The sequence below is a fragment of the Frigoribacterium sp. MCBA15_019 genome, from assembly GCF_001864945.1.
Lineage (GTDB): Bacteria > Actinomycetota > Actinomycetes > Actinomycetales > Microbacteriaceae > Frigoribacterium.
The window spans coordinates 845,610-902,996 of sequence record NZ_MJGS01000001.1 but is presented as its reverse complement, the minus strand read 5'-3'; the positions used below and the strand labels follow the sequence as shown (position 1 = coordinate 902,996).

51 protein-coding genes, 1 tRNA gene and 1 pseudogene (1 of these 53 cut by a window edge) are annotated in these 57,387 nt (G+C 71.2%); 38 read left to right on the top strand and 15 right to left on the bottom strand.

Annotation, left to right across the window (positions count from 1 at the left end; translation table 11 throughout):
- Positions 1–1,981, top strand: partial view of a glycosyltransferase gene (locus BIV04_RS04255; protein ID WP_071254334.1) — the 3' portion only. It extends 851 nt beyond the left edge of the window; only the last 1,981 of its 2,832 coding nucleotides appear in the window; its start codon lies off the left edge, out of view; it ends in the stop codon at positions 1,979–1,981.
- Positions 1,974–3,389, top strand: a complete 1,416-nt coding sequence (locus tag BIV04_RS04250; RefSeq protein ID WP_143048535.1) for a DUF5719 family protein — start codon at positions 1,974–1,976, stop codon at positions 3,387–3,389. Before BIV04_RS04255 ends, BIV04_RS04250 begins: the two co-directional genes overlap by 8 nt.
- 76 nt (positions 3,390–3,465) lie before the next feature.
- On the opposite strand, the gene BIV04_RS04245 is transcribed toward BIV04_RS04250, so the two are convergent.
- Positions 3,466–3,915: a metallopeptidase family protein gene (locus BIV04_RS04245; protein WP_043594324.1), complete on the bottom strand. Its 450-nt coding sequence runs from the start codon at positions 3,913–3,915 to the stop codon at positions 3,466–3,468.
- A 71-nt stretch (positions 3,916–3,986) separates the two neighbouring features.
- Here BIV04_RS04245 and BIV04_RS04240 point away from each other — a divergent pair, with 71 nt between their 5' ends.
- The 3 genes from BIV04_RS04240 to BIV04_RS04230 all read left to right on the top strand — a co-directional run bounded on the left by BIV04_RS04240 (position 3,987) and on the right by BIV04_RS04230 (position 6,010).
- Entirely contained in the window at positions 3,987–4,199 is a 213-nt protein-coding gene (locus tag BIV04_RS04240) for a DUF3499 family protein (protein WP_071254330.1), read from the top strand.
- Positions 4,189–5,610, top strand: coding sequence for a phosphomannomutase/phosphoglucomutase (locus BIV04_RS04235; RefSeq protein WP_071254328.1), 1,422 nt, complete (start codon positions 4,189–4,191; stop codon positions 5,608–5,610). The genes BIV04_RS04240 and BIV04_RS04235 overlap by 11 nt, the downstream gene beginning before the upstream one ends.
- A gap of 148 nt (positions 5,611–5,758) precedes the next feature.
- Positions 5,759–6,010: a metal-sensitive transcriptional regulator gene (locus BIV04_RS04230; protein WP_233568399.1), complete on the top strand. Its 252-nt coding sequence runs from the start codon at positions 5,759–5,761 to the stop codon at positions 6,008–6,010.
- 34 nt (positions 6,011–6,044) lie between these two features.
- Here BIV04_RS04230 and BIV04_RS04225 read toward each other — a convergent pair whose 3' ends face one another.
- Positions 6,045–6,929 (bottom strand): RDD family protein, encoded by an 885-nt coding sequence (locus tag BIV04_RS04225; RefSeq protein ID WP_083396115.1) that lies wholly within the window; start codon positions 6,927–6,929, stop codon positions 6,045–6,047.
- An 18-nt stretch (positions 6,930–6,947) separates the two neighbouring features.
- On the opposite strand from BIV04_RS04225, the gene BIV04_RS04220 reads away from it, so the two are divergent.
- Positions 6,948–7,943, top strand: coding sequence for a stage II sporulation protein M (locus tag BIV04_RS04220; RefSeq protein ID WP_071254326.1), 996 nt, complete (start codon positions 6,948–6,950; stop codon positions 7,941–7,943).
- A gap of 31 nt (positions 7,944–7,974) precedes the next feature.
- Here the strand turns inward: BIV04_RS04220 and BIV04_RS04215 are convergent, their stop codons facing one another.
- From BIV04_RS04215 to BIV04_RS04195, 5 genes are all read right to left on the bottom strand, one after another.
- Positions 7,975–9,267 (bottom strand): DUF58 domain-containing protein, encoded by a 1,293-nt coding sequence (locus tag BIV04_RS04215; RefSeq protein WP_071254324.1) that lies wholly within the window; start codon positions 9,265–9,267, stop codon positions 7,975–7,977.
- A gap of 2 nt (positions 9,268–9,269) precedes the next feature.
- Positions 9,270–10,223, bottom strand: coding sequence for a MoxR family ATPase (locus BIV04_RS04210; protein WP_071254322.1), 954 nt, complete (start codon positions 10,221–10,223; stop codon positions 9,270–9,272).
- Between the two features lie 70 nt (positions 10,224–10,293).
- Complete coding sequence (locus tag BIV04_RS04205; RefSeq protein ID WP_071254319.1) at positions 10,294–11,478, bottom strand: DUF4350 domain-containing protein; 1,185 nt, start codon at positions 11,476–11,478, stop codon at positions 10,294–10,296.
- Positions 11,475–12,113 (bottom strand): DUF4129 domain-containing protein, encoded by a 639-nt coding sequence (locus BIV04_RS04200; protein ID WP_083396114.1) that lies wholly within the window; start codon positions 12,111–12,113, stop codon positions 11,475–11,477. Before BIV04_RS04200 ends, BIV04_RS04205 begins: the two co-directional genes overlap by 4 nt.
- The gene (locus BIV04_RS04195; protein WP_143048534.1) at positions 12,110–13,333 is read right to left on the bottom strand and encodes a hypothetical protein; all 1,224 of its coding nucleotides are present in this window, start codon (positions 13,331–13,333) and stop codon (positions 12,110–12,112) included. Before BIV04_RS04195 ends, BIV04_RS04200 begins: the two co-directional genes overlap by 4 nt.
- A 149-nt stretch (positions 13,334–13,482) precedes the next feature.
- Here BIV04_RS04195 and mtrA point away from each other — a divergent pair, with 149 nt between their 5' ends.
- The 6 genes from mtrA to secA all read left to right on the top strand — a co-directional run bounded on the left by mtrA (position 13,483) and on the right by secA (position 22,354).
- The gene (gene mtrA / locus BIV04_RS04190; protein WP_043594311.1) at positions 13,483–14,163 is read left to right on the top strand and encodes an MtrAB system response regulator MtrA; all 681 of its coding nucleotides are present in this window, start codon (positions 13,483–13,485) and stop codon (positions 14,161–14,163) included.
- 9 nt (positions 14,164–14,172) lie between these two features.
- Positions 14,173–15,951 (top strand): MtrAB system histidine kinase MtrB, encoded by a 1,779-nt coding sequence (mtrB, locus tag BIV04_RS04185; protein ID WP_071254317.1) that lies wholly within the window; start codon positions 14,173–14,175, stop codon positions 15,949–15,951.
- Positions 15,944–17,644 (top strand): LpqB family beta-propeller domain-containing protein, encoded by a 1,701-nt coding sequence (locus BIV04_RS04180; protein WP_071254312.1) that lies wholly within the window; start codon positions 15,944–15,946, stop codon positions 17,642–17,644. The genes mtrB and BIV04_RS04180 overlap by 8 nt, the downstream gene beginning before the upstream one ends.
- A gap of 102 nt (positions 17,645–17,746) precedes the next feature.
- Positions 17,747–18,484 (top strand): ComF family protein, encoded by a 738-nt coding sequence (locus BIV04_RS04175; RefSeq protein WP_071254308.1) that lies wholly within the window; start codon positions 17,747–17,749, stop codon positions 18,482–18,484.
- A 117-nt stretch (positions 18,485–18,601) separates the two neighbouring features.
- A complete protein-coding gene (hpf, locus tag BIV04_RS04170; protein WP_055971739.1) occupies positions 18,602–19,306 on the top strand; it encodes a ribosome hibernation-promoting factor, HPF/YfiA family in 705 nt (234 codons plus the stop codon).
- A 201-nt stretch (positions 19,307–19,507) separates the two neighbouring features.
- Positions 19,508–22,354, top strand: a complete 2,847-nt coding sequence (secA, locus tag BIV04_RS04165) for a preprotein translocase subunit SecA (protein WP_071254304.1) — start codon at positions 19,508–19,510, stop codon at positions 22,352–22,354.
- 82 nt (positions 22,355–22,436) lie between these two features.
- On the opposite strand, the gene BIV04_RS17390 is transcribed toward secA, so the two are convergent.
- Positions 22,437–22,991, bottom strand: coding sequence for an Rv3235 family protein (locus BIV04_RS17390; protein WP_255364135.1), 555 nt, complete (start codon positions 22,989–22,991; stop codon positions 22,437–22,439).
- Positions 22,992–23,154: 163 nt separating this feature from the next.
- On the opposite strand from BIV04_RS17390, the gene BIV04_RS04155 reads away from it, so the two are divergent.
- On the top strand, positions 23,155–24,648 hold the full coding sequence (locus tag BIV04_RS04155) for a sensor histidine kinase (RefSeq protein ID WP_055971745.1): 1,494 nt from the start codon (positions 23,155–23,157) through the stop codon (positions 24,646–24,648).
- A 111-nt stretch (positions 24,649–24,759) separates the two neighbouring features.
- Here the strand turns inward: BIV04_RS04155 and BIV04_RS04150 are convergent, their stop codons facing one another.
- Positions 24,760–25,008 (bottom strand): WhiB family transcriptional regulator, encoded by a 249-nt coding sequence (locus BIV04_RS04150; protein ID WP_043594001.1) that lies wholly within the window; start codon positions 25,006–25,008, stop codon positions 24,760–24,762.
- Positions 25,009–25,176: 168 nt separating this feature from the next.
- Between BIV04_RS04150 and BIV04_RS04145 the strand changes: the two genes are divergently transcribed.
- Entirely contained in the window at positions 25,177–25,632 is a 456-nt protein-coding gene (locus BIV04_RS04145; protein WP_071254302.1) for a hypothetical protein, read from the top strand.
- 79 nt (positions 25,633–25,711) lie between these two features.
- Here the strand turns inward: BIV04_RS04145 and bcp are convergent, their stop codons facing one another.
- Complete coding sequence (bcp, locus tag BIV04_RS04140) at positions 25,712–26,182, bottom strand: thioredoxin-dependent thiol peroxidase (RefSeq protein ID WP_071254301.1); 471 nt, start codon at positions 26,180–26,182, stop codon at positions 25,712–25,714.
- A gap of 96 nt (positions 26,183–26,278) precedes the next feature.
- Here bcp and BIV04_RS04135 point away from each other — a divergent pair.
- Positions 26,279–26,351, top strand: a tRNA-Lys gene (locus tag BIV04_RS04135).
- A gap of 380 nt (positions 26,352–26,731) precedes the next feature.
- Here BIV04_RS04135 and BIV04_RS04130 read toward each other — a convergent pair.
- Positions 26,732–28,270, bottom strand: coding sequence for an amino acid permease (locus BIV04_RS04130; RefSeq protein ID WP_071254299.1), 1,539 nt, complete (start codon positions 28,268–28,270; stop codon positions 26,732–26,734).
- A 480-nt stretch (positions 28,271–28,750) separates the two neighbouring features.
- On the opposite strand from BIV04_RS04130, the gene BIV04_RS04125 reads away from it, so the two are divergent.
- The 4 genes from BIV04_RS04125 to BIV04_RS04110 all read left to right on the top strand — a co-directional run bounded on the left by BIV04_RS04125 (position 28,751) and on the right by BIV04_RS04110 (position 32,431).
- The gene (locus BIV04_RS04125; protein WP_218141813.1) at positions 28,751–30,022 is read left to right on the top strand and encodes a glycine betaine/L-proline ABC transporter ATP-binding protein; all 1,272 of its coding nucleotides are present in this window, start codon (positions 28,751–28,753) and stop codon (positions 30,020–30,022) included.
- A complete protein-coding gene (locus BIV04_RS04120; protein ID WP_071254291.1) occupies positions 30,019–30,975 on the top strand; it encodes a proline/glycine betaine ABC transporter permease in 957 nt (318 codons plus the stop codon). The genes BIV04_RS04125 and BIV04_RS04120 overlap by 4 nt, the downstream gene beginning before the upstream one ends.
- Before the next feature lie 75 nt (positions 30,976–31,050).
- Positions 31,051–31,965 (top strand): glycine betaine ABC transporter substrate-binding protein, encoded by a 915-nt coding sequence (locus BIV04_RS04115; protein ID WP_071254289.1) that lies wholly within the window; start codon positions 31,051–31,053, stop codon positions 31,963–31,965.
- 226 nt (positions 31,966–32,191) lie between these two features.
- Complete coding sequence (locus BIV04_RS04110) at positions 32,192–32,431, top strand: hypothetical protein (RefSeq protein WP_143048533.1); 240 nt, start codon at positions 32,192–32,194, stop codon at positions 32,429–32,431.
- A gap of 64 nt (positions 32,432–32,495) precedes the next feature.
- Here BIV04_RS04110 and BIV04_RS04105 read toward each other — a convergent pair whose 3' ends face one another.
- Positions 32,496–33,311, bottom strand: a complete 816-nt coding sequence (locus BIV04_RS04105; RefSeq protein ID WP_255364134.1) for an alpha/beta hydrolase — start codon at positions 33,309–33,311, stop codon at positions 32,496–32,498.
- 61 nt (positions 33,312–33,372) lie between these two features.
- Here BIV04_RS04105 and BIV04_RS04100 point away from each other — a divergent pair, with 61 nt between their 5' ends.
- Entirely contained in the window at positions 33,373–34,665 is a 1,293-nt protein-coding gene (locus BIV04_RS04100; protein ID WP_083396161.1) for a mechanosensitive ion channel family protein, read from the top strand.
- Positions 34,666–34,734: 69 nt separating this feature from the next.
- Here BIV04_RS04100 and BIV04_RS04095 read toward each other — a convergent pair whose 3' ends face one another.
- Positions 34,735–34,914, bottom strand: a complete 180-nt coding sequence (locus BIV04_RS04095) for a hypothetical protein (protein ID WP_055971764.1) — start codon at positions 34,912–34,914, stop codon at positions 34,735–34,737.
- A gap of 122 nt (positions 34,915–35,036) precedes the next feature.
- Between BIV04_RS04095 and BIV04_RS04090 the strand changes: the two genes are divergently transcribed.
- Positions 35,037–36,191: an SLC13 family permease gene (locus tag BIV04_RS04090; RefSeq protein WP_071254287.1), complete on the top strand. Its 1,155-nt coding sequence runs from the start codon at positions 35,037–35,039 to the stop codon at positions 36,189–36,191.
- Positions 36,192–36,262: 71 nt separating this feature from the next.
- On the opposite strand, the pseudogene BIV04_RS16380 reads toward BIV04_RS04090, so the two are convergent.
- A pseudogene (locus BIV04_RS16380) lies at positions 36,263–36,991 on the bottom strand (sugar phosphate isomerase/epimerase family protein); the annotation flags it as partial.
- 83 nt (positions 36,992–37,074) lie between these two features.
- Positions 37,075–38,115 carry a magnesium transporter CorA family protein gene (locus tag BIV04_RS04085; RefSeq protein ID WP_083396160.1) on the bottom strand — a complete coding sequence of 347 codons (1,041 nt, stop codon included), beginning with the start codon at positions 38,113–38,115 and terminating at the stop codon, positions 37,075–37,077.
- A gap of 18 nt (positions 38,116–38,133) precedes the next feature.
- Between BIV04_RS04085 and BIV04_RS04080 the strand changes: the two genes are divergently transcribed.
- The 17 genes from BIV04_RS04080 to serA all read left to right on the top strand — a co-directional run bounded on the left by BIV04_RS04080 (position 38,134) and on the right by serA (position 57,359).
- Positions 38,134–38,904 (top strand): fructosamine kinase family protein, encoded by a 771-nt coding sequence (locus BIV04_RS04080; protein WP_071254286.1) that lies wholly within the window; start codon positions 38,134–38,136, stop codon positions 38,902–38,904.
- Positions 38,905–39,021: 117 nt separating this feature from the next.
- Positions 39,022–40,521, top strand: coding sequence for an alpha,alpha-trehalose-phosphate synthase (UDP-forming) (gene otsA / locus BIV04_RS04075; RefSeq protein WP_071254284.1), 1,500 nt, complete (start codon positions 39,022–39,024; stop codon positions 40,519–40,521).
- Positions 40,518–41,297, top strand: a complete 780-nt coding sequence (gene otsB / locus BIV04_RS04070; protein ID WP_218141812.1) for a trehalose-phosphatase — start codon at positions 40,518–40,520, stop codon at positions 41,295–41,297. Before otsA ends, otsB begins: the two co-directional genes overlap by 4 nt.
- Positions 41,298–41,438: 141 nt before the next feature.
- Positions 41,439–44,441, top strand: a complete 3,003-nt coding sequence (locus BIV04_RS04065) for a Na+/H+ antiporter subunit A (protein ID WP_071254281.1) — start codon at positions 41,439–41,441, stop codon at positions 44,439–44,441.
- Complete coding sequence (locus BIV04_RS04060) at positions 44,438–44,947, top strand: Na(+)/H(+) antiporter subunit C (protein ID WP_071254278.1); 510 nt, start codon at positions 44,438–44,440, stop codon at positions 44,945–44,947. Before BIV04_RS04065 ends, BIV04_RS04060 begins: the two co-directional genes overlap by 4 nt.
- Entirely contained in the window at positions 44,944–46,581 is a 1,638-nt protein-coding gene (locus tag BIV04_RS04055) for a Na+/H+ antiporter subunit D (protein ID WP_083396110.1), read from the top strand. Before BIV04_RS04060 ends, BIV04_RS04055 begins: the two co-directional genes overlap by 4 nt.
- Positions 46,578–47,198 (top strand): Na+/H+ antiporter subunit E, encoded by a 621-nt coding sequence (locus tag BIV04_RS04050; protein WP_071254276.1) that lies wholly within the window; start codon positions 46,578–46,580, stop codon positions 47,196–47,198. Before BIV04_RS04055 ends, BIV04_RS04050 begins: the two co-directional genes overlap by 4 nt.
- Positions 47,195–47,458 (top strand): monovalent cation/H+ antiporter complex subunit F, encoded by a 264-nt coding sequence (locus tag BIV04_RS04045; RefSeq protein ID WP_054145652.1) that lies wholly within the window; start codon positions 47,195–47,197, stop codon positions 47,456–47,458. Before BIV04_RS04050 ends, BIV04_RS04045 begins: the two co-directional genes overlap by 4 nt.
- Complete coding sequence (mnhG, locus tag BIV04_RS16675) at positions 47,455–48,015, top strand: monovalent cation/H(+) antiporter subunit G (protein WP_071254275.1); 561 nt, start codon at positions 47,455–47,457, stop codon at positions 48,013–48,015. The genes BIV04_RS04045 and mnhG overlap by 4 nt, the downstream gene beginning before the upstream one ends.
- Before the next feature lie 53 nt (positions 48,016–48,068).
- A complete protein-coding gene (gene ilvD / locus BIV04_RS04035) occupies positions 48,069–49,781 on the top strand; it encodes a dihydroxy-acid dehydratase (RefSeq protein ID WP_071254273.1) in 1,713 nt (570 codons plus the stop codon).
- A gap of 106 nt (positions 49,782–49,887) precedes the next feature.
- Complete coding sequence (locus BIV04_RS04030) at positions 49,888–51,780, top strand: acetolactate synthase large subunit (RefSeq protein ID WP_083396109.1); 1,893 nt, start codon at positions 49,888–49,890, stop codon at positions 51,778–51,780.
- Positions 51,777–52,283 (top strand): acetolactate synthase small subunit, encoded by a 507-nt coding sequence (gene ilvN / locus BIV04_RS04025; protein WP_043593980.1) that lies wholly within the window; start codon positions 51,777–51,779, stop codon positions 52,281–52,283. Before BIV04_RS04030 ends, ilvN begins: the two co-directional genes overlap by 4 nt.
- A 73-nt stretch (positions 52,284–52,356) precedes the next feature.
- Complete coding sequence (gene ilvC / locus BIV04_RS04020; protein ID WP_054145650.1) at positions 52,357–53,382, top strand: ketol-acid reductoisomerase; 1,026 nt, start codon at positions 52,357–52,359, stop codon at positions 53,380–53,382.
- Positions 53,383–53,557: 175 nt separating this feature from the next.
- Positions 53,558–54,697 carry a mannitol-1-phosphate 5-dehydrogenase gene (locus tag BIV04_RS04015; RefSeq protein ID WP_071254272.1) on the top strand — a complete coding sequence of 380 codons (1,140 nt, stop codon included), beginning with the start codon at positions 53,558–53,560 and terminating at the stop codon, positions 54,695–54,697.
- A complete protein-coding gene (locus tag BIV04_RS04010) occupies positions 54,694–55,218 on the top strand; it encodes a hypothetical protein (RefSeq protein WP_071254271.1) in 525 nt (174 codons plus the stop codon). The genes BIV04_RS04015 and BIV04_RS04010 overlap by 4 nt, the downstream gene beginning before the upstream one ends.
- Entirely contained in the window at positions 55,215–55,610 is a 396-nt protein-coding gene (locus tag BIV04_RS04005) for a hypothetical protein (protein WP_071254269.1), read from the top strand. The genes BIV04_RS04010 and BIV04_RS04005 overlap by 4 nt, the downstream gene beginning before the upstream one ends.
- 159 nt (positions 55,611–55,769) lie before the next feature.
- Entirely contained in the window at positions 55,770–57,359 is a 1,590-nt protein-coding gene (serA, locus tag BIV04_RS04000; RefSeq protein WP_071254267.1) for a phosphoglycerate dehydrogenase, read from the top strand.
- Positions 57,360–57,387: the final 28 nt, after the last annotated feature.

Sequence of the window (57,387 nt, the reverse complement as noted above, 5' to 3'; positions counted from 1 at the left end):
GGTGGGCGAGTTCGCCACAGCCTTCCGGGCTGCCTTCGGCGGCTCGCACGTGCGGTCCGCCCGCCGGGCCCTCGCCCGGACCAAGAGCGTCGGCTGGAGTTCGGTCGAGCCCCTGCGGGCGTCACGCGCGTTGCTGCGTGAACGTCGCGTCACCGAACGCGATGCCCAGGTCGCCGTCGTCGAGGACGCACCCGATCCGCGGGCCAGCTTCGTCCACTCGGGCGGTCTCTGGGTCGTCCTGGTCGCAGCCGTCGTCGGCGTGGTCGCGTTCCTGCCGCTGCTCGGCAACCCGGCCGTGACGGGTGGGGGACTCCTGCCGCTCAGCACCTCGGTGGGTCAGCTGTGGTCGTCGGTCGGCTACGGCTGGCGCGAGATCGGCACCGGGTTCCTCGGTCCCTCCGACCCGTTCGCCGCACTCGTCGCCGTCCTGGGCAGCCTGACGCCCTGGTCGCCGTCCACCGCGGTCGTCGGCGTCTACGTCGTGGCCCTGCCGCTCTCGGCGCTGGGGGCCTGGTTCGCCACCCGCCGCGTGACCCGCCGCACCTGGGTGCCCGCCGTCGCCGCCGCGCTCTACGCCCTCTCGTCGCCGCTGCTCTCGGGGTTGCAGTCCGGACACCTGGGCGCCGTCCTCGCGCACGTGGCGCTCCCGTTCCTGGTCTGGGCGATGATCGGCGCCGCGAGGTCCTGGACGGCCGGGGCCACCGCCTCCTTGCTGTTCGCCGTCGTCGCCGCTGCTGCTCCGTCGCTCGTCCCGGCGCTGCTCGTCGGCTGGCTCGGGTCGATCGTCAGCCGCCCGCGCGGCACCCATCGCCTCGTCGCGGTGCCCCTGCCCGCGCTGGCCCTCTTCGCCCCGCTCGTCGTCGCCCAGCTGCAGCGGGGCACCTGGTGGGCCGTGTTCGCCGACCCCGGGGTCCCGACGAGGTCGGACCCCGCGTCGCCGCTGCAGCTGCTGCTCACGTCGCCCGAGACGGGTCTCAACGGCTGGACGGCCCTGATCGCCGCCACAGGCTTCTCGTCCGCCACGCTCGCCGTGCTGGTCGCCGTCGCGATCGCCCCGCTGGCGCTGCTCGCCGTGGCCTCGCCGTTCGTAGGCTCGCAGCGCCGCGCGGTCCCCGCCCTCGCGCTCGCCCTGCTCGGCTACCTCACGGCCGTCGCCGCGACCCACGTGTCCGTCACGGGCGTCGGCAGCGACACGACCACGATCTGGGCCGGCAGTGGGCTGAGCCTGTACCTGCTGGGACTCGTCGGCGCCGCGGCCGTGACCCTCGACCGGTTGCCGAGGGTCGCCCCGCCGGCCGGTGCCCTGGTCGCCGTGCTCGCGGTGGCGGCCGCGGCCCCCACCGTCATCGCGTCGTTCGGTCCCGTGGCCGACGTCCGTCCGAGCTCGGGCCGCATCCTGTCGGCCTACGTCACGGCGGAAGCCGAGGCGACGCCGGACGTCGGGACGCTCGTCCTGACGCCTCAGCCGGACGGTTCGCTCGCCGTGTCGCTCGAGCACGGGCAGGGAGCGACGCTCGACGACCAGTCGACGCTCGACTCGACCGCCCAACGCCTCACCTCGGTCAACGAGGACCTCACGGTCCTGGCGGGGAACCTCGTCAGCCGCAGCGGTTTCGACCCGACCGACGACCTGCGTCGACTCGGTGTCGGGTTCGTGCTGCTGACGGCCACCGACGACGACGGCGACGCCGACCGGCTCGGCCAGCGAGCGGGCGAGGCCCTCGACGCCGACGCCGACTTCCTGCCCGTCGGCGACACGTCCAACGGCCTGCTCTGGCGGTACGTGGAGGCGCAGGACGAGCGCGACGCGCGTCCGGCTGCCGGACCGCTGCGTCCGATCGTCCTGATCAGCTGGGGACTCGTCTTCGGTTCCGCCCTGCTGCTCGCCATCCCGACGTCGCCGCGGCGACGTCGATCCCGGGCCGGGACGCCCGAGGCAGAGCAGCCCGCCACGACCTTCGACGAGGAGCGAGATGAATAAGCGATCGGTCTTCTCCACGACAGGACGAGTGGCGGTCGGCGTCGTCGGCCTCGCCGTCGCCGCGGCGGTCGTCGGGGGTGCCGCGGTCGTGCGCCTGCCCTCGTTCGAGACGGTGCCGGCGGGCCAGCTCGTGACCCCGGTGCCCGTCGACCAGCAGCGGGTCTGCACCGGTGCGCTGCTGCAGCTCTCGGACGCCGAGGGGCAGCAGGCCACGACCGCGAGTTCGGTCGGTCGGGCCGCCGTCGCGCGGCAGTCGAGCGAGGGCGACGTCGACGTCGACGAACTCGCCGGTGCCGACGGCAGCGACTCGCGGCCGTCCGTGGTCACCGCCCCCGTCGAGGGCACCGACGTGCCCCTCGTCGCGGCGGCCCAGAGCCAGTCGGTCGACGAGGGCGACCTGCGCGGCTTCGCGTCGGCGCCGTGCACCGAGCCCACCAGCTCGACGTGGCTGATCGGCGGCTCGACCGAGACGGGGCGCGTCTCGCTGATCAGCCTCGTGAACCCCAGCGACGTGAACGCCACCGTCGACCTCGACATCCGGTCCGAGACCGGCGAGGTGCAGGGCCCCGGCATCGACGGCGTCGTCGTCGCGCCACGCAGCCAGAAGGTGGTGCCGCTCTCGGGCTTCGCCACCGGACTCGTCTCGCCGGCCGTCCACGTGTCGAGTCGCGGTGGGCAGATCGTCGCCACCCTCCAGCAGAGCGTCGTCCGGACCCTCGAACCCGGCGGCGTGGACATCGTGACCGGGTCCGCCGCACCCTCGCGCGAGTCGGTCGTCACGGGGATCGTCGTCCGCGACTCGGCGAACCTCGAGGGTGCGCTGGCCGACCCGTCGTCCTCCGACCTCCAGTCCGTGCTGCGCGTTCTCGTCCCGGGACAGGATTCCGCGCAGCTGAGCGTCTCGTTGGCCACCGACGACGGCACCGGCACCACCTTCGAGACCCGGGTCGAGGGGGGGCGCGTGACCGACGTGCCGATCGACGGGCTCGAGGACGGCGTCTACACCGCCACCGTGCGATCGTCCACGGCCGTGGCCGTGGCCGCCAGGACCTCCACCGTCGCCGCCGACGCGGGAGGCGTGGACCTGAGCTGGGCCGCCTCGTCGCCGCGCCTCTCGGGTGACACCGAGGCCGTCGTGCCCGACGGTGAGGGCGGACGCCTCTGGCTCGCGAACCCCGGTCAGGACGCCGTGACGGCCAAGGTCACGGTGGGTGACGGCGACGAGCGGGACGTCGAGGTGCCCGGTGGGTCGACGGTCGGCGTCGACGTGGCCCCGGGCGACGCCGTCCGGCTCGAGGACGCCGACGACCTGCGGGCGGGCGTCAGCTTCTCGGCGCCCGCGGCCATCGCCGCCTGGCCGGTGACCTCGCCGTTCCCGGCGTCGACGCCCGTGACCGTCTACCCCTGACGACGCCGGCACGGGCCCGTGGACGTCCGGGGTGGCCCCGACGACCCGGGTGGCCCCGACGACGCACCGGCTCGGTTCAGCCGTCGCGCCAGCGGTCGGGCGCGAGCTCCCACGGGTCCTTGCCGAGCAGGTCGGCCACGGCGCGGAACACGTAGCCCTCGACGAGCACGCGGTGGTTCCACTCGTCCTCGGCGGCGCCCCGTCGGTCGTGCGACGGAGCGAGCCGCTCGATCGGCAGGCGGTACAGCACCACCCGGCCGGCGGCTCGATCGACCGACCAGCGTTCGACGCGGGTGCGGTCGGGTTCCGCGGGGAGGCCGGCGACCTCGAACGACGTGTCGGCGAGTTCGTCGGGCCACGCCTCGCGCAGGTAGTCGGCGGTGGCGGCCACGATGTCGTCGAAGAGGTCGACCCGCGTGCGCAGGAAGGGCAGGTGGGGCCCTGCGGCGGACGACCGCAACCCCCGCCCGTGGCGGTCGCGCCGACGGGACCGGTCGGTGACGCGTGCGCGGCGGGCCTTGCTCATCCGCCCATCGTAGGCCCGCCGGGGAGGCGCGGGTCGGCCCCCGGGGGACCTCGCGATAGTCTGTCCGCCAGATGAACGGTCGACCCTGCAGCAAGGTGACGTGCCGCGACGAGGCCGTCGCGACGCTGACGTACGTGTACGCCGACTCGATGGTCGTCGTCGGGCCCCTGAGCGACCGCGTCGAGCCCCACGGCTATGACATCTGTGGCCGACACGCTGCCTCGCTGTCGGTGCCTCAGGGCTGGCAGGTGCTCCGCCGGGTAGTTTTGGGTCATGACAACTGAGAACGACCCCGTCGACCTGACCGCCTTCGTCAAGACCTACGACGTCCGCGGGCTCGTAGGCAGCCAGTTGACCGAGACTGTGATCGAGGCCTTCGGTGCGGCTTTCTCCGACGAGATCGACGGTGCCGGCCGCGACCTGGTCGTCGGCCACGACATGCGCGACTCCTCGCCGGGCTTCGCCGACGCCTTCGCCCGGGGCGCCCGCGCCCGGGGAGCGAACGTCGTCGCCCTGGGCCTGTGCTCGACCGACGAGTCGTACTTCGCCTCCGGCTCGCTCGACGCCCCGGCGGCCATGTTCACCGCGAGCCACAACCCGGCCACCTACAACGGCATCAAGATGAGCCGGGCCGGTGCCCAGGGCGTCAGCCTCGACACGGGGCTGTCCTCGATCCGTGACCGCGCCTCCTCGTTCCTGGCCGACGGCATCGAAGCCGTCGCCGAGCCCGGCACGATCCGAGAGCACGACGCGCTGCCCGACTACGCCGCCTACCTGCGCGGACTGGTCGACCTCTCCGGCATCCGGCCGATCAAGGTCGTCGTCGACGCGGGCAACGGCATGGGCGGGCTGACGGTCCCGGCGGTGCTGGGCGAGGCCGCGGGTCTGCCGAAGCTGCCGATCGAGATCATCCCGCTGTACTTCGAACTCGACGGAACCTTCCCGAACCACGAGGCCAACCCCCTCGACCCGGCGAACCTCGTCGACCTGCAGAAGACCGTCCTCGAGCACGGGGCCGACCTGGGGCTGGCGTTCGACGGCGATGCCGACCGCTGCTTCGTCGTCGACGAGAAGGGCGACGCCGTGACCCCGTCGGCCGTGGCCGCGATCGTCGCCGTCCGCGAGATCGCCCGCGTCCGTGCCGCCGAGCCCGAAGCCGAGATCTCGGTGATCCACAACCTCATCACGTCGCGCGCGGTGCCCGAGGCCATCGAGGCCGCCGGGGCGACCCCGGTGCGCACCCGCGTCGGCCACTCGCTGATCAAGGACGAGATGCGGGCGACCGGCGCGATCTTCGGCGGCGAGCACTCGGCGCACTACTACTTCCGCGACTTCTGGAGCGCCGACAACGGCATGTTGGCCGCCATGCACGTCCTGGCCGAGTTCGGGGCGCAGGTGGAGCCGCTCTCGACCCTGACCGACCGCTACACGCCCTACGCGGCGAGCGGCGAGATCAACTCGACCGTCACCGACGTGCCGGCGGCGTACGCGCGCATCGTCGAGGCCTATGCCGGGGTCGGCGACTTCGACGAGCTCGACGGGCTCACGGTCAGCGGGACGTCCGACGACGGCTTCTGGTGGTTCAACGTCCGGCCGTCGAACACCGAGCCGTTGCTGCGCCTCAACGCCGAGGCGGCGACGCCCGCCGGCATGGAGCGTGTCCGTGACGACGTCCTCGGGCTGATCCGCGGCTGACGGTCGGCCGAGCCGCGGCCGCGGGGCGGACTCGTTACCCCCTGGGGGTATCCTGGCGACCGGACGACACGGGCAGGAGGCGCGGGTGGCGCAGCAGGGTGAGCACGCGACGGCGACGCACGTCGGCTACAGCGGCGACAAGGAGCAGATCGTCAAGCGTCTGCGCCGGGCCGAGGGTCAGGTGCGGGGCATCCAGCGCATGGTCGAGGACGACACGTACTGCATCGACGTGCTGACCCAGGTCAGTGCGGCCACTCGCGCCCTCGAGACCGTGGCGCTCCAGTTGCTCGAGGACCACCTCGCCCACTGCGTCGCCCAGGCGGCCCGCGAGGGAGGCGACGTCGCGGACGCGAAGGTGCGCGAGGCGTCGGCGGCGATCGCGAGGCTCGTCCGGTCGTGAACCGGCGCGCCGCGGGCTGCCGCGACGACGACCGTCAGCGCCGGGGGAAGCCCGGGACGGTCTCGGTCAGGGCCGGGGTGAGGCGGTCGAGCAGTGCGGACTCGCGAGCCAGGGCCGCGGATTCGCGCTGCCGACGGAGCGCCGAGACCCCGGCCAGGAAGAACTCGGGATCGCCCGACGGCAGGGGCGACACGTAAGGGGTCGTCTCGGCCGCCAGCTCGTCGGCGACGCGTCGCCGACTGGCGGGGGAGAGCTGCGGTGCCTGCTGCAGGAACGACGCGATGCGACGGGCCAGGCCGTCGGGCAGGCGCCCGACGTCCGCGATCTCGGCCCACCCCTGCAGGTGAGACGGCACGCCGTAGACCACGTGGGCGGCCTTGGGCACGCGCTCGTTGCGACTGTAGGTGCCGGCCATCAGGTCGCCCAGGCGGCGGGACGAGCCGTTCAGCAGGGCGACCACGACGGCCAGGCCCCCACTGGTCAAGACGATCTCGAGCAGCCCCACCAGTGCCCGGGTGAGGGCGTGGCGCAGGCCGATCGCCCCTCCGTCGGTGCGGACGATCCGCGCACCCACGGCGAGCTTGCCCAGGGACCGACCGTGGCTCGCGGTCTCGACCACCGTCGGCACGACGATGAAGCAGACCGCGATCGACGCGACGAGGAAGGCCTGCGACAGGGCGTCGTCCAGCACCCCGCCCTCGTTGAGCAGCGAGACGAGCAGCAACGCGCCGACGAGCAACAGGGCGTAGGCCAAGTAGTCGATGAGCACACCGGCGGCCCGCAGCACGAAGCTCGTCGGCCGGAGGTCGAGCGCCACCGCCTCGCCCGTGACGAGCTCGTCCCCACCCGCCGTGAAGGCCTCGACCTGGTCCGGGCGCAGCACCACCGGGGAGGCGCCTCGTGCCTTCTTGCGGGACATGCCTAGTATCTAAGCAGAATGGACATCGACGCCTACGCCGCCGCCCACGGCCACGACTGGGCCGAGCTCGACCGCCTCGCCCGACGCAGCCGACCGAGCGGGCCCGAAGCCGACGAGCTCGTGCGCCTGTACCAGTCCGGGGCCGGGCAGCTGTCGGCGCTCAAGACGGCGACCGGCGACTCGGTGGTGGCCGACCGGCTCTCGATGTCCCTGTCGCGAGCACGCCTGCGCTTCACGGGTGCCGGCCGCAACCTGTTCAGCCAGCTGCCCACTTTCTTCGTCGCGCAGCTGCCGGCCGCCCTCTACCGGGTGCGCTGGCTGTCGCTCGTGCTCACGCTCGTGACGGTCGTCGTCGCGGCGGTGTTCGCGATCTGGGCGGCGAACACGCCGGCACTGTTGGCCTCGTTCGGCAGTGAGGAGTTCCGTCGGCAGTTCGCCGAGCAGGACTTCGTGAACTACTACTCCGAGAGCGCCTCGACCTCGTTCACCGGCCAGGTGTGGACGAACAACGCGTACATCGCGGCCCAGTGCGTGGCCTTCGGGATCACCGGGGTCTGGGTGCCCTACGCGATCCTCAGCAACGCCATGAACGTCGGCATCTCGGCGGGGCTCATGGCAGACCAGGGGCGGCTGGACCAGTTCTTCCTGTACATCGCCCCGCACGGCCAGCTCGAGCTCTACAGCATCTTCGTCGCCGGGGCGGCCGGTCTCATGATCTTCTGGTCCTGGGTGGCGCCCGGTGCCCGCACCCGGGGGCAGGCATTGGCACAGGACGGCCGCGCACTCGTGACCATCGCCGTCGGGCTGACGCTCTCGTTGTTGGTCTCGGGCGTCATCGAGGGGTTCGTCACCCGGCAGGCCTGGCCGTGGTCGATCAAGATCGGCATCGGCACCGTGGCCCTGCTCGGCTTCCTGACCTACCAGTGGCTGCTCGGCGGGCGGGCCCACCGGGCCGGGCAGACCGGCGACCTCGACGAGTTCGAGGCCGGGGCGACGCAGCTCGTCGCCGACTGATCCCGCGTCGCCGCCCCGCCCCGCGCCTCCGTCAGAGGCGGCCGGCCGCCTTGAGTGCGAGGTAGCGGTCGGCCAGGGCGGGGGGCAGGTCGGCCGGTGCGCCGGTCACGACGTCGGCGCCGACCTGACGCAGGGCGGCGGCGACCCGACCCTGGTCGAGCCGGGCACGCTCGGCCGAGGCCGCCCGGTAGACCTCGTCGCGGGTGCCGCGTCGCAGGACCGTCTCGTCGAGGGCCGGATCGGTGACCGACGCCACGACGACGAGGTGCTGGCGGGTCAGCTGGGGGATCGCCGCGAGCAGCGACCGGGAGGCGCCGGGGCTGTCGACCGTGGTCGCCAGGACGACCAGAGCCCGACGGGACGTGACCGAGCGGACGAGGGCCGGCACGGCGGACCAGTCGGTCTCGACGAGTTCGGGCTCGACCGGAGCCATGGTCTCGACCATCGACGACAGCAGGGCGGGCCCGGTCGCGCCCTGCACGCGGCCTCGGACCCGACGGTCGAAGAGGACGACGTCGACCCGGTCGCCCGCCCGCGAGGCCAACGCCCCGAGCAGCAGGGCCGACTCGAAAGCCGTGTCGAGGCGGGGTTCGTCGTCGATGCGAGCCGCCGACGTGCGCCCCGTGTCGACCACGACGACCACCCGACGGTCGCGCTCGGGTCGCCAGGTGCGCACGACGAGGTCGTCGCGGCGCGCGGTCGCCCGCCAGTCGATAGAGCGGACGTCGTCCCCGCGCACGTACTCGCGCAGGCTGTCGAACTCGGTGCCCTGGCCGCGGATCATCACGCTCGTGCGGCCGTCGAGCTCGCGCAGCCGGGCCAGACGCGAGGGCAGGTGCTTGCGCGACGAGAACCGTGGCAGCACGCGCACCGCGCCGGGCACCTCGTGCGTCGCCTGGCGACCGGCGAGCCGCAGCGGGCCGACGGTCCGGACGGTGACGCCCCCGGCGCGGCGCTCGCCCCGACGGAACGGGGTCAGCGTCACGGTGAGGGTCGTGGCCCGTCCCGGCCGCAGGGAGAGACGGCGGCGGGTGGGTGTGGCGCCGGCCGACGGCTGCCAGGCATCCCGCAGGAGTCCGCGCAGGGTGCGTCGACCGTCGTTCACCACGGTCAGCCGGGCGGGTGCGCTCTCACCGAGACGGATCGCCCCGGGCAGCTCGCGCCGGATCGTGAGCGACCGGGGCGATGCCGCGAGAGCCACGTCGACCACGGTCAGCGCGGTGACGACACCGAGCCAGCCGACGATCGCCCATCCGCTGCCGGTGACGACGACGGGTACGACGCCGAGCGCGACGAGCGCGACGAACCATCCGGTGACGGCCATGGCTAGAGCGGCACCCGGACCTGCTGCAGGACCGAGCGGACGATGCCGTCGGCGTCGACGCCCTCGAGCTCGGCCTCGGGTCGCAGCTGCAGGCGGTGCCGCAGCACGGGCAGGGCCATGGCCTGGACGTGGTCGGGCGTGACGTGGTCGAAGCCGGTCAGCCACGCCCACGCCTTCGAGGCGGCGAGCAGGGCCGTCGACCCGCGGGGGCTCACGCCGATCTTCACCGACGGGCTCTCGCGCGTGGCCCGGGCGAGGTCGACGATGTAGGCGAGCACGTCGGGGGAGGCGCCGACGCGGGCCACCTCGGCCTGGGCGCGGGCGAGGTCGTCGGGGCCGAGCACCGGGGTGACGCCGGCGGCCCGCAGGTCGCGGGGCGAGAAGCCCGCGGCGTGGCGGCTCAGCACCTCGACCTCGGCATCGCGCGGCGGCAGGTCGAGGGTGAGCTTCATCAAGAACCGGTCGAGTTGGGCCTCGGGCAGCGTGTAGGTGCCTTCGTACTCGACGGGGTTCATGGTCGCCGCGACCAGGAACGGCGTCGGCAGTGCGCGGCTGACCCCGTCGACCGAGACCTGGCGTTCCTCCATCGCCTCGAGCAGCGCGGACTGGGTCTTGGGCGGCGTGCGGTTGATCTCGTCGGCGAGCAGGACGTTGGTGAACACCGGGCCGGCCCGGAACTCGAACTCGCCCGACTTCGCGTCGTAGACGAGCGACCCGGTGATGTCGCCGGGCATCAGGTCGGGCGTGAACTGCACCCGGGCGGTGTCGAGCGACAGCGAGTGGCTGAGGGCGCGCACGAGCAGGGTCTTGGCCACGCCGGGGACGCCCTCGAGCAGGGCGTGCCCCTGTGCCAGCAGGGTGACGATCAGGCCCGTCACGGCACCGTCCTGGGCCACGACGGCCTTGCCGACCTCGGTTCGGACTCGGGCGAAGGTCTGCTGCAGTTCTGAGCTCATCTGGTGGTGTCCTCCGGGGTGGGGATCGGTGCGGGGGCGAGCGGACGAGGCGCAGGAGGCGCGGGTCGGGTCACGACGGAGCCACCGCCCGTCGCACCGCGCGCTCGAGGTCGAGCAGGCTGTCGCTCAGCGAGACGAGTTCGCGGTCGTCGGCCGGGTCGGCGTCCACGAGCACGTGCCGGAGGCCCCGGGGGTCGGCCGACATGAGCGCGGCCACCCGGGCGACGACCTCGTCGACCGAGGCGGTCGACGACAGGCCCGTCGCTCGCGCGAGTCGCCCGAACGTGCCGATGCGGAGCTGGTCGAGGGCGTGGCGGCGCTGCCCGGACCGTTCGTACAGCCGGGCCCGACCCTCGGTGGTCTCGGACGCCTTGACGGTCACCGGCAGTCGCTCGACGACGAGGGCACCGAGGCGTCGACCCCGCCACACCATGGCGGCCACTCCGGCCAGGAGGAGCACCACCAGCGACGGCGTCACCCACGGGGGCGTGAGCGTGGCGAGCGTGCCCTGGCCCTCGGGCAGGTCGCCGGCCGAGGGCAGGTACCAGGTCAGCTCGGAGGACCCGCCGAGCAGGGCGAGCGCGAAGGCCGCGTCGTCGTCCGTCGCGATCGCACCGTTGGTCAAGGCGCCCGTGGCACCCAGGACGGACACCCTCGTGTCACCGTCGTCGAGCTCGACGAGTCCGTAACCGCCGTCGGTCGGCAGACAGCGGACGGCGCCCGGGGCGTCGACGGCGTAGGCGACCCCCGTGACGTCGACCCGGGACGCCTGTTCGAGGGCCGGTGACGTGCAGGCGGGCGCGGCCGTACCGTCTTCGACCGGGGCGGCCGTCGCGACTCCCGGGGCCACGCTGTCGAGCGCGGCGGACCCGGGGGAGAGGAGCACGAGGTGGGAGGTCGCCGTCGCGAGGCGCCGCCACTGGTCATCGACCAGGAACCCGGAGGCGTCGTCGACGAGGAGAGTGCCGTCGCCGGGCCCGAGCCGGTCGAGGGTGTCGTCGAGGGTGGTCGTCACGGTCACGTCGACGCCCTGCCGGCCGAGCACCTCGACGAGTGCCTTCGCTCCACCGGGGGCGGCGTTCGCGGGGCCGAGGGCGCGCCCCTCGCCCGAGCCCGAGCCGACGAGGAGTGTCGCCGCGACACCGAGCGCCAGGACGAGGGCGAGTACGACCCAGAACCGGGCACGTCGGAGCGACGCCGTGACGGTGGGGGTCGAGACCGTGCCGGTCTCGGCGGAGGGTGCGATGACGGTCACGCGTCCACCCTCAGGGACGACGTCACACGCCGGTCGAGCTCGACGACGGCCCGGTAGGCCTCGTCGGTGCCGGGGCGGTCGAGGTAGCGGACGCCGTCGAAGGCGGTGGCGGCGTCGGCGAACCCGGTGCGGAGGTCGGGGAAGACGTCGCCCGCCCGGCGGGCCACGTCGCGTGCCGTGGTGCCGGGGGAGACCACGACGTCGCCCCGCTCGGCCAGCGAGCGGGCGACCGCCCGGAAGGCCTCGGCGACGGCGAGCGTCAGGTCACCGCGGGAAGCGGCCTCTCGGGCCGCGGCCCGCATGGCGTCGCTGTCGCGGACGTCGTCGTCGCCGAAGAGGACGAGGTCGCGGGCGGACCGGCGGTTCAGCCGCGGCACGCCGTAGACGAGCAGCACGACCACGACCACCACCACGACGACCGCGAGCAGCACGATCGCCGCGACCGCCGGCGCCCCCTCGGTCCCCCCGAACCGGATCGAACCGAGCCAGTCCCAGAACGCCTGCGCCGCACGGTCGAGCCACGACGGCTGCGCCGCCACGTACTCGGGCCCGGTGAGCTCGCGCAGGACCTCGCGCCGGGCGTCGTCGGCGTCGGGGGTCAGCGGGGGCCCGGCGGCGAAGGGCAGGGGTCTCACCAGCGGGGTGCTCCCGGGTGCGTCGTCGGGGCGAGAGGCACCTCGGGCGTGCGGTACGGGTCGGGCTGCCCCTCGGCCGACCGCCCCCCGCGCTCGACGTAGCGGACGAGTTCGAGGTCGAGCCCCTCGGTGCGGATGCGCCGGTCGACGTAGACGAGGCCGGCCGACGCCGCCTGCAGCACGGAGCCGATCGCGCCGATGACCGCCGTGATGCCCAGGGTCACGGCGTAGGTGCCCGCCGTCAGGGCGAGGAAGGTCGGGTCGGTCACGTCGCCCGTGGGGGCGAGCGTGCTGGTCAGGACGCTGAACAGCACCGAGAAGGGTGTCGCGACGACCTGCGACGCGACCTGGATCATGAGGAACACCAGCGCGATCACGCCGAAGGTCCGCCAGAAGGAGGCGCGGGTCAGTGACCACGAGCGCCTCACCGCCGCGCCGAGGGTCATCCGCTCGAGCACGATCGCGCTCGGCACGAGGCAGGTCTTGACGGTCAGCCACACCCCGAGCACGAGGAGACCCAGCCCGAGCAGGACCCCGACCCCGATGCCGACCGCGATGCTCGGGCCCGAACCGACGGCCACGCCGACGACGACGACGCCGGCCACGAGTGCCAGAGCCACGACGTAGGCGGCGGTGAGCAGGGCGGACCAGCCGACGAGCGTGCCGAGGCGGCCCTTGGCCAGCGCCCAGAGGCCGCCGAGTCGCAGCTTCTCTCCGAGCGTCTGACGAGCGGTCTCGAGCACGAAGAGCCCCTGGAGCAGGGCCGTGACGATCACCTGCAGGGCGATCGGCACGAGGGCCGACGCGGCCACGATGGCGACGGCGCCGGCCAGCACCGCGTCACGGTCGCGGGGGAGCGCCTGTTCGACCCGTCCGAAGGCGAGGAAGGCGCTGCCGCCGGTGATCGCCACGGTCACCACGAGCAGGACGACCTGCGACAGCAGGGCCGTGCCGAACGTGGTGCGCGGGTTGCGGCGGAAGACCTGGAACGAGGCACCGAGGATCTCGCCGAAGGTCAGGGGGCGCAGCGGCACGAGGCCCGGTTTCGGCGGTGGGGCCCAGCCGGGGGCGGGTGGCGGGGTGGACCCGCCCGTGGACGCCCCGGGTACGGGTGAGGGCCCGGCGGGGACGGGGCCGGCGGACGACGGGTCGACGCGCTCGCCCCAACGCGGCGGGGACGTGTCGCCTCCCGGTGTGCTCCAGGCGTTCGGATCGGTCATGGTCCCCCTGGTCGTCCTGACCGTGAGGTCGTCCTCACGAGTGTGTTCATGTTTCCACACCGGACCGGGCGCTGCCAGCCGATGCGCGCCTCCTGCACTAATCTGTCCTGACGTGCCGCCTCCCGAGCGGCCCAGCCCAGACGGAGAACATGAACCCGCGCATCCTTGTGGTCGACGACGACCCGGCGCTCGCCGAGATGATCGGCATCGTCCTTCGCGCCGACGAGTTCGACCCCCACTTCTGCGGCGACGGCGCGGGCGCCCTCGAGGCGTTCCACGAGGCCTCACCCGACCTCGTCCTGCTCGACCTGATGCTTCCCGGCCTCGACGGCATCGAGGTCTGCCGCCTCATCCGTGCCGAGAGCGGCGTGCCGATCATCATGCTGACCGCGAAGGGTGACACGGCCGACGTGGTCCGCGGTCTCGAGAGCGGGGCCGACGACTACGTGGTCAAGCCGTTCAACCCGAAAGAGCTCGTCGCGCGCATCCGCACGCGGCTGCGACCGGCCACCGAGCCGACCAACGACGTGCTCACGGTGGGCGACCTGCGCCTCGACGTCGCGGCGCACGAGGTGCGACGCGGTGACACGCCGATCGCCCTGACCCCGCTCGAGTTCGAGCTGCTGCTCGCGCTCGCCTCGAAGCCGCAGCAGGTCTTCACCCGCGAGATGCTGCTCGAGCAGGTGTGGGGCTACCACTACAAAGCCGACACCCGTCTGGTGAACGTCCACGTGCAGCGGTTGCGCGCGAAGGTGGAGCACGATCCCGACGCGCCCCGCATCGTCACGACCGTCCGCGGCGTCGGGTACCGCGCCGGCGCGGGTTCGTAGCCCGGTCGGGTGGCGCTCGTGTCGACGGTCGCGGGGCCCGACCAGGGCGGGCCCGTCCGTTCGGGCGGTCCGTGGTCGTGGCGGGCACCGGCGTGGCGCATGTGGCCCACCCGGGTGGTCGGTTTCTGGCGATCGTCGCTGTCGTTCCGCACCGTCGCGCTCACGGTGGTGCTGTCGACCGTCGCCGTGACCGTGATCGGCACGCTCATCTCGGTCACCATCGGCACGAGCCTCTACGACCAACGCCGTGAGCAGGTCGAGGCCGAGAGCGTGCGGGCGACGCTGCTGGCACAGAACATCTTCGACTCGGCCACCGCCACCGAGGACGCCAACCAGGTCGAGCTCGACGCGCTGCAGAACGAGGCGCAGACCGCCATCCTGGGGTCGACCTCGAGCCCGGGCGGGACGAGCATCGCGATCCTCCGGACGCCGGGGCAGAACAGTCCGCAGACCATCCAGAACATCGCCAGCCCCGACTTCCCGGACTCCGTGATCTCGCCGGCCCTCCGCGAGGCGGTGGCCGCGGACGACGGACGCCTCTCGATGCAGTCGGTGTCGCTGCCCCCGACGTCGCTGGGCGGCGGCTCGCCCGGCATCGCGGTCGGTTCGACCCTGCAGGTGCCCACCGCGGGCCAGTACGAGCTCTACCTCGTCTACGACCTCAGCGACGCGCAGGCGACGCTCGACCTGATGCAGCGGACGCTCGGCATCGGCTCGCTCGCGCTCGTGCTCTTGATCGGCGCGATCACCTACCTCGTCGTCCGTCTGGTCGTGGGGCCCATCCGTACGGCGGCCGAGACCAGCCAGAAGATCGCGGCCGGCCACCTCGAAGAGCGCATCCCCGAGAAGGGGCAGGACGTCGTCGCCACGCTCGGGCGCTCGTTCAACGGGATGGCCGACGCCATGCAGCGCCAGATCTCGCAACTGGCCGAGCTCTCGCGCGTCCAACAACGCTTCGTGAGCGACGTCTCGCACGAGCTGCGCACGCCGCTGACCACGATCCGGCTGGCCGGTGACGTGCTCTACGACCAGCGCACGTCGTTCACGCCCTCGGCCGCCCGGACGGCCGAGCTGCTGCACACCCAGGTCGACCGGTTCGAGTTGTTGCTCGCCGACCTGCTCGAGATCTCGCGGTTCGACGCGGGTGCCGTCGAGCTCGAGACCGAGCCCGTCACGGTCGTGCGTCTCGTCGAGGACGGCGTGGACGAGTTCGGTCCCCTGGCCGCCGAATCCGGCAGCGTCGTGTCGGTCGTCGCCCGGGGCGGGTACTTCGAGGCCGAGATCGACCCGCGACGGCTGCGCCGCATCCTTCGCAACCTGCTGGGCAACGCCATCGAGCACGGCGAGGGGCGGCCGATCGAGGTCGAGGTCGACAGTGACGCGACGGCCGTCGCGGTGGCCGTGCGCGACAACGGCGTGGGCATGAGTCCTGCCGACGCCGCGCGGGTGTTCGACCGGTTCTGGCGGGCCGACCCCTCCCGCAAACGCACCATCGGGGGCACCGGGCTGGGCCTGGCGATCAGCCTCGAGGACGCGGCCCTGCACGGCGGTCGACTCGAGGTCTGGTCCGAGCCGGGCTCGGGCAGCCGGTTCGTCGTCACGCTGCCCCGGGTGGCCGGCGGTCGCATCGAGGGATCGCCCCTGCCGGTCGTGCCGCCGGACCGTCGGGGCGAGACGACCGTCCCGGTGACCGGCGAACCGTGGTCGGGTTCGGTCCCGGCCGTCGAGGCGCCGGGCGCGTCGACCCCGTGGACCCCGTCGTCGGAGAGAGGGACCGACGATGACTGAACGGCGACGGAACCGCCCGTGGGGCCGTCGCACGGCGGTCCTGGCGACCCTCGTGGTCGCCGCGATCGCCCTGACCGGGTGCGTGGGCATCCCCGACGGCGGTCAGGTGCAGCGGGGCGACACCGTGAGCGACGACGTGGTGAGCGACTTCGTGTTCCGGCCCAACGGTCCGGTCGCCGGCAGCTCGCAAGAAAGGCTGCTGCGGGACTTCCTCTCGGCGGGCACCGGGTCCCAGGACAACTACGGGGTGGCGCGTCAGTTCCTCAGTGCCGGCTTCGCCGACGAGTGGGAGCCACGGGCCAGCGTCACCATCCGCCCCGGGGTCGGCTCGACCTCGAGGGTCGGCGGGTCGACGCTCGACTACGCCTTCGTGGGCTCGGCGACGGTCGACTCGGCGGGGCACTACACCCCGGCCACGTCGTCCACGACGACGTCCCTGGCGTTCTCGTTCGTCCGTGAGGGCGGCGAGTGGCGCATCAGCGACGCCCCCGACGGCATCATCCTCTCGCCGGCCACCTTCGACTCGGTCTTCCGGTCGCACGCCGCGTACTTCTACGACCCCACGTTCACCTATCTCGTGCCGGACGAACGCTGGTTCCTCGCGCGGTCGTCGACGAGCACGCGCCTCGCGACGGCGCTGCTCGACGGGCCGTCGGACTGGCTGCAGGGCGCCGTCGTCTCGGCCTTCCCCGAGGGGACCCAGCTGTCGCTGACGGCCATCACCGTGGACGACGGGACGGCCCGCGTCGACCTCACCGCCGACGCCCTCGAGGCGACGCCCGACGCCCGGGCCCGGATGCAGGCACAGCTGCTGGCGAGCTTCTCGACCCTCGCGACCGTGACCGCCGTCGAGCTCAGCGTCGAAGGTGCCCCTCTGTCCGTGCCGGCCATGCAGCAGCCCGCGCCCGTGCGTGACCCCGCGGTCGACGCCCGGCCCCTCGTGCTGACCGACGGCGTGCTCGGTTTCGCCACCACGAGCGCGACGAGCCAGCTCCCGGGGCTCTCGGACGCTGTCGAGACCCTCCGGCCCCGGTCGGTCGAGTTGTCGGCAGACCAGACGAGTGCCGCCGTCGGCACCTCGTCGGGCACGTACGCCGTCACGGCCTCGGGCGGAGCCCGCCTGGTCGACGCCCGGACCGGACTCGTCGCCCCGTCGCTCGACGATGCGGGCTTCGTCTGGTCGGTCGTCGCCGACGACCCGTCGAGCCTCACGGCGTACGCGCTCGACGGCACGCCCCACACGGTGGCGACGTCGCTGCCGGCGGGTCCGAGCGTCACGACGTTCCGCATCTCGCGCGACGGCACCCGCGCGTTGCTGTTGCTCGACGACCAAGGCGAGTCGCGCCTCCTCGTGGCCGCCGTCGTGCGGGACGCCGACGGGGTCCCCCTCCGGCTGGGTCAGCCCCTCGAGCTGTCGGCTCCGGACGGTGCACCCGTCGACGCGACCTGGGCCGATCAACTGACCGTCGCCGTCCTGACCTCCGTGGGCGAGTCGTCGCGGGTGACGATGTCCGAGGTCGGCGGGGACTCGTCGAGCGCCGGCCGTCCGTCGGGCGAGGCGGTCGCGATCGTCGGCGGCAACGGCTTCGACCGCCTGCTGCTGTTGGGTGCCGACGGCGACGTGCTCGAACCCCGGGGCAGCAGTTGGCAGGCCACGGGGTTGACGGCGGATCTGGTGGCGACCCAGCGTTGACGCCCCGGGGTCGCCTCCTCCCCAGGGCGGAAGGTGGCCCGACCGTCCCCCTCGGACGACGGAGGCGCGGCGCGCGTGTCCGGGGCAGTCCACGCTGTCGGGATGTCCCGGCCCTCTCGTCCCCGTTCGGTCGTCCTCGGACGGGACGTGCTCGCGAGGGCCGTCCGCGAGGCGCTGTCCGTCGTGTCACCCGTCTCGTGCGCGGGATGCCACGGGCCCGACGTCGGCCTGTGCGACGACTGCCGGCGTCGGCTCGTCCCTGAGGTCGTCCGGGTCGACCTGCCCGACGGGCTCCCGGTCTTCGCCGGACTCGTCTACGCATTCGAGGCGCGGGGTGTCGTGCTCGCCTTCAAGAACGGCGGCCGGGTGCGCCTGGCCGAGGTGCTGGCCCCGGCCCTCGCCGCCGCCCTCGAGTCCTGCGCCCGTCACGGGTCGCACGAGGGGGCGTCCGCCGTGGACGGGGGCACGGGCGATCGGTCGCTGCTCGTCGTCCCGGTGCCGTCGTCGCGACGGGGGCGGCGTCGGCGGGGCTACGACCCGGTCGACGTGGTGCTGCGCCGGCTCGGTCTCGTGGTCGGCACGCGCGTGCTCGTGCCGACGGCGCGGGCCGGTACCGGCCAGAAGGGCCGCGACCGGCAGCAGCGCCTGCGGGGACGCGAGGGCAGCCTGCGCGCCACCCGTGACCTCCGGGGGTCGCGGATCGTTTTGGTCGACGACGTCGTGACGACCGGCGGCACCCTGCAGGAGGCGCGGCGTGCGCTGACCGCCCGGGGAGCGGTCGTGGTCGGTGCGGCCTGTCTCGCCGCCACCCCGTTGCGGTCGGGTGCCGGCCGCCCCTGAGCGAACGGTGAACGGTGCGTGACACGGGGGTGTCCGGGTCGCTACGGTGGGGCGAAAGGCGTGAAAGGACATTCGCCTGGCTGACAGGCGGCACGTCGATAGCCACAGGAGGTCGTCATGGAAATTTCCGTCACGGGTCGAAACGTCGGCATCACCGATCGTTTCCGCGAGTACGCCACCGAGAAGGCAGACAAGGTCGCCGCGCTGGCCACGAAGGCCCTGGCCCTCGAGGTCAAGGTGTCGCGGCACCACGAGAAGTCCGGCGGGCAGGCGGGCGACGACCGGGTCGAGATCACCCTGATCGGCCCCGGCCCCCTCGTGCGGGCCGAGTCCACGGCCGCCGACAAGTACGCGGCGTTCGATCTCGCGATCGGTCGCCTCCTCGAGCGGGTGCGCCGGGCGAAGGACCGGCAGAAGATCCATCGCGGGCAACACCGACCGACGTCGCTGCGCGAGGCGGCCACGGCCGACTTCAGCGGTGTCGGCGTCACGCCCGCCGCGGCCGAGACGCTCGACCAGGTCCGTACCGGCGCCGTGACGGTGGTGGGCGACGAGGCCCCCGCCGACGAGGTCGAAGAGGACTACTGCCCCGTGGTCATCCGCGAGAAGGTCTTCGCGTCGACGCCCATGTCCGTCGACGACGCGCTCTACTACATGGAGCTCGTCGGTCACGACTTCTACCTCTTCATCGACGCCGAGACCGAGCGTCCGAGCGTCGTCTACCGGCGCAAGGGCTGGGACTACGGCGTGATCGGCCTCGACCAGGACTCGCCCGACCTGCAAGAGACCGCCACGGCGCTGCGGGCGGGCCTGGTGAGCTGACCTCCTGATCCCGCCGGGTGGCCGACACCCCGGGAGGCGCGGGCACGTCCCTGCCGCCTCCCAGGGGGTCGGCCACTACGCTTGCTAAGATCGTGGGCCGGTCCAGGACGGACCGTCGACACCTCGGTGCTCCGATGCGGATCACCTCAGCGAGACCGCGGAGCGTTCCGCGGGTTCGACCGAACACATGGGAGCACACCAGTGGCCAACGTCCTCGAGAAGGTCCTCCGCGTCGGCGAGGGCCGCACGCTGCGCAAGCTGAAGGCCTACGCCAAGGCGGTCAACGAGCTCGAGGACGACTTCACGACCCTCACCGACGACGAGCTGCGCAACGAGACCGTCGAGCTGCGCGAGCGCTACGCGTCGGGTGAATCGCTCGACGACCTGCTGCCCGAGGCCTTCGCCGCCGTCCGCGAGGCGTCGAAGCGCACCTTGGGGCTGCGCCACTTCGACGTGCAGCTCATGGGCGGCGCGGCGTTGCACCTCGGCAACATCGCCGAGATGAAGACCGGTGAGGGCAAGACCCTCGTCGCCACCACGGCGGCGTACCTGAACGCCATCGCCTCGCGCGGCGTGCACGTCATCACGGTCAACGACTTCCTCGCGAGCTATCAGTCCGAGCTGATGGGGCGCGTGTTCCGGGCGCTCGGCATGACGACCGGCTGCATCCTCTCCGGCCAGACCCCGGCCGAGCGTCGCGAGATGTACGCCGCCGACATCACCTACGGCACCAACAACGAGTTCGGCTTCGACTACCTCCGCGACAACATGGCCTGGCAGGCGCAGGACATGGTGCAGCGGGGCCACTTCTTCGCGATCGTCGACGAGGTCGACTCGATCCTCATCGACGAGGCCCGGACGCCGCTCATCATCTCGGGCCCGTCGTCGGGCGAGGCCAACCGATGGTTCACCGAGTTCGCCACCATCGCCCGGCGACTCGTCGCGGGCACCGACTACGAGGTCGACGAGAAGAAGCGCACCGTGGGTGTCCTCGAGCCCGGCATCGAGAAAGTCGAGGACTACCTCGGCATCGACAACCTCTACGAGTCGGCGAACACCCCGCTCATCTCGTTCCTCAACAACGCGATCAAGGCCGACGCGTTGTTCAAGCGCGATAAGGACTACGTCGTCATCAACGGCGAGGTGCTGATCGTCGACGAGCACACCGGTCGAATCCTCAGCGGGCGCCGGTACAACGAGGGCATCCACCAGGCCATCGAGGCGAAAGAGGGCGTGTCGGTCAAGGCCGAGAACCAGACCCTCGCGACGGTCACGCTGCAGAACTACTTCCGCCTCTACAAGAAGCTCTCCGGCATGACCGGTACGGCCGAGACCGAGGCCGCCGAGTTCATGAGCACCTACAAGCTCGGCGTCGTGCCCATCCCGACCAACCGGCCGATGCAGCGCATCGACCAGACCGACCTCGTCTACAAGAACGAGACGAGCAAGTTCGACCAGGTCGTGGAAGACATCGTCGAGCGGCACGAGAAGGGCCAGCCCGTTCTGGTCGGCACGACCAGCGTCGAGAAGAGCGAGTACCTCTCCCGCCTGCTCGCCAAGAAGGGCGTCAAGCACGAGGTACTGAACGCCAAGAACCACGCCCGAGAGGCTGCCATCGTGGCCCAGGCCGGCCGGGCCGGCGCCGTGACCGTCGCCACCAACATGGCCGGTCGCGGGACCGACATCATGCTCGGCGGCAACGCCGAGTTCCTCGCCGTCGCCGAGATGAACGCCAAGGGGCTCAGCCCGGTGGACACCCCCGACGAGTACGAGGCCGCGTGGGACGACGTCTTCGCCGCCCAGAAGGCCGCCGTGCAAGAAGAGGCCGAGAAGGTGATCGAGGCGGGCGGGCTGTACGTCCTCGGCACCGAGCGTCACGAGTCCCGCCGCATCGACAACCAGCTGCGCGGTCGCTCGGGTCGTCAGGGCGACCCCGGTGAGAGCCGTTTCTACCTGTCGTTGACCGACGACCTGATGCGCCTGTTCAACTCGGGCGCCGCCGAGTCGCTCATGGGTCGCGGCAACGTGCCGGACGACCTCGCGATCGAGAACAAGATCGTCGGTCGGGCCATCCGTTCCGCGCAGTCGCAGGTCGAGTCGCGCAACGCCGAGATCCGCAAGAACGTCCTCAAGTACGACGACGTCCTCAACCGTCAGCGCGAGGCCATCTACGGTGACCGCCGTCACATCCTCGAGGGCGACGACCTCAAGGACCGCAGCCAGAAGTTCCTCGAGGACGTCGTCAACGAGGTCATCGACCAGCACACGGGTGACGGCAGCCCCGACGACTGGGACCTCGACGCCCTCTGGACCGAACTCGGCACCTTGTACCCGATCTCGATCACCATCGACGAGGTCATCACCGAGGCCGGCTCGAAGGGCAAGGCGACCCGGGCGTTCCTCGGGCAAGAGATCTTGTCCGACGCCAAGGTCGCCTACGAGGCGCGCACCGAGACCCTCGGCGAGCCCGCCATGCGCGAGCTCGAGCGTCGGGTCGTCCTGTCGGTGATCGACCGTCGGTGGCGCGACCACCTCTACGAGATGGACTACCTGAAGGACGGCATCGGTCTCCGGGCCATGGCCCAGCGCGATCCGCTCGTCGAGTACCAGCGTGAGGGGTACGCGTTGTTCCAGAGCATGATGGGGCAGATCCGCGAAGAGACCGTCGGCTTCCTCTTCAACCTCGAGGTCGAGGTCCAGGGCCAGGTCGGTGCCGCCGAGGCGCCGGTCATCGCGGCCAAGGGCCTCGAGGCCGAGAAGCAGCCGCAGGCGCAGCTGGCCTATTCGGCGCCCAACATCGACGGCGAGGTCGAGGTGCGCAACCAGCGCGGTCAGCTCGAGAAGGGTGCGACCGCCAAGGCACAGAAGGCGCAGGACGAGGCCGAGCGCTCCGAGTCGCCCGAGATCGCCGCGGCACGGGCGGCCGGTGGCCCGTCGGCCCGCCAGGCGGACGACGGCAAGGTCGGCGCCTTCGGTCAGAAGACCGGTGGCGGCGAGGCTCCGGTCAACCGGGCCGAGCGTCGGGCGTCCGGCAAGAAGACCCGCTGATCGCCTCGTTCGATCGACAGACGACGCGCCCCCGAGCCTGGCTCGGGGGCGCGTCGTCCGTCGTGGGCGTCTCGGTCGACCGTCAGAGCACGTGTACGGCGGCCGCTCGCCACCGGCTGTCGTAGGTCTCGAGTCGGACGGCGACCGCGCGACTGCGACCGCGCCCGTGCAGGACGACGACCGATTCGATCACCCCGTCGGCGGGCGAGCTAGACCGGATGCTGCCGATCGTGAACACCGGACGCTGCGTACGGGTGCCGTGGGCCGACCGGGCCCGGGCCGCCAGGACGACGCGCTTGTGCAGGGTGCGGTAGACGTCTTCGGTGACCCACCGCGAGACCTGGTCGAGCTCGCGTGCCCCGGCCAGGATCTCGACGACGCAGCGCACCAGGTTCTCGACGAGCAGGTCGGGATCGTCCGGAAAGGGCGACTCGGACGGGGCGCCGACCGGTGGGACGGGGCGGACGTGGGGCCTGGCGCCCGACGGGCGACCGTCGGGTGTGGGGGCCGTCGCCGGGGCGGCCGGCACGGCCGGGCCCGGGTCGCCGAGGGGCGGGACGGGTCTCAGGTGCGGCCGAGCTGGTGCCGAGGGTCCGAGGGGTTCGGCGAGGGCGAGGGCGTGGGTGTTCGAGGGCATGGGCAGTCTTCCTGTTCACGTGCGTCCGGGCATGACTAGAAGATATGACATGTGGAATGGCTTAACCAGACCGACTCGACGGTCTGTGGAAAATTCGCGAGCGCGCGGTCCTGCTCGGAGGCGACCGACGTCTCCGGACGGGTCGTCGACCTAGACTGAGCGGGTGTCGACGCTCAGTGATCTCGTTCTCGCCCAGGGCCTCTCGAGCGAGGTGGACGTCGAGTGGCTGCACCTGCTGGTGGGGGACTGGCAGCTGCTCGCCGACCTCGCGTTCGCCGACATCGTCCTCTGGGTGCCCACGCAGGCCGGCAGCTTCGTCGCCGTCGCCCACGCGCGGCCCTCGAGCTCGGCCACGCTGTTCTACCGAGACTTCGTCGGACAAGAGGTGCGCCCCGAGTGGCGCGGGCAGATCGAGCAGGCGTTCACGACGACCCGCATCGTCGACTCGGCCGCACCCGACTGGTACGAAGAGACGCCGACGCGCGTCCGGGCCGTGCCCGTGCTCCGTCGCCTCGGGGCCAGCCGCCCCGACGTCACCGACGCACCGATCGCGATCATCACGCGGCACACGAACCTCAGCGAGGCCCGCACCCCGAGCCGCCAAGAGCTGACCTTCAACCAGTGCTCCAACGACCTCTTCGCCATGATCGCCGCCGGAGACTTCCCCGACCTCGGGGCTCCGACGGGTCCGCGACGAGGCGCACCCCGCGCCTCCGACGGGCTGCTCCGCCTCGACGTCGACGGCATGGTGACCTTCGCGAGCCCCAACGGCCTGTCGGCCTTCAACCGCATGGGGTTCGCCGGCGAGCTCGAGGGCGAGTCGCTGGCCGAGGTCACCACCGGGTTGCTCGCGGGCAAGCTCGTGATCGACGAGTCCCTGCCGCTGGTCGTCACGGGTCGGGCGCCCTGGCGCACCGACATCGAGGCGCGGGGGGTCACGGTGTCGTTGCGGGCGATCCCGCTGCGTGATCGCGGTGAGCGCGTCGGGGCGATCGTGCTCTGCCGTGACGTCACCGAGCTGCGTCACCAGGAGCGCGAGCTGATCACCAAGGACGCCACGATCCGCGAGATCCACCACCGGGTCAAGAACAACCTGCAGACGGTCGCCTCGCTGCTGCGCATCCAGGCGCGACGCACCCGCACCGACGTCGCCCGCGAGGCGCTGACCCAGGCCATGCGCCGCGTGCAGTCGATCGCGGTCGTGCACGACACCCTGTCCGAGGGGCTCAGTCAGAACGTCGACTTCGACACCGTCTTCGACCGGGTGCTCATGCTCATCGCCGAGGTGGCGTCGAGCCACAACACGACGGTCCGCCCCACCATGACGGGAAGCTTCGGCGCCCTGCCGAGCGAATACGCGACACCCCTGGCCCTCGCGCTGACCGAACTCGTGACGAACGCCGTCGAGCACGGTCTCGACGGCCGTGACGGCGAGGTCGAGATCGTCGCCGACCGCCGGGCCGAAGAGCTCACGGTCAAGGTGCGCGACAACGGCGTCGGGCTGCCCGAGGGGAAGGTCGGCTCGGGGCTCGGCACCCAGATCGTCCGCACGCTGATCCAGGGTGAGCTCGGCGGCACCATCGACTGGCACACCCTCGTCGGCAACGGCACCGAGGTCACCATCGAGATCCCGTTCCGCTGGCTCACCCAGCCCTGAGCCCGCGCGCGGCCCCGGACGCGACGAAGCCCGGCACCTGTGATCAGGTGCCGGGCTTCGTCATCGGCCGCGAGGGCCGGACGTCGATCGCCGAGGGCGGTCGACGAGGGGTCAGCTGGCGCGGCGGGCGCGGGCGGCGCGACGCTTCAGCGCACGACGCTCGTCCTCGCTCAGACCGCCCCAGACGCCGGAGTCCTGCGATGTCTCGAGCGCGTACTGCAGGCAGGTCTCGGTGACGGTGCAGCGCCCGCACACGGCCTTGGCCTTGTCGATCTGGTCGACGGCGGGACCCGTGTTTCCGACGGGGAAGAAGAGCTCCGGGTCAGCCTGCAGGCAAGCGGCTTTGTCGCGCCAATCCATCGATGGGTACTCCTTAAAAGTGCAGAACCAGGCACGAAGAAGCGCCTGGTTCGGGATGGGGAAAGAGAAGAATGCGGGAGGCGCGCACCGCAATGTACGCGTCACTTCGACCTCGAATATGGTCGCATACTGGTACGGCCAAATCAAGGATTTTTCGGAGGCTCACACGTGACCACAGCAGGCCCTGACGGCCCCCGAGACGAGACCGGTCGGTCTGCCGAGACCCGTCGACCTGCCCTGCTCTGGGTCGTGATCGTCCTGCTCTCGGCGGAGTTCCTGCTCGTCGCCGCGACGGCGGTGTTCCTGCTCGTCGAGCTGCTCGTGGCCCGCCCCGACTCGTATCCCTCGGCCGTCGCGATCTTCGTGCTGACCCTGCTGGCGACAGCCTGGCTCGGGTCCATCGTCGTCGGGGCGCTGCGTGGTCGTGCCTGGATCCGTGGCGCGGCGATCGTCTGGCAGGTGCTGCAGTTCGCGGTCGGCATCGGCAGCCTGCAGGGGGTCTTCGCGAACCCGACCATCGGCCTCGCGCTCCTCGTACCCGCCGTCGCCGTCGTCGTCCTGCTGCTCGTGCCGTCCGTCGTCGCCGCCACGTCGGCCCGCGACCAAGAGCCGCACGTCTACTGACGACCCTCGAACGCAGGAGGCGCGGTGCCGGTCCCGAGGACCGGCACCGCGCCTCCTGCGCTCGCGTCGACGACCGGAGTCAGTCGAGGCCGAGCTTCTTGCGGAGCGACGCCACGTGCCCCGTCGCCTTGACGTTGTACAGCGGCAGCTCGAGCGCGCCCTGCTCGTCGACGACGAACGTCGACCGGATCGTGCCCGTCACGATGCGCCCGTAGTTGTTCTTCTCGCCGTAGGCGCCGTACGCCTGGTGCACCGTCAACTCGGGGTCGCTCAGCAGCGGGAAGTTCAGCCCCTGCTCCTCCTTGAACTTCTGCAGGGCGGAGGGCTCGTCCTTCGAGACACCCAGCACCTGGTAACCCGACGACTTCAACGAGTTGATGTTGTCGCGGAAGTCACACGCCTCCGTCGTGCAGCCCGGCGTCGACGCCGCCGGGTAGAAGTACACGATGACCTTCTGCCCCGAGTAGTCGGCGAGCGAGACGGGCGAACCGTTCTCGTCGTCGAGGGTGAACGTCGGCGCGGCAGCGCCCTTCTCGAGCTTCGTGGACATGGTGCTCCGATCTGCGGGCGCCACGACGGCGCCGGTGGTTCTGAAGGGGTCAGAACTCATGCTAGTGTTGACCGTCGTTGCGAGAGATCGCAGCACGCACCTCTAGCTCAATTGGCAGAGCAACTGACTCTTAATCAGTGGGTTCTCGGTTCAAGTCCGAGGGGGTGCACGAAAGAATTGGGTCCCCCGTGTTCTGCTTCGCAGAACCGGGGGATTCTTTCTTCGTGTGGGTCTGGTCCGCTCCGCGGACCGCGGCCCACCTCGCACGGGGAGCGAGCCGGGCCCGCCAGGTCGCCGTTGCACGGGGGGGTGACGTCGCTTCGCTCGTCACCGGGTTCACGGGGGTGACGTCGCTTCGCTCGTCACGGGGTGCACACGGGGGTGACGTCGCTTCGCTCGTCACCGGGTGCACACGGGGGTGACGTTGCTTCGCTCGTCACCGGTGCGGGGGCGGGGGTGACGTCGCTTCGCTCGTCACTGGGGGAGAAAGGGGGAGGCGCGGGCGACCTCGAAAGGTGGCCCGCGCCTCCTGCGTCCGGGGTGGTGGGGCTACTGGCCGTCGCGGGGGATCTGTGAGGCGGCGTCGCGGCCGGTCACGGGATACGGGCCCGTCATGCCCTCGCGGAGGCGGGCGGCGGCCAGGATGCGGTCGCGCTGCAGGTGCCAACCGAGCATCAGCAGGGGGATGATCACGACGAGCGACATGACCGTGAACGACCCGATCGGCCAGTCGATCGCCATCAGCACGACCACCGCGGCCAGGAACGCCAGCGTCAGGTAGCTCGTCACCGGCGCACCCGGCAACTTGAACGAGGGCTCCTTCGCCTTGCCCTCCTTCGCCCACTGACGAAGCCGCATCTGGCAGAGGATGATCGTGCCCCACGCCGTCAGGATGCCCAGCGACGCGATGTTCAGCACGATCTCGAACGCCGTGTTCGCCCCGACGATCGCGTTCAGCACCACGCCCAACAGGGTGATGCTCGCGGTCAGCAAGATGCCGCCGAACGGCACCCCGCCCTTCGACATCTTCGTCGTGAACTTCGGGGCCGACCCGTTCATGCCCATCGAGTGCAGCACACGACCGGTCGAGTAGAGCCCGGCGTTGAGGCTCGACAGCGCCGCCGTGACGACGACGAAGTTCATGATCGACCCCGCGATGTCGCCCACCTCGGGGCTGCCGATGCTGCTGAAGAACGTGACGAACGGGCTCTCGCCCGCCTTGTACGCCGTGTAGGGCAGCAGCAGCGACAGCAGCACCAGCGACCCGACGTAGAACACCGCGATGCGGATGATGACCGTGTTGATCGCCCGCGGCACGACCTTCTCGGGGTTCTGGGTCTCACCCGACGCCGTGCCCACCAACTCGATCGCCGCGTAGGCGAAGACGACGCCCTGCACCACGATCACGGCCGGCAGCAGGCCGTTCGGCAAGATGCCCGACGACGCCACCAGGCCCCAGCCGGTGTCGACCGCTGCGCCGTCGTGCGTGACGGGGAACGCCGCCGCGAGCCACACGACGCCGACCACGAGGAACACCACGAGAGCGGCGACCTTGATGATGGCGAACCAGAACTCCATCTCGCCGAAGACCTTCACGGCCAACAGGTTGACCGAGAGCACCACGGCGAGGGCGACGAGGGCCAACAGCCAGTCGGGTGCCGCCGTGAACGCCGACCAGTAGTGCAGGTAGAGAGCCACCGCGGTGACGTCGACGATGGCCGTCATCGCCCAGTTCAAGAAGTACATCCACCCGGCCGCGTAGGCGAACTTCTCGCCGAAGAACTCGCGGGCGTACGAGACGAACGAGCCCGACGACGGGCGGTGCAGCACCAACTCGCCGAGGGCACGCAGGATGAAGAATGCGAAGACGCCGCAGATCGCGAACACGATCGCGAGCGCCGGGCCGGCCGACGCCAGCCGACCGCCGGCACCGAGGAAGAGCCCCGTGCCGATCGCGCCGCCGATGGCGATCATCTGCAGCTGACGGGGCTTCAGACCGTGCTGGAAGCCCTCTTGCTCGTGCGAGAAGTCTTGCGGGAGGTGGGTCTCGGTGGAGGCGTCGCCGCCCCCGTTCGTGGGACTCGTCATCGCTCGACCGTAGCCTTTATCGGTTCCGTCCGCATCACCGCCGCGAGCCGGGCGAACCCCCAGGAGGCGCGGTGCCGATTCACATCCGCATAACGAATGGGTGACGATCGACATGCCCGGAGGCATGGGCGACACGCCGGGACGGGGTACACCAGGGGTCCCGTCCGGGCGGGTTCGCAATTCGGATGAACGACGGATGTCGGCTACGGTCGTGGAGGCCCGGGAGACCGGGCCCGTCATCATCAGGACGCGCCGACCGATGGTCCGACCAGTTCGGGTTCCGGTCGTCGTACGGTCTGGTGGCGCGAGGGTCCGGTCCCATGACCGACCCGGCGGAGGTCAGGTTCGCCCCGTGACATCACGGTGGGCTTGAGCCGACACGGTCCGCACGCGTCGTCGACCCGTCCGCCCGACCCGATCGCCGCCGACGGCGAGCCGGCCCGAGCGGCCGGTGCCCCTTCGGCGTGCCTGGAGACACCTGTGACCACTACGCCAGCCGTGCGTGCCCGGAACCTGTACAAGGTGTTCGGCCGCCGACCCAAGGACGCCGTCGCCCGACTCGAGGCCGGCGCCTCACGCACCGAGGCCGCTGGCCTCGGCACCGCCGCCGTCATCGACGCCTCGTTCGACGTCCAGCCCGGCGAGATCTTCGTCGTGATGGGGCTGTCCGGCTCGGGCAAGTCGACGCTCATCCGCATGCTGAACGGCCTGCTCGAGCCCACGTCCGGCTCGGTCGAGGTCGCGGGGTCCGCGATCTCGGACGTCCCGGCCAAGCGGCTCCGCGAGGTGCGTCGGCAGAACGTGTCGATGGTGTTCCAGCACTTCGCGCTGCTGCCGCACCGCACCGTCATCGACAACGTCGCCTACGGCCTCGAGGTGCAGGGGGTCGCGAAGGCGGCCCGTCTGGCCAAGGCCCGCGAGGTCACCGAGATCGTCGGCCTCGCCGGCTGGGAGGACAAACTGCCGAGCCAGCTCTCGGGCGGCATGCAGCAGCGCGTCGGCCTGGCGCGGGCCCTCGCCGCCGAGACCGACATCCTGCTGATGGACGAGGCGTTCTCGGCCCTCGATCCGCTGATCCGCCGCGAGATGCAGGAGCAGCTCGTCGAACTGCAGGCGAAGCTCGGCAAGACGATCGTCTTCATCACCCACGACCTGAACGAGGCGATGTTCCTCGGGGACCGCATCGCCGTCATGCGCGACGGCCGCATCGTGCAGATCGGCACGCCCGAGGACATCCTCACCGACCCGGCCAACGACTACGTCGCCCAGTTCGTGCAGGACGTCGACCGAGCGCGCGTCCTCACGGCGGCCAGCGTCATGGAGCCCGCCCGGGCCGTCGTCCCGCTCACGGTCGGCCCCCGAGGCGCCCTGCGGTCGCTGCGCGACCTGCAGACCGCCGCCCTGTTCGTCACCGGCCGCGACCGCAAGCTCCTCGGCTGGGTGCGCGACCGCCACGTCATGCGCCAGGTCAAGGCGAACGACACCGACCTCGCGGCCATCGTCAACGCCGAGTTCTCGAAGGTCGGGCCCGAGGCGGCCCTCGTCGACCTCTTCGAGCTGGCCGTCGAGAGCCCGCTGCCGATCGCCGTCGTCGACGACGCCGACCGCCTGCTCGGCGTCATCCCGCGCGTGACCCTGCTCGCCGCGCTCGGCAACGTCGACACGACCACCTCGCCCATCCCCGTGCTCGAGCCCGTCACCCGCATCTCGGACGTCGAGCTCGACGCCACCCTCGAAGGAGCCACCCGATGAACGAGTACCTCCGCATCCCCTTCGGCTCCTGGGTCTCGGGCGTCGTCGACTGGATCACCACCAACCTCGGCGGCTTCTTCGACGTCATCCGCCTGGTCTTCACGTTCTTCTACGAGTGGGTCGCGTACTTCCTGAGCACGCCTCCGTTCTGGGCGGTCGTCCTCGTGATCGCCGCCCTCGCCTTCGTCGCGAAGGGCTGGAAGTTCTCGGTCGGCACGGCCGTCGGCCTGCTGTTCATCGGCACGGTCAACCAGTGGGACAACGCGATGGCGAGCCTCGCCCTCGTGCTCGTCGCCAGCACGCTCGCGATCGCGCTGAGCATCCCGCTCGGCGTGCTCGCCGCGAAGTCGACCGTGGCGTCGCAGATCATCCGGCCCGTGCTCGACTTCATGCAGACGACGCCCGCGTTCGTCTACCTCATCCCGGCCCTGCTGCTGTTCCGCGTCGGCGTCGTGCCCGGCATCGTCGCGACCATCGTCTTCGCCATGGCCCCCGGCGTCCGCCTGACCGAGCTCGGCATCCGCGGAGTCGACAAAGAGGTGGTCGAGGCCGGCCAGGCGTTCGGTTCGTCGCCGTGGCGCATCCTGCGACAGATCCAGCTGCCGCTCGCGAAGCCCAGCATCATGGCCGGCGTCAACCAGGTCATCATGCTCTCGCTGTCGATGGTCGTCATCGCCGGCATGGTCGGCGCAGGCGGGTTGGGCGGCGACATCGTCGCGAGCCTCAACCGCATCGACGTCGGGTTGGGCGCCGAGGCCGGCATCTCGGTCGTCATCCTGGCGATCGTGCTCGACCGCATGACCGCGGCGCTCGGCTCCGACCGTCGCGGCCGGCGGGTGGCGCGGGCGCAGAACCGCCGGTCGGTCCCGCCGACCCCGGCGCCCGACCGTGCAGAGGCCGAGCAGCCCCTGCCCCCCGCCGACCGACGCGAACCCGCGACGGCCTCGGCCTAGACCCCGACCATCCGCGGGACGGGAGCGGCACCCGCCCACCCGACCCGCGCCTCCTGCACCACCCGAAAGGACCACATGAAGAAGCGCACCATCGCCGCATCGATCGCCCTCGGCACCACCGCCGTCCTCGGACTCGCGGCCTGCTCGCCCCCCGGCAGCAGCTCGGCGGCCGACGCCGAGACGCTCGACAACGGCGACCAGGCCGTCGTCGACCTCGCCGTGTTCAACGGCTGGGACGAGGGCATCGCGGCCTCGTGGCTGTGGAAGACCGTCCTCGAGGAGAAGGGCTACACGGTCAACCTCAAGCCGGCCGACGTCGCTCCCGTCTACAGCGGCCTCACCACCGACGACTACGACGTCGTGCTCGACACCTGGCTGCCCACGACCCACGCGTCGTACATCGAGCAGTACGGTGACGACCTGACCGACCTCGGCGCCTGGAACGACGGCGCCAAGCTCGCGGTCGCCGTGAACGAGGACGCCCCGATCGATTCCCTCGACGAGCTGGCGGCCAACGCCGACCTGTTCGGCGGCAAGATCGTCGGCATCGAGCCGGGGGCCGGTCTCACCGCCGCGGTCCAGGACGAGACGATCCCCACCTACGGCCTGGACGACATGCAGCTGCAGACCTCGTCGACCGCCGCCATGCTCACCGAGTTGAAGAGCGCGACCGACGCGGGCGAGAACATCGCGGTCACGCTCTGGAGCCCGCACTGGGCCTACGACGCCTTCCCGATCAAGGACCTCGCCGACCCCGAGGGCACCCTGGGCGATGCCGAGGGCATCCACTCCTTCGGTGGCAAGAGCTTCACGGCGAACTTCCCGCAGCTGACCGAGTGGCTGCAGGGCTTCGACATGGACACCGAGACCCTGTCGTCGCTCGAGAACGCCATGTTCAACGGTGACGAGGTCGACGGCGACGACTACGCCCCCGTCGTCGAGAAGTGGATCTCCGAGAACCAGGACTACGTCGACGGCCTCACCAGCTGATCCGATCCCTGCACGACGTCGCCCCGGCCGAGCCCCGCTCGTCCGGGGCGACGTCGTACCGGGCGCCCGGCCGGGTGACGCGGAGCCGGGTGAAAGCACAGCCGGACGACACCCGACGCACAGCCAACCCCGAGGTCACACCCCGGGAGGCGCGGGTAGCGTCGTCGGCGGACGTCACCGAGGCGCCCCCGCACCGCCCGCACCAGCAGCACGAGAGGCACCACCCGTGAGCACCACCGCACCGACCGACGTCCTGAGGAGAATGGCCCGCGTCATCACGCGCACCGTCTCGTCCGACCTCGTCCAGGTGTCGACCCCCGACCGCGTGCTCGGCCACGTCCGGGCCGAGCAGGGCACGTTCGTCGCGCTGCGCGGTGCCGACCCCCGCTGGGGCGAGGTCGTCGGGCGGTATCCCTCCGAGGGACTGGCCCTCGAGGCCCTGCGGCAGCGCAAGCGCTCGATCTGATCCACCGCCGCGTCAGGTCGTCCTCGAGCGGTCGCTCGGTCAGGCCCGACGAACGCTCGGGAGCCTAGCCACCGACGCCGGCGAAGAACGACGTGAGCTGGCGCGTGATCCGGTCGCGCGCCTCCTCGTCCGAGATGGTGGCCGAACCGTCGCCCGACTGCTCGCCGTAGCTGCCGAACTGCGCGTGGTTCGACCCGTCGATCTCGACCACCGAGGCGCTGTCCGGCAGCATGTCGCGGTAGTTGGCGATCTTCGCCGGAGTGCTCAGACCGTCCTCGGAACCACCGAGGCTGAGGACCGCCAGCTCGTCGTCGTCCGAGAGGTCGGTGGTCGCGCAGTACGAGCCGAGGAGCACCAGCGCGTCCACCGTCCGGTCGTCGGCGGCGTACTGACAGGCGCGCACGCCGCCGAGCGAGTGGCCGCCGACGGCCCATTCGTCGACCTCGGGGGCGAGGTCGGTGAAGGTCGACAGCGGACGGGGGTCGAGGATGCCGAACCCGAGAGTGGGTCGTTCGACGACGACGGTGACGCCCGTGGCGACGAGCCCCGCGAAGGTCTGCTCGTAGGCCTGCGGGTCGACCCGGGCACCGGCGACGAAGACGAGACCCTGGCCGGTGGCGGTCGTCTCGGCCGGTCGCATCACGACCGTGTCGGGCCTGCTCGTCACCTCGACCCGTTGGTCGTCGGACACCGAGGCGAGCGAGGCGGCCGTCGCCGACATCGGCGTCTTGGCCCACACGAAGAACCCCGTGGCGGCGAGCACCACGACGGCGAACGACCCGAGGGCCACCCCCTTGAGCACGCGTCGTCGTCGTGAGCGGTGACGCAGGGGCGTCGAGGGCGTGGCGGACTCGTGACGGGAAGCTGTGGATCGTCTCACCGTTCCATCGTCCCAGCGTCGAGCCGGGACGCAGCCGTGCGTCATGCGTCAGGCTCGGGGGATGCCCTGGATACAACTCGTCATCTCGCTCGTCGCCGCCGTCGTCCTCACCTTCGTCGTCTCGGCCGTCGTCGGTGCGGTCGTCGGCGTGGTCGCGAAGCGCAAGGAGTGGGCGCAGGCGTTCGTGAAGCGCATGCGCCGCCCGTTCCGCGCGACGCTGCTCGTCGTCCTGCTCGTCATCGCCCTGACCACGTCGTTCGACTCGCTGCTCCCCGCCGACTACCCGGGGGAGGGCTGGGTCTCGCAGTCCTTCCGGTGCGCCATCATCGTCGTCGTGGCCTGGTTCGTGGGCGCCCTCGCGATCTTCTTCGAGGACCTCGGGCTGTCGCGCTACCGGGTCGACACCCCCGACAACCGGGTGGCCCGTCGTGTCCGGACGCAGGTGCTCATCCTGCGACGGCTGACCGTGGCCCTGATCGTGATCCTCGCCGCGGGCACCGTGCTGCTCGGGTTCCCGGGCGTCGAGGCGGTGGGCGCGAGCGTCCTCGCCAGCGCGGGGCTGGTCTCGGTCGTCGCCGGCCTCGCGGCGCAGTCGACGCTGGCCAACGTCTTCGCCGGCATCCAACTGGCCTTCAGCGACGCGATCCGCATCGACGACGTCGTCGTGGTCGAGGGGCAGTGGGGCCTGATCGAAGAGATCACGCTCTCGTACGTGGTCGTGCACATCTGGGACGACCGTCGACTCGTGCTGCCGTCGACCTACTTCACGACCACGCCGTTCGAGAACTGGACGCGGCGCAACAGCGAGCTGCTCGGCGCGGTCGAGTTCGACCTGGACTGGCGCGTCGACCCGGGCGCCATGCGCAAGGAGCTCGACGTGATCCTCGCGGGCACCGACCTCTGGGACGGGCGCACCAAGGTGCTGCAGGTGACCGACGCCCAGGCCGGCTACGTGCGCGTCCGCGTCCTGGTCACGGCAAAGGACGCCCCGACCCTGTTCGACCTGCGCTGCCTCGTCCGCGAGGACCTCATCGCCTGGCTGCGCGCGAAGAGCCCGCAGTCGATCCCGCGGACCCGGGTGCAGATGGTCGAGGCCGAACCGGTGCCGACCGGGCGGGCCCCCCGCTCGACGTCCGACGCCTCGGGCCTGTTCAGCGGCGACAACGCCGACTCCGAGCGCACCGCGCTCTTCACGGCGGCCATCCCGATCCACGACATCGCCGACTACGAGGCCTCGCTCGGCGCGGAGGCGGAACGCGACCCGCACGTCGCGGGCCGACCCGGGGGCCTGCCCGTCGGCCGTCCCGACGGTGACCCGGCCGGGCCGACGCCCGGCGTCGGCGGGCGTCGCTGACGCGACCGCACGGACGAGGAGGCGCGCCCCGCCAGAGCGGGACGCGCCTCCTCGGTGTCTCGGCGGACGTCAGTCGTCGTCGTTCGCGGCCTCGATGACGTTGCCCACGGCGATCGCGGTGGACGCGGCCCAGCTGATCGCCGTGAGGGCGAGGCGCCAGTCGCGCGGGCCGGCGCTCAGGCTCTTGAGGAGGCTGATGCCGGAGAAGATCGCGCTGATGATCGCGCCGTTGAAGAGGAATTTGCGCACGGTGGGGCTCCCAGGGGTCGTTTCGACCACGGTACCGCGTGACGTCGCGCGAGTCCGGGTGGGGGTAGGTTGAGCTGCCCGGCGTCCCGTGCCGGTGCGTCCCGCGGTCGAAGGAGAATGCCGTGCGCACTGCCGTGCTCGGAGGAGTGTTCGTGGCGCTCGGCCTCGTGGCCGTGGTCACCGGAGTCCTGACCGGTGACGAACTGCTCGCCCTCGTCGAGCGGGTCGCGCCCGTGCTGGGCTTCGTCGTCGGCCTGACGATCGTCGCCGAGCTGGCGGCGGAGGCCGGGCTCTTCGCCTGGCTGGCGTCCGCCTCGGCCCGCCTCGCCGGCGGACGGGTGCTCGTGTTGTGGCTCCTGGTCGTGGCGCTCGCCGTGCTGTGCACGGTGTTCCTCTCGCTCGACACGACGGCCGTGCTGCTCACGCCGGTGGTCGTGATCGTGGCCCGACACGCGGGCCTGCCGCCGATGCCGTTCGCCCTGACCACGGTGTGGCTCGCGAACTGCGCCTCGATGCTGCTGCCCGTCTCGAACCTCACCAACCTGCTCGCCCTGCACGAGTTGGGGTCGCCGGCTCCCGTGCAGTTCGCCGCCCTGGTTGCGCCGGCCGCCGTGGTGGGCGTCGTCGTCCCGGTCGTGGCGATCGGACTGCGCTACCGCCGTCAGCTGGTCGGCCGGTTCGAGGCGCCGTCGTCCGAGCCCGTGGCCGATCGCGTGCTCTTCGGCGTCGCCGCGGTCGCGACGGGACTGCTCGTGCCGGCCCTCGTGTCGGGCGTCGAGGTGTGGATCCCCGCGGCCGTCGCGGCGCTCGTGCTCGTCGTGGCCACGGCCGTGCGGCGCCGGGGCGTCCTGCGGCTCGGACTGGTGCCGTGGGGCACCCTGCTCTTCGCCGGCGGGCTCTTCCTCGTCGTCGAGGCCGCCCACTCGCTCGGCCTCGCCGACCTGCTCGGCGCCGTGGTGGGCACGGGTGACCAGCTGCCCGACCTGCTGCGGCTCGCGGGCGGCAGCGCCGTCGCCGCGAACGTCGCGAACAACCTGCCGGCCTACCTCGCCCTCGAACCGGTGGCCGGATCACCGTTGCGGCTCGTCGCCGTGCTCGTCGGGGTGAACATCGGCTGCCTCGTCACGCCCTGGGCCTCGCTCGCGACGCTGCTCTGGCACTCCCGGTTGTCGTCGATGGGCGTCGAGGTCGCGTGGGGACGGTTCATGCTCGCCGGGCTCGGGGTGGCGGCGGTCGCCGTGCCGCTCGCGGTCGTCGCGACGGTCCTGGTCGTCTGAGGGGGCCGGGCGACGGTGCCCGACGCGGGGGCGGTCGCGAGGTGACGACGCGCGAAGGCGAGCGTCCGCCTCAGCTGGCCGAGCCGCGCCTCCTCGTCCCCGGCGGTGTGCACCTCGGCGGCGGCGACGCCGGTCCAGCCCGACCGGGCCAGATGGGTCAGGACCTCGGCGACCGGCTGCGTGCCGTCGCCCGGCACGAGGTGCTGGTCGTGCAGCCCTCCCGGCCGGGACGAGACGACGCCGTCGGTCAGGTGGACGTGGCGCAACCGGGGCCCGAGCGCCAGGGCGAGGTCGAGGGCGTCGCGACCGGCGACGGCGGCGTGCGAGAAGTCGAGGGTGGCCGCGTCGACGTCGGTCGCCACGGGGTCGGGCCCGGGGCGGTAGGCGTCGAACCCAACCGGCCCGAACCGGAGGGGGAACATGTTCTCGACCGCCAGGGTGACGCCCGTCTCCGCGGCGATCTCCCGGACGACGTCGACGAAGCGGGCCGCGAACGACCTCTGCCAGACGAACGGCGGGTGCACGACGACGGTCGAGGCACCCAGCTCGCGGGCCAGCTCGGCCGACCGGCGGAGCTTCTCGACCTGGTCCCGGCCGAAGGCGAAATGGGCGACGGGCAGCACGGGGGCGTGCACCGAGAGCACGGGCAGGCCCCAGCGCGCGGTCGTCGCGCGGAGGAGTTCGGCGCTTCGGGTCGTCCGGTCCCCCGTCACCATCACCTCGACCCCGTCGAAGCCGGTGAGCCGAGCGAGCCGGAAGGCCTCGTCGGTCGACAGCGGGAAGACGCAGGACGTGCTCATTCCGACCGTGATCACGTGGCCAGGCTACGACCGGTGCGGCAGGGCGGCGTCGACCCCGCGGTGAACAGTGCGGGAACGGCGGACTACAGCCAGTCGCGACGTTTGAACTGCCACCAGAGCAGGCCGCCGATCGCCACGATCAGCACGCACGACGTGACGAAGCCCCCGGGGGACTGGAACCCCGGGTACGGCACGTTCTGCCCGTAGAACCCCGTGATCGCCGTGGGGACGGCGATGATGGCCGCCCAGCTCGTCACCTTCTTCATGATGAGGTTCATGCGGTTGGACTGCAGGTTGAGGTTCGTGTCGAGGATGGTCGAGACGAGGTCGCGCAGCGAGTCGTTCTGCTCGGCCACGCGCAGGACGTGGTCGTAGACGTCCTGGAAGTACGGCTGCATGTCGGCGTCGACCTCTTTCAGGTCGCGGCGCAGCAGGGTGTTCAGCACCTCGCGCATCGGCGACGCCACCCGCCGCAGCTGGACGAGGCTCTTGCGCAGGGCGAACGAGCGCTTCTGCACGTCGATGGTGCGGGGCGTCGGGTCGAAGAGGTCGTCGGCGATGCCCTCGATCTCGTCGTCGAGCGCGTCCGTGGCGTCGAAGTGCCGGTCCACGACGCAGTCGAGCAGCCCCCAGAGGAAGTACGAGACGCCGTGCGACGCCAGGTCGCGGTTCTGGTCGAAGGTCGCCTGCAGTCGGGCGACGTCGAACTCGGGATGGTGGATCGTCACGAGGGCGCGCTCGGTGATGAACGCCTTCACCTCGCTCGTGTCGAGCACGCCGCTGGCACGGTCGAAGCGCACGTCGTAGAGCGCCGTGAACAGATGGTTGTCGTAGCGGTCGATCTTGGGCCGCTGCCCGTCCTGCAGGGCGTCCTCGACGGCGAGCTCGTGCAGGCCGAGCTCGTCCTCGAGCGCGGCGAGGTCGTCGGCGGTCGGGTCGGTGAGATCGATCCACACGTGGCAGCCGTCGGTCTCGAGGTGGTCGCTCACCTCGTGCAGCGGGAAGTCGTGGGCGATCAGCTCGCCCCCGCGGTAGGCGCGCGTGACGATGGTCGTGTCGGACTCGTGGCCCTCGTCGGCGGTGCCGTGGGGCCCCTCGGTGCGCGGGGGACGGGTGTCGGTCATGAGGCGCATGCTATTCCCGTGACCTCGTACACGAAGCAGCGTGCCGACGCCCCCGCAGGGTTCTTCGAGGCCGAGGCGGTCGGGCTCGCCTGGCTCGCCGAGGCCACGCCCCGAGGAGGCGCGCGCACCGTGGGCGTGCAGGCCGCGTCCCCGGGGCGCATCGACCTCGATCCCGTGCACGAGGTCCGCCCCACGGCCGAGGCCGCCCGGGCCTTCGGTGAGGCGCTCGCGGTGACCCACGCGAGCGGCGCGGACGCGTTCGGTGCGCCTCCTCGGGGGTGGACGGGCCCGTGCTTCATCGGCAGCCGGTCGATGACCGTGCGACCGAAGGCGACCTGGGGCGTCTTCTACGCCGAGCAGCGGGTCCTGCCGTACGCCCGCGTCGCCGTCGAGGCGGGCAACCTCGACCGGGCGGGCCTCGAGGTCGTCGAGCGTGCGTGCCGCGTCGTCGCGGACGGCGCCTTCGACGACGACGTTCCGCCGGCTCGCCTCCACGGCGACCTGTGGGCCGGCAACGTGCTCTTCGACGGCGGCGGGGTCGTGCTCATCGACCCGGCCGCCCACGGCGGGCACCCCGAGACCGACCTGGCGATGCTGGCGTTGTTCGGCTGCCCGCACCTCGAGGACGTGCTGGCCGGCTACGAGGCGCGCTCGCCGCTGGGGGAGGGGTGGCAGGGCCGCGTGCCGCTGCACCAGCTGCATCCGCTCGCCGTGCACGCCGCCGGTCACGGGCCGGGCTACGGCGTGGCGCTTGTGAGAGCCGCCGAGGCGACCCTGCACCTCGCCTGACCGGTGCCGCGGTGGGGCGGTGGGGCGCCGCCGGTCGACCGGGGGCGCGGGGGCGTCGCTGATAATCTGGCCGTCCCGCGTCCGTGCGGGCGATCCGACAGGAGCTGACCCACCCCCATGCCTGACACCCCCGAACGTTACGGCTTCGTCGTCGTCTCCAACCGCTTGCCCGTCGACCGGGTCGTCGCCGACGACGGTTCGGCGTCGTGGCAGCACTCGCCCGGCGGTCTCGTCACCGCCCTCGAGCCCGTCATGAAGGCCAACGACGGTGCGTGGGTGGGCTGGGCGGGGCAACCCGACCTCGAGTTCGAGCCCTTCGAGGCGGACGGGATCGAGATCGTCCCCGTGCCGCTCAGCGCCGACGAGGTGCAGCGCTACTACGAGGGCTTCAGCAACGACACGCTGTGGCCGCTCTACCACGACGTCATCGCTGCCCCGACCTACCACCGGGTCTGGTGGGAGTCCTACGTGCAGGTCAACCAGCGCTTCGCCGACCGGGCCGCCGAGATCACCGAAGAGGGCGGCACCATCTGGGTGCAGGACTACCAGCTGCAGCTCGTGCCGAAGATGCTGCGCGAGGCCCGACCCGACGTCACCATCGGGTTCTTCAACCACATCCCGTTCCCGCCGCTCGGCATCTTCTCGCAGCTGCCCTGGCGGCAGCAGATCGTCGAGGGCCTGCTCGGCGCCGACGTCATCGGCTTCCAGCGGGCCGACGACGCGTCGAACTTCTCGCGCGCCGTCCGCCACCTGCTCGGCTACTCGACGACGCGCCCCTACATCGAGGTCCCGGTCGACGACGAGTCCGCGCCGGTGTCGCGCCGCGGCACGAAGGTGCGCCGCGTGCTGGCGAAGCACTTCCCGATCTCGATCGACGCCGCCAGCTACGAAGAGCTCGCCGCCCGACCCGACGTCCAGGCCAGGGCCCGTGAGATCCGCGAGGGCCTCGGCAACCCCAAGACGATCATGCTCGGCGTCGACCGGCTCGACTACACCAAGGGCATCCGGCACCGCATGAAGGCGTTCGGCGAGCTGCTCGCGGACGGCCGGCTCAGCGTCGAGGACGCCACGCTCGTGCAGGTCGCGAGCCCGAGCCGCGAGCGGGTCGAGACGTACAAGCAGCTGCGCGACGAGATCGAGCTGACCGTCGGCCGCGTGAACGGCGACTACGGCACCATGAGCCACACGGCCATCAGCTACCACCACCACGGCTACCCCCGCGAAGAGATGGTGGCGCTGTACCTCGCCGCCGACATCATGCTGGTCACGGCACTGCGCGACGGCATGAACCTGGTCGCGAAAGAGTACGTGGCGGTGCGTCGCGACAACGACGGCGTGCTCGTGCTCAGCGAGTTCGCCGGTGCGGCCGACGAGCTGAAGAGCGCCCTGCTGATCAACCCGCACGACATCGGCGGCCTCAAGAACACGATCATGCGCGCCATCGAGATGCCCAAGCGGGACCGCACCACGCGCATGCGCGCCCTCCGCCGTCGCGTGCTCGAGAACGACGTGGCCAAGTGGTCGGCGTCCTTCCTCCAGGCCCTCGAGAACGTGCGACCGGGGCAGCAGATCACGCCGGCACCGGCCTCGGGCGCGAAGGGCGGCGACGCCTCGTGATCGGTTCCGACTCCCTCGCGCTCAGCGACGCGCTCGGTCGCCTCGCGACGACCCCGCGCCTCCTCGTGGCCCTCGACTTCGACGGCACCCTGGCCCCCGAGGTCGACGCGCCCCTGCAGGCCCGGGCGCTGCCGGCGGCCCTGGACGCGATCAGGCGCCTCTCGGCCCTCGACCAGACCACGGTGGCCCTGGTGTCCGGACGCGACCTCGCGTCGTTGGTCGAGGTCAGCCAGACCCCCGACGAGGTGCTGCTGGTCGGCTCGCACGGCATCGAGGTGCGGGTCGACGGCCACGAGACCTCGCTGACCGACGACGAGCAGGCTGCCCGCGCGCGCCTGTCCGACGCCGTCCACGGTGCGGCCGAGGGGCGTGAGGGCGTCTTCGTGGAAGAGAAGCCCGCAGGCCTCGCCCTGCACACACGGCTCGCGGACGTCGCGACGACCGAGGCCGTCCACACGGCGGCCCGCGAGGCCGTCGGCGCCCTCGGCGGCATGCACGAGCGGGTCGGCAAGAACGTCCTCGAGTTCGCCGTCCGGGCGACGGGCAAGAACGACGGCATCGACCGACTCCGTGAAGCCGTCGAGGCCACGGGCGTCCTCTACGCGGGGGACGACGTGACGGACGAGGACGGCTTCCGGGCGCTCGGCGAGGGCGACCTGTCGGTCAAGGTCGGCCCGGGCGAGACCGGGGCGATGCACCGTGTCGCCGATCCCGCCGCGATGGCCGACCTGCTCGTCGAACTGGCCGGTCTGCGCGAGCACCTGGGGCATGCTTGACGCCGCATGACTTGCACGGGTGTGATGCCCGGGTCTGAGCATTCCCAGCCGACTGCAAGGTAGTCTGGACCCCCCGCCGCGACTCCCCGCCGCCGCTCAGCCGAGCCGGTTCGACGAGGTCGCCAGCCGACGGAGGTCCCCGTGATCGTAGTCCTGACAACGTTCGCCGTGGCGGCCGTCGTCGTGGCCTGCGTCGGCGGGCGACTCGGCCGCTCGCTCTTCCTCTGGGCGTCCGTCGTGCCCTTCGCCGCCTTCGTCTTCACGGCGTTCCAGGGGCCCGCGGTGCTGTCGGGCGAGGTGCCCACCGAGGCCTTGCCGTGGATCCCGCAGCTCGCCATCTCGCTCACGCTGCGCATGGACGTGCTCGCCTGGGTGCTCGCGCTCGTCGTGACCGGCGTCGGCGGCCTCGTCCTCGTCTACTGCGCCCGGTACTTCGAGCGCGACGAGGCCGGTCGCGCCCGGTTCGCCGCCGTGCTCGTGGCCTTCGCCGGGGCCATGTACGGCCTCGTGACGAGCGACGACGTCTTCGTCCTGTTCGTCTTCTGGGAGGCCACGAGCGTTTTCTCGTACCTGCTGATCGGGCACTACACGGCGAAGCAGGCCAGCCGTGGCGCCGCGTTGCAGGCCCTCATCGTCACGACCGCCGGCGGGCTCGCGATGCTCGTCGGCCTCGTGATCCTCGCCGTCCAGGGCGGCACGAGCTCGTTGTCGCAGCTCGTCGAGCAGCCACCCACCGGCACGGTCGTCACGGTGGCCGTCGTGCTCGTGCTCGTCGGGGCCCTCTCGAAGTCGGCACTCGTGCCGTTCCACTTCTGGCTCCCGGCCGCGATGGCCGCACCGACGCCGGTCAGCGCCTACCTGCACGCCGCCGCGATGGTCAAGGCGGGCATCTACCTCGTCGCCCGGCTCGCCCCCGGCTACCACGACCAGCCCGGCTGGCAAGAGATCATCGTGACCGTCGGGGTCGTCACGATGATCCTGGGCGGGTACCGCGCCCTCCGCCAGCACGACCTGAAGCTCGTCCTGGCCTACGGCACGGTGAGCCAGCTCGGCTTCCTGACGATCGTGGTCGGTTTCGGCACCCGCGACGCCGCACTCGCCGGCCTCGCACTCCTGGTCGCGCACGCCCTGTTCAAGTCCACGCTCTTCCTGGTGGTCGGCGTCATCGACCACCGGACCGGCACACGAGACCTCCGCAAGCTCTGCGGGCTCGGTCGGCAGGCGCCCGTCCTCCTCGTGGTGACGATCCTCGCCCTCGCCTCCATGGCCGGCGTGCCGCCGACCTTCGGCTTCGTCGCGAAAGAGGCCGTGCTCACGGCGCTCTACGACGACGCCGTGACCGGCTCGGCCTGGGGCGTGATGGCCTTGGTCGGCGTCGTCGTCGGTTCGATCCTGACCACCGCGTACAGCCTGCGCTTCCTCTGGGGGGCGTTCGGCCGCAAGAAGGGCGTCGAGCCGGTCGACTTCGTCCGCGAGCACGTGGACTTCCTCGCGTCGCCGATCGTCCTCGCCGTCGCCGGCGTGGTGCTGGGTCTGGTCTCGTACCAGGTCGGCCCGGTGTTCGCGCGCTACGCCGACACGCTCCCCGCCGCACCGGGCGAGCACGAGCCGTACTACCTGGCGCTGTGGCACGGACTGGAGCCCGCGCTCGGCTTCACCGCGATCTCGCTCGTCGTCGGCGGCCTGCTCTTCTGGCAGCGCGATCGGGTGTCGCAGGTGCAGAAGGCCGTCTCGTTCCTGCCCCGCGCCTCCGACGGGTACGTGCGCATCATGGCGACCATCGACCGCACGGCGTCACGGACGACCGCGACGACGCAGCGCGGGTCGCTGCCGTTCTACCTCGCCACCATCCTCATCGTGTTCATCGCCTCGTCGGCGGTGACGCTGGCGCTCAACAGCGACTGGCCGACCACCGCCGTGCTCTGGGACTACCCGGCCCAGCTCGCCATCGGCGGGTTGATGATCATCGGCGCCATCGCGTCGGCGCTGTCGAACAAGAGGTTCCAGGCCGTCGTCCTCGTCGGCGTGACCGGCTACGGCATGGCCGCGCTCTTCGCCCTGCACGGGGCTCCCGACCTGGCCCTGACGCAAGCCCTGATCGAGACCATCACCCTCATCGCGTTCGTCCTCGTGCTGCGTCGGCTGCCGGCCCGCCTGGGCGAACGCAACGGACGCACCCACCGGGCGATCCGGGCCGTCATCGGCATCTCGGTCGGGTCCGTCATGGCCGCCATCGCCGTCGTCGCCCTCGGGGCGCGATCGATCCCCACCATCTCCGGTGCCTTCCCCGATCTCGCCGTCGACGGTGGCCACGGCCGAAACGTCGTCAACGTGACGCTCGTGGACATCCGCGGGTGGGACACCATGGGCGAGATCGCCGTCCTCATCGTCGCCGCCACGGGCGTCGCGAGCCTCGTCTTCCTGACCTCCCGCGCCGACGTCCTGCCCCGGCCCGAGCGGCGCACGCGGGCGCAGCGGTTCCTGGCACGGGTCCGACCCGTGCGCGAGCCGGCCCCGGTCGTGCCCGTCGGCGGGGCGACGGCGCAGATCGGCGACAGCACCGAGGGCGACCGGCGTGCCTGGCTGCTGGCCGGGCGCAAACTCGCTCCGCAGAACCGGTCCATCCTGCTCGAGGTCGTCGTCCGGCTGATCTTCCACGCCATCATCGTCGTGTCGATCTACCTGCTCTTCGCCGGTCACAACCTGCCCGGCGGTGGCTTCGCCGGCGGTCTGGTCGCGGGGTTCGCCTTCGTGGCGCGCTACCTCGCCGGCGGTCGGTACGAGCTCGGCGCGGCCGCGCCCCTCGATGCCGGCAAGCTCCTGGGCGCCGGTCTCCTGACGGTCGCCGCGACGGCACTCGTCCCGCTCTTCTTCGGAGTCGACGCCCTCACGTCGACCTGGTTCGAGGCCGAGGTGCCGCTGCTCGGCCACGTCGAGTTCGTCACGTCGACGTTCTTCGACGTCGGCGTCTACCTGGTCGTCGTCGGGCTCGTCCTCGACGTGCTCCGCAGCCTCGGAGCCGAGGTCGACCGTCAAGAAGAAGAGGACGCGTTCGGCCACCCGAGCGAGGTGTCCGAGCCCGAAGAGGAGTCGCTCCCCGTGTCCGTCGCCGGTACGCCCCCGACCGAGCGGGGGCGCGCATGAGCGTCTCCCTCGCCCTGATCGTCGTCATGGCCGCGCTGTACGCCTGCGGCGTCTACCTGCTGCTCGAGCGCAGCATGACCCGGGTGCTGCTGGGCTTCCTGCTCGTCGGCAACGCCACGAACATCCTCATACTGCTCATGTCCGGCCGACGCGGCGCGGCCCCCGTGGTCGACGGCCAGGCCGATCCGGCCGACTTCGCCGACCCGCTGCCGCAGGCCTTCGTGCTGACGGCCATCGTCATCACCTTCGGCATCTCGGCGTTCATGCTCGCGCTGATCTACCGGTCGTGGCGACTCGCGCAGGGCGACACCCTCGCGGACGACGCCGAGGACCTCGAGATCGGACGTCGAGGCGTCCCGGCCGAAGAAGAGTCCGAGCAGGGCGACGGTGACGACGAGGCCGGTGGCGACAGCGAGTTCGGCAGCCGGGCCGAAGCGGCCGTCCCGGCCGACGACCGGCCCCACCACGACCGGTCCCACCACGACGAGAAAGGGCACGGAGCATGACCACCAGCTACCTCGTGCCGCTCGTCGTCCTGATCCCACTGCTCGGTGCCGCGGCGGCACTGATCGCCGGTCGGCGGCCCCGGCTGCAGGCCGTCGTCTCGATCGTCGCCCTGGCCCTCGTCGTCGTCATCAGCCTCGTGCTGCTCGTCGTCGTGGACACGCAAGGGGCGATCGCCGTGCAGGTGGGCGGTTGGCAGGCGCCGTTCGGCATCACGCTCGTCGTCGACCGTCTCGCCGCGCTCATGCTCAGCATCTCGTCGATCGTCCTGCTGGCGGTCTTCGTGTTCTCGGTCGGGCAGGGCCAGGCCGACGGTGACGGCGAGGCCCCGGTCTCGATCTACAACCCGACCTACCTCATCCTCGCCACGGGCGTCTTCAACGCCTTCATCGCAGGTGACCTCTTCAACCTCTACGTGGGCTTCGAGATCCTCCTGGTGGCCAGCTACGTGCTGATCACCCTCGGCGGCACCGAGCAGCGCATCCGGGCCGGTGTGGTCTACATCGTCGTCAGCCTGGTGTCGTCCGTGCTGTTCCTCGCGTCCATCGCGATGATCTACGGCGCGCTCGGCACGGTCAACATCGCCGACATCGCCCAGAAGATGGACACCATCCCGCCCGACGTGCAGACGATCATCCACGTCATGCTGCTGACGGCGTTCGGCATCAAGGCCGCGATCTTCCCTCTGTCGTTCTGGCTGCCCGACTCGTACCCGACCGCTCCCGCCCCCGTGACCGCCGTCTTCGCGGGATTGCTGACCAAGGTCGGCGTGTACGCCATCATCCGCACCGAGACGGTGCTGTTCGTCGAGAGCAACGTCAACGTCTACCTGCTGATCATCGCGTTGCTGACGATGATCGTGGGCATCCTCGGAGCGGTGGCCCAGGCCGACATCAAGCGACTGCTCTCGTTCACCCTGGTCAGCCACATCGGCTACATGATCTTCGGCATCGCGCTCGGCACCGTCGAGGGGCTGGCAGCGACGATCTACTACGTCGTCCACCACATCACGGTGCAGACCACGCTCTTCCTCGGGGCGGGGTTGATCGAACGACGAGGCGGTACGGCGTCGATCACCCGTCTGGGCGGTCTGCTCAAGGCGGCGCCGATCGTGGCCGTCCTCTTCTTCATCCCGGCGCTCAACCTGGGTGGCATCCCGCCGTTCTCGGGCTTCATCGGCAAGGTCGCGCTCTTCGAGGCCGGCGCCCGGCTCGACGATCCGCTCGTGTACGTGCTCATCGGCGCCGGGGCGCTGACATCCCTGCTCACGCTCTACGCCCTGATGCGTGCCTGGAACCTCGCGTTCTGGCGTCCCAAGGCCGACGTCGACGACCACGAGTCGCCGTTCACCGAGCACCTCGAGGAGGCCCCGGGTCGGGTGGCCGTCCAGCAGCGTCGCACCAACCCCCGCACCATGGTGGGCGCGACCGCCGGCATGGTGCTCGTCTCGCTCGCCCTCACCTTCGCCGCCGGCCCGCTCTACGGCGTCGCCGAGCGCGCGGCCGGTCGGGTCTACGGCTCGAACGACTACGTGCAGACGGTCTTCCCCGCCGGGCAGGGCGAGACGACCTCCGACCCGTCGTCGCCCGAGCCCGAACCCGCCTCCGACTCCGCCGACGAGGGGAGCACACCGTGACCGGTCGTCCCACCCGTGGCGAGGTCGGCCGCAGCCTCGCCCGTCAGCTGCCCCTGCTCGTCGGACTGGTCGTCCTCTGGATGGCCCTGTGGAACCAGTTCACCGTCCTGGCCTTCGTCACCGGGGTCGCGGTGGCGCTGCTCGTGACCCGGGTGTTCTTCCTGCCGCCGGTCGAACTGAGCGGCCGGTTCAACCTCTGGTACGCCGTAGTCTTCCTGGCGCACTTCGTGGTCGACCTGGTCCGCGCCTCCGTCATCGTCGCCTGGCAGGCCGTGCGTCCTCGGGGGGTGACCTCGAACGCCATCGTCGCCGTCCAGCTGCACACGAGGTCGGACTTCATCATGACCCTGGTCGCCGAGGCGATCTCGCTCGTGCCCGGGTCGCTCGTGGTCGAGGCCGACCGCGAGCGGTCGATCCTCTACCTGCACGCCCTCGCCGTCGAGGACCTCGCCGGGGTCGAGGGCGTCCGCGACGGCGTCCTGGTCGTCGAGGCCCGTCTCGTCCGGGTGCTCGGCAGCGACGACGACCGACGTCGCATCGCCGACGGCACCCCGGCCGCGGCCGAGGTCCACGAACCGGTCAGCCCGTCCTCGTCCCACGAAGGAGGTCCCTCGTGACCGTCGTCGCCTACGTCGTCGGTGCGCTGTTCGCGTTCGCCGGACTCGCGTCGGTCATCCGCATCGTGCGGGGGCCGTCGATCCTCGACCGCATGATCGCGTCCGACATGCTGCTGACCACCCTGATCTGCGTGCTCGCCGCCGACATGGTCTTCAACGGCCACACCCGCACCATCCCGGTCATCCTCGCCCTCGCGCTGACGGCCGTCCTCGGTTCGATCACCGTGGCGCGCTACGTCTCGAAGCAGGACCCGTCGTGATCCCCGAGACGGTCTACGAGGTCGCCGCCTCGATCATGCTGATCGGCGGGGCGCTGCTCTCGGTCGCGGCGGGCATCGGCCTCCTGAGGTTCCCGGACGCCCTGTCGCGCATGCACGCCGCGACCAAGCCGCAGATCTTCGGCCTCATCCTCGTGCTGGCGGCCATCGCGCTCGACCAGCACACCGTCGGCACGATCGCATCCCTGCTCGTCGTCCTCGTCTTCCAGATGCTCACCGCCCCCATCTCGGCGCACATGATCGGGCGGGCGGGGTACCGCAACGGCGACCTGTTGCGGGACCAGTTGGTCGTCGACGAACTCGACGACGCCGTGGCGCGGGCCGCCGGCGAGATCGCCGAGACCACCGAGGGCGACGTCACCGATCTCGACGTGTCCGACCTGCCCGTCGGGTCGGCCGACGCCCTGGCCGTCGAGATGGACCGGGTGGGCGACTCCTCCGGGCTCGACGACAGCGAGGGCGACGACGAGGCCCGCGACCACGAGGGCCGACGCACCCGGTCGCGCGATGCCGCGGCGGGGGAGCCGGGCGAGCTCTGAGGCGTCCGGCCGCGGTGGACGGCACGGGCCCGGTCACGGCCTAAACTCGACCCATGCCAGAGAAGCCCACCCCGGACGGGATCGACATCAAACCCCGCAGCCGCGTCGTCACCGACGGCGTCGAGGCCACCACGTCGCGAGGCATGCTCCGTGCCGTCGGCATGGGCGACGAAGACTGGAGCAAGCCCCAGATCGGCATCGCCAGCAGCTGGAACGAGATCACCCCCTGCAACCTGTCGCTCGACCGACTGGCCCAGGGCGCCAAAGAGGGCGTCCACGCCGGCGGTGGCTACCCGCTCCAGTTCGGCACCGTCTCGGTGTCCGACGGCATCTCGATGGGCCACGAGGGCATGCACTTCTCGCTCGTCTCGCGAGAGGTGATCGCCGACAGCGTCGAGGTCGTCATGAACGCCGAGCGACTCGACGGTTCGGTGCTGCTCGCCGGTTGCGACAAGTCGCTGCCCGGCATGCTGATGGCCGCGGCCCGGCTCGACCTCGCCAGCGTCTTCCTCTACGCCGGCAGCGTCGCCCCCGGCTGGGTCAAGCTCAGCGACGGCACCGAGAAGAACGTCACGATCATCGACTCGTTCGAGGCGGTCGGTGCCCACAAGGCCGGCAACATGAGCGACGACGACCTCAAGGCGATCGAGTGCGCCATCGTCCCGGGCGAGGGTGCCTGCGGCGGCATGTACACCGCCAACACCATGGCCAGCGTGGCCGAGGCCCTCGGCATGAGCCTCCCCGGTTCGGCGTCCCCGCCGTCGGCCGACCGTCGCCGCGACTATTTCGCCCACCGCTCGGGCGAGGCCGTCGTCGAGATGCTCCGCCTGGGCATCACGACGCGCGACATCCTCACGAAGAAGGCGTTCGAGAACGCCATCGCCGTGGCGATGGCCTTCGGCGGCTCGACCAACGTCGTGTTGCACCTGCTCGCCATCGCGTACGAGGCCGAGGTCGACCTCACCATCGACGACTTCAACCGCATCGGCGACAAGGTGCCGCACATCGGCGACCTCAAGCCCTTCGGCAAGTACGTCATGAACGACGTCGACCGCATGGGCGGCGTACCCGTCGTCATGAAGGCCCTCCTCGACGCGGGTCTGCTGCACGGCGACTGCCTGACCGTCACGGGCAAGACCGTGGCCGAGAACCTCGAGTCGATCAAACCGAAGCCGCTCGACGGCGAGGTGCTGCGCACGCTCGACGACCCGATCCACGCGACCGGCGGTCTCACGGTCCTCAGCGGCTCGATGGCACCCGAAGGCGCCGTCGTGAAGACGGCCGGCTTCGACGCCTCGGTGTTCGAGGGTCCGGCGAAGGTCTTCGAACGCGAGCGTGGTGCGATGGACGCCCTCACCGAGGGGCGCATCGAGGCCGGCGACGTGGTCGTGATCCGCTACGAGGGCCCGAAGGGCGGCCCGGGAATGCGCGAGATGCTCGCCATCACGGCAGCCATCAAGGGCGCGGGGCTCGGCAAAGATGTACTACTCTTGACGGACGGACGATTCTCAGGCGGCACAACCGGCCTGTGCATCGGCCACATAGCACCCGAAGCGGTCGACTCCGGTCCGATCGCCTTCGTGCGCGATGGTGACTTGATTCGGGTCGACATCGCCGCTCGCTCGATCGACCTACTCGTCGACGCCGCAGAGCTGGACGCCCGCCGAGACGGCTGGGCACCGCTTCCCCCGCGCTACACCCGCGGTGTCCTCGCGAAGTACGCACGCCAGGTCCGTTCCGCGGCCGAGGGCGCCGTCACCTACTGACGCCTCCCGCCCCCGGGCCGAGCCGACGCGTCGCCGCACCCCCGTGCACGGCCGCGTCCCGCACCGTCACCATCGATCACCGACCACGAACAGGGAACCGGCACTGATGCCTGCAGAGTCCACCCCCACGCCCGGCACCGCGACACGGACGGCCCGGCCGAACGCCGGCGTGTCCGTCGGGTCGCCCCCCGCGCCTCCCGTGCTGACCGGGTCGGGTGCCATCCTCAAGTCGCTCGAGCACCTCGGCGTGACCGACGTGTTCGGGTTGCCCGGCGGCGCCATCATCCCCTTCTACGACGAGTTGATGGCCTCGACCGCGATCCGGCACATCCTGGTGCGCCACGAGCAGGGCGCCGGCCACGCCGCCGAGGGCTACGCCGCCGCGTCCGGTCGTGTCGGCGTCGCGATCGCGACGTCCGGTCCCGGTGCGACGAACCTCGTCACGGCCATCGCCGACGCCTACATGGACAGCATGCCGCTGCTGGCCATCACCGGTCAGGTCTTCTCGACCCTGATGGGCACCGATGCCTTCCAGGAGGCCGACATCGTCGGCATCACGATGCCGATCACGAAGCATTCGTTCTTGGTGACGAAGCCCGAGGACATCCCGGCGACGCTCGCCGCGGCGTACCAGATCGCGAGCACGGGTCGTCCCGGCCCGGTTCTCGTCGACATCACGAAGGACGCGCAGCAGAACAGCGCCCCCTTCGTCTGGCCGCCCGTCGTCGATCTGCCGGGCTACCGGCCGGTCACGAGGGCACACGGCAAGCAGATCACCGCCGCGGCCCAGATGATCGCCGACGCGAAGAGGCCGGTCTTCTACGTCGGCGGCGGCGTGATCCGCGCCGAGGCGTCGGCCGAGCTGAAGGCCCTCGTCGAGCTGACCGGGGCTCCCGTCGTCACCACCCTGATGGCCCGCGGTGCGTTCCCCGACACCCACTCGCAGCACCTCGGGATGCCCGGCATGCACGGCACCGTCCCGGCCGTGCTGGGCCTGCAAGAGAGCGACCTCATCATCGCCCTCGGCGCGCGGTTCGACGACCGGGTCACCGGCAAGGCCGAGCTGTTCGCGCCCGATGCGAAGGTCGTCCACGTCGACATCGACCCGGCCGAGATCTCGAAGATCCGCATCGCCGACGTGCCGATCGTGGGTGACGCGAAGATCGTCATCCCCGACCTCACGAGCGCCTTCGCCGAGGTCACGGGCGGCGTGAAGCCCGACATCGCGGCCTGGTGGGAGCACCTCGACGGGCTGCGCGAGCAGTTCCCGCTCGGCTACACCCAGCCCGACGACGGCCTGCTGTCCCCGCAGGCGATCATCCAGCGCATCGGTCAGCTCTCCGGCCCCGAGGCGATCTACGCCTCCGGCGTCGGCCAGCACCAGATGTGGGCGGCCCAGTTCATCGAGTACGAGCGACCGCACGCTTGGCTCAACTCCGGAGGCGCGGGCACGATGGGCTACTCGGTCCCGGCCGCCATGGGGGCCAAGGTCGCCCAGCCCGACCGCGTGGTGTGGGCGATCGACGGCGACGGTTGCTTCCAGATGACCAACCAAGAGCTGGCGACCTGCGTCATCAACGACATCCCGATCAAGGTCGCGATCATCAACAACTCGTCGCTCGGCATGGTGCGGCAGTGGCAGACGCTCTTCTACGAGGGGCGCCACTCGTTCACCGACCTCAACACCGGTCACGAGACGCGCATGGTGCCGGACTTCGTCAAGCTCGCCGACGCCTACGGCGCGCTCGGCATCCGGGTCCGCACCGAGGACGAGGTCGACGCGGCCATCGAACTCGCCCTCGCGACCAACGACCGACCGGTCGTCATCGACTTCGTCGTCAGCCGCGACGCGATGGTCTGGCCGATGGTGCCGCAAGGGGTCTCGAACTCCGAGATCCAGCACGCCCGAGCCCTCGCTCCCGAGTGGGACGACGAGGCGCCCGGCACGAGCGCCTCCGACACCACCCGTGACGGCGACATGACCGGAGAACACGCATGAGCCACGTCCTGTCCCTGCTCGTCGAAGACAAGCCGGGTCTGCTGACCCGTGTCGCCGGGCTCTTCGCCCGACGCGGTTTCAACATCGAGAGCCTCGCCGTCGGCAAGAGCGAGGTCGAGGGCCTGAGCCGCATCACGGTCGTCGTCGACGTCGAAGAGCTGCCGCTCGAGCAGGTCACCAAGCAGCTGAACAAGCTCATCAACGTGATCAAGATCGTCGAGCTCGACTACTCGCAGTCCGTCCAGCGCGAGCACCTGTTGATCAAGGTGCGCGTCGACAACACGACCCGCTCGCAGGTGCTCGAGGCGGTCACCCTCTTCCGTGCCTCGGTCGTCGACGTGTCGACCGACGCCCTCGTCATCGAGGTCACGGGCGACACCGGCAAGACGACCGCGCTTCTCCGGGTGCTCGAGCCCTACGGCATCAAGGAGATCTCGCAGTCGGGCCTGCTGGCCATCGGCCGCGGCGCGAAGTCGATCACCGACCGCGTCTTCAAGAACTGACCCCGCGAGGGGTCGCGCACCGCGCCTCCTCGCCCCGACACCCCACCGTCACCACCCAAGGAGAACCCACACCGTGACTGAAATCGTCTACGACAACGACGCCGACCTGTCGATCATCCAGGGCAAGAAGGTCGCCGTCATCGGCTACGGCTCGCAGGGCCACGCCCACGCGCTGAACCTCCGCGACTCCGGCGTCGAGGTCGTCGTCGGGCTGAAGGAGGGCTCGAAGAGCCGCGCCAAGGCCGAGGAGGCCGGCTTCACCGTGCAGACGCCCGCCGAGGCCTCGGCCTGGGGTGACGTCATCGTGATCCTCGCCCCCGACCAGGTGCAGCGCCACGTGTACGCCGACGACATCGCCCCCAATCTCGCCGACGGCAAGGCCCTCGTCTTCGGACACGGCTTCAACATCCGCTTCGGCTACATCGAGGCGCCCGAGGGCGTCGACGTGGTCCTCGTCGCCCCCAAGGGTCCCGGCCACACCGTCCGTCGCGAGTTCGAGGCCGGCCGTGGCGTCCCCGTCATCGTCGCCGTCGAGAAGGACGCCTCGGGTTCGGCCTGGGACCTCGCCTGGTCGTACTCGAAGGGCATCGGCGGCCTGCGCGCCGGCGGCATCAAGACCACCTTCACCGAAGAGACCGAGACCGACCTCTTCGGCGAGCAGGCCGTGCTCTGCGGCGGCACCTCGCAGTTGATCCAGTACGGCTTCGAAACCCTCACCGAGGCCGGCTACCAGCCGCAGATCGCCTACTTCGAGGTGCTCCACGAGCTCAAGCTCATCGTCGACCTGATCTGGGAGGGCGGCCTCGCCAAGCAGCGCTGGAGCGTCTCCGACACGGCCGAGTACGGCGACTACGTCTCGGGCCCCCGCGTCATCACCCCCGACGTCAAGGACAACATGAAGGCCGTCCTCGCCGACATCCAGTCGGGTGCCTTCGCGAAGCGCTTCATCGACGACCAGGACGCGGGCGCCCCCGAGTTCCAGCAGCTGCGCAAGAAGGGCGAGGAGCACCCGATCGAGGCCACCGGCCAAGAGCTGCGTGCCCTGTTCGCCTGGAAGCAGCAGGACTCCGACTACGTCGACGGCAGCGCTGCGCGCTGACGAAGACGCAGCCGGGGCGGCGCAGGCCATCTCGGTCGGCTTCGCCGACGGGCGACGGCAGCGCCGCGCGCTGACCCGACGTCGTCACTGAACCACCCGAGAGGGCCCCGCACCACCCGGTGCGGGGCCCTCTCGCCGTCCGTCGGCCAGGTGACCTCGTGGCATGATCTAAGGCATGGCTCAGAGCAAGAAAGCAGTGCACTTCGGCGCCGGCAACATTGGCCGCGGCTTCGTCGCCCAGTTCCTCCACGCGAGCGGCTACGAGGTCGTCTTCGCCGACGTGAACGACGACCTGATCGGGGCGCTGCAGTCGCAGTCGTCGTTCGAGGTCCACGAGGTCGGCGAAGACAGCCGCACGACGGTCGTCGACGGCTACCGGGCGATCAACAGCCGCACCGACGAGGCGGCCCTCGTGGCCGAGATCGCGACGGCCGACGTCGTGACCACCGCCGTCGGCGCCCGCATCCTGCCGTTCGTCGCACCGGTCATCGCCAAGGGCCTGGCCCAGCGGTCCGCGGAGCTGGCGCCGCTCTCCGTCATCGCGTGCGAGAACGCCATCAACGCGACCGACTCGCTCGCGACCGCCGTGCGTGAGCACGACCCTGCCGAGAACGCCGTCTTCGCGAACTGCGCCATCGACCGCATCGTGCCCGAGCAGGCCGGCGGCACGCTCGACGTCACCATCGAGTCGTTCTTCGAGTGGGTCGTCGAGAGCACGCCGTTCGGCGAGCACCGCCCCGACATCGAGGGCGTCACGTGGGTCGCCGACCTCGAGCCCTTCATCGAGCGCAAGCTCTTCACGGTCAACACCGCCCACGCCGCGGCCGCCTACCACGGGTTCCGCAAGGGGCTCGCGAGCATCCGCGAGGCCCTCGACGACGCCGAGGTCATGGCAGAGGTCCGCGGCGTCCTCGCCGAGACCAAGGGTCTGCTCGTGGCCAAGCACGAGCTCGACGCCGACGAGCAGCAGGCCTACATCGAGAAGAACCTCGTCCGCATCGCCAACCCGCACCTCCCCGACACCACCGAACGCGTCGGCCGGAACCCGCTCCGCAAGCTCAGCCGCCACGAGCGGTTCGTCGGACCCGCGGCCCAGGCCGCCGAGCGCGGGCTGCCCTACGACGCCCTCGTGCGCGCCGTGCGTGCCGCCCTCGACTTCTCGGTGCCCGACGACGTCGAGAGCGTCGAGCTGCAGTCGCTGCTGACCTCGGGTCTCGGGGCCGACGAGCTCACGCGCACGTTGACGGGCGTCCAGGACGACCACCCGCTGTTCCCCGCGTTGCTCGCGGCGGTCTCGTCCAAGCTGACCGCATGACGCCTGCCGAGCCGCAGGCGCCGGCCGGCGGCGACGCCGACGACGCCCTGACCTGGGGTGACGAGGCCGACAGCAGTCACGTCGAGGGGCCCACGCCCACGGGTCGTCCGCGTCGGGGCAGACGGTCCGACTCCGCCGGCGACGAGCTCGGCGCCGACCTCGACGACGAGTCGGGCGACCCGGACCCGGACTCGGACGACGACGAGGACGACGTCGACGACGGCCCGGCCGTGATGAGCTCGGCGTCGCTGGTCGTGCACGGCGTGCTCGGTGGCGTGTTCCTCCTCTGGGCCGCGGGCTGGATCGTCGCCGTGGGCGACTTCACAAATCCGTTCACCGACGCGATCTCGTCGCTCATGTGGAACCTCGGCGAGCTGTTCGCCGTGGCGGCCCCGATCGCGTGGTTCGTGGCGGTCATCGTGCTCGTCCCCGTCGATCGCACCGGGCGCCGTCTCGCCTGGATGGCCCTCGGGGCGCTCCTCGTGGCCCCCTGGCCCCTCGTGATCGGAGGCTCCGCATGAGCGACCACGAGCACGACGCCGTCTCGGTGACGGCCGGTGACGCGAGCGAACCGGGCCGCGCCTCCTTCTTCTTCTACCTCGCGGTGGCGATCGTCTTCGCCGTCTTCTTCGCCTTCGACCTGTTCGAGGCGATCTCGAACCTCGTGCTCGTGCCGCAGGTCTTCACGCAGAACAACGACTTCTACCGCGAGAACGGCCTGGACGGCCTCGTGGTGTCGCCGCCCTGGGTGCCGCTGATCGTCGGGGTCGTCGTGCCGCCGCTGGCGTTCGTCGCCGCGATCGTGGTGGGTCGCCGTCGTGAACTGTGGAAGTTCACGCTGGTGCTGTTCGCGGCTCTGGGTCTCGTGGCGGCCGTGTCGCTGACCCTGACCGCGTACGTCACGACGGTCTGAGCGGGCCGAGGAGGCGCGGGTCGGGTCCTCGACGCCGTCGACCGGGGCGGCGTCATCCGGACGTAACGAACCGCGCGAGTCGATAGAGTCGTCACCAGCCGCGCCCACGGCGCGTCGCGGCTCCTCACCGAACACCACCCAGAGAAGGACGTCCGCCCCGTGGCCAAGCCCGTCGTGTTGATCGCAGAAGAACTGTCACCCGCCACCGTCGACGCCCTCGGGCCCGACTTCGACGTGCGATCGGTGGACGGCACCGACCGCCCCGCGCTGCTGGCCGCCCTGGCCGACGCCGACGCCATCCTCGTGCGGTCGGCGACGCAGGTCGACGCCGAGGCCATTGCCGCCGCTCCGTTGCTCAAGGTCGTCGCGCGCGCCGGCGTCGGGCTCGACAACGTCGACATCAAGGCGGCCACCACGGCCGGCGTCATGGTGGTCAACGCCCCGACGTCCAACATCATCTCGGCCGCCGAGCTCACGGTCGGGCACATCCTCAGCCTCGCGCGGCACATCCCGGCGGCGCACTCCGCCCTGGCGCAGGGGCAGTGGAAGCGGTCGAAGTACACCGGCGTCGAGCTGTACGAGAAGACGGTCGGCATCGTCGGCCTGGGCCGCATCGGCGCCCTGATCACGGCGCGCCTGCAGGCCTTCGGCGTGAACGTCGTGGCCTACGACCCCTACGTCACGCCGGCCCGCGCGCAGCAGCTCGGGGTCACGCTGCTGTCGCTCGACGAGCTGCTCGCCACGAGCGACTTCGTGACGATCCACATGCCCAAGACCCCCGAGACCACCGGCATGATCGGCCTCGAGCAGATGAAGGCCATGAAGAAGTCGGCGTTCGTCGTCAACGTCGCCCGCGGTGGCCTCATCGACGAGGACGGCCTGTACGAGGCCCTCACCACCGGCGAGATCGCCGGCGCCGGGCTGGACGTGTTCGTGAAAGAGCCCCCGGTCGACCAGAAGCTGCTCGGTCTCGAGAACGTCGTGGTCACCCCCCACCTCGGTGCCTCGACGGACGAGGCGCAGGAGAAGGCCGGCGTCTCGGTCGCCCGTTCGGTGCGGCTCGCACTGGGCGGCGAGCTCGTGCCCGACGCGGTCAACGTCGCCGGCGGCGTCATCGACCCCTACGTGCGTCCCGGCATCCCCCTGGTCGAGAAGATCGGTCAGGTGTTCTCGGGCCTCGCCGACAGCCCGTTGACGAGCGTCGACGTCGAGGTGCGTGGCGACCTGGTCGAGTACGACGTCAGCGTGCTCAAGCTGGCGGCCCTGAAGGGCATCTTCACGAACATCGTCAGCGAGTCTGTCAGCTACGTGAACGCACCGGTGCTGGCCGAGCAGCGCGGCATCACCGTGCGTCTGCTCACCGATCCGACCAGCAACGAGTACCGCAACGTCATCACCCTGCGCGGCTCGCTCAGCGACGGCTCGCAGATCTCGGTCTCCGGCACCCTCACCGGGACGAAGCAGGTCGAGAAGATCGTCGAGATCAACGGCTACGACGTCGAGGTCCCCATCGCGGCCCACCACCTCGTCATGGTCTACACCGACCGCCCCGGCATCGTCGCGGTCTACGGTCGCGAGTTCGGCGACGCCGGCATCAACATCGCGGGCATGCAGATCGCCCGGCAGAGCGCCGGCGGTCAGGCCCTCAGCGTCCTGACCATCGACAGCCCCGCGCCCGACGAACTCGTCGAGAAGGTGCGTGTCGCCATCGACGCGAAGACGCTGCGCGAGATCGACGTCACGCTCTAGTCACGGCGCCCGACGACGAACCGCCCCT

Bases quoted from the DNA above. Each gene is read 5' to 3' on its own strand.
- BIV04_RS04120 (WP_071254291.1), top strand. From the start codon at position 30,019: ATGAACGAGTACCTCCGCATCCCCTTCGGCTCCTGGGTCTCGGGCGTC.
- BIV04_RS04245 (WP_043594324.1), bottom strand. From the start codon at position 3,915: ATGAGCAAGGCCCGCCGCGCACGCGTCACCGACCGGTCCCGTCGGCGC.
- BIV04_RS04130 (WP_071254299.1), bottom strand. From the start codon at position 28,270: ATGACGAGTCCCACGAACGGGGGCGGCGACGCCTCCACCGAGACCCAC.
- BIV04_RS04235 (WP_071254328.1), top strand. From the start codon at position 4,189: ATGACAACTGAGAACGACCCCGTCGACCTGACCGCCTTCGTCAAGACC.
- BIV04_RS04015 (WP_071254272.1), top strand. From the start codon at position 53,558: ATGGCTCAGAGCAAGAAAGCAGTGCACTTCGGCGCCGGCAACATTGGC.
- BIV04_RS04220 (WP_071254326.1), top strand. From the start codon at position 6,948: ATGGACATCGACGCCTACGCCGCCGCCCACGGCCACGACTGGGCCGAG.
- ilvN (WP_043593980.1), top strand. From the start codon at position 51,777: ATGAGCCACGTCCTGTCCCTGCTCGTCGAAGACAAGCCGGGTCTGCTG.
- mtrA (WP_043594311.1), top strand. From the start codon at position 13,483: ATGAACCCGCGCATCCTTGTGGTCGACGACGACCCGGCGCTCGCCGAG.
- BIV04_RS04005 (WP_071254269.1), top strand. From the start codon at position 55,215: ATGAGCGACCACGAGCACGACGCCGTCTCGGTGACGGCCGGTGACGCG.
- BIV04_RS04175 (WP_071254308.1), top strand. From the start codon at position 17,747: ATGTCCCGGCCCTCTCGTCCCCGTTCGGTCGTCCTCGGACGGGACGTG.
- BIV04_RS04085 (WP_083396160.1), bottom strand. From the start codon at position 38,115: ATGACCGACACCCGTCCCCCGCGCACCGAGGGGCCCCACGGCACCGCC.
- hpf (WP_055971739.1), top strand. From the start codon at position 18,602: ATGGAAATTTCCGTCACGGGTCGAAACGTCGGCATCACCGATCGTTTC.
- BIV04_RS04225 (WP_083396115.1), bottom strand. From the start codon at position 6,929: ATGTCCCGCAAGAAGGCACGAGGCGCCTCCCCGGTGGTGCTGCGCCCG.
- otsA (WP_071254284.1), top strand. From the start codon at position 39,022: ATGCCTGACACCCCCGAACGTTACGGCTTCGTCGTCGTCTCCAACCGC.
- ilvD (WP_071254273.1), top strand. From the start codon at position 48,069: ATGCCAGAGAAGCCCACCCCGGACGGGATCGACATCAAACCCCGCAGC.
- BIV04_RS04115 (WP_071254289.1), top strand. From the start codon at position 31,051: ATGAAGAAGCGCACCATCGCCGCATCGATCGCCCTCGGCACCACCGCC.
- BIV04_RS04060 (WP_071254278.1), top strand. From the start codon at position 44,438: ATGAGCGTCTCCCTCGCCCTGATCGTCGTCATGGCCGCGCTGTACGCC.
- BIV04_RS04010 (WP_071254271.1), top strand. From the start codon at position 54,694: ATGACGCCTGCCGAGCCGCAGGCGCCGGCCGGCGGCGACGCCGACGAC.
- BIV04_RS04180 (WP_071254312.1), top strand. From the start codon at position 15,944: ATGACTGAACGGCGACGGAACCGCCCGTGGGGCCGTCGCACGGCGGTC.
- BIV04_RS04055 (WP_083396110.1), top strand. From the start codon at position 44,944: ATGACCACCAGCTACCTCGTGCCGCTCGTCGTCCTGATCCCACTGCTC.
- BIV04_RS04195 (WP_143048534.1), bottom strand. From the start codon at position 13,333: ATGACCGATCCGAACGCCTGGAGCACACCGGGAGGCGACACGTCCCCG.
- BIV04_RS04210 (WP_071254322.1), bottom strand. From the start codon at position 10,223: ATGAGCTCAGAACTGCAGCAGACCTTCGCCCGAGTCCGAACCGAGGTC.
- BIV04_RS04030 (WP_083396109.1), top strand. From the start codon at position 49,888: ATGCCTGCAGAGTCCACCCCCACGCCCGGCACCGCGACACGGACGGCC.
- BIV04_RS04240 (WP_071254330.1), top strand. From the start codon at position 3,987: ATGAACGGTCGACCCTGCAGCAAGGTGACGTGCCGCGACGAGGCCGTC.
- BIV04_RS04150 (WP_043594001.1), bottom strand. From the start codon at position 25,008: ATGGATTGGCGCGACAAAGCCGCTTGCCTGCAGGCTGACCCGGAGCTC.
- BIV04_RS04100 (WP_083396161.1), top strand. From the start codon at position 33,373: ATGCCCTGGATACAACTCGTCATCTCGCTCGTCGCCGCCGTCGTCCTC.
- BIV04_RS17390 (WP_255364135.1), bottom strand. From the start codon at position 22,991: ATGCCCTCGAACACCCACGCCCTCGCCCTCGCCGAACCCCTCGGACCC.
- BIV04_RS04215 (WP_071254324.1), bottom strand. From the start codon at position 9,267: ATGGCCGTCACCGGATGGTTCGTCGCGCTCGTCGCGCTCGGCGTCGTA.
- bcp (WP_071254301.1), bottom strand. From the start codon at position 26,182: ATGTCCACGAAGCTCGAGAAGGGCGCTGCCGCGCCGACGTTCACCCTC.
- BIV04_RS04250 (WP_143048535.1), top strand. From the start codon at position 1,974: ATGAATAAGCGATCGGTCTTCTCCACGACAGGACGAGTGGCGGTCGGC.